General features: G+C 50.1%; 44 protein-coding genes (2 of these 44 cut by a window edge). 25 read left to right on the top strand and 19 right to left on the bottom strand.

Annotated features, from left to right (window positions below; all coding sequences use genetic code 11):
- Positions 1 to 84: the 3' end of a bacterioferritin gene (gene bfr / locus AC5SV9_RS13330; RefSeq protein WP_134052449.1), read on the top strand. It extends 390 nt beyond the left edge of the window; 84 of the gene's 474 nt are visible here — the last part of the coding sequence; its start codon lies beyond the left edge, outside the window; the stop codon is at positions 82 to 84.
- 2 nt (positions 85 to 86) lie between these two features.
- The gene (bfr, locus tag AC5SV9_RS13335; RefSeq protein ID WP_226766534.1) at positions 87 to 554 is read left to right on the top strand and encodes a bacterioferritin; all 468 of its coding nucleotides are present in this window, start codon (positions 87 to 89) and stop codon (positions 552 to 554) included.
- A 14-nt stretch (positions 555 to 568) separates the two neighbouring features.
- Here the strand turns inward: bfr (AC5SV9_RS13335) and AC5SV9_RS13340 are convergent, their stop codons facing one another.
- Positions 569 to 937, bottom strand: a complete 369-nt coding sequence (locus AC5SV9_RS13340; protein ID WP_475149623.1) for a hypothetical protein — start codon at positions 935 to 937, stop codon at positions 569 to 571.
- A gap of 22 nt (positions 938 to 959) precedes the next feature.
- Positions 960 to 1,421, bottom strand: coding sequence for a hypothetical protein (locus tag AC5SV9_RS13345; protein WP_475149620.1), 462 nt, complete (start codon positions 1,419 to 1,421; stop codon positions 960 to 962).
- Positions 1,422 to 1,519: 98 nt separating this feature from the next.
- On the opposite strand from AC5SV9_RS13345, the gene AC5SV9_RS13350 reads away from it, so the two are divergent.
- The 3 genes from AC5SV9_RS13350 to AC5SV9_RS13360 all read left to right on the top strand — a co-directional run bounded on the left by AC5SV9_RS13350 (position 1,520) and on the right by AC5SV9_RS13360 (position 6,010).
- Positions 1,520 to 2,128, top strand: coding sequence for a superoxide dismutase (locus AC5SV9_RS13350; RefSeq protein WP_475149617.1), 609 nt, complete (start codon positions 1,520 to 1,522; stop codon positions 2,126 to 2,128).
- Positions 2,125 to 3,018: a ZIP family metal transporter gene (locus AC5SV9_RS13355; protein ID WP_475149615.1), complete on the top strand. Its 894-nt coding sequence runs from the start codon at positions 2,125 to 2,127 to the stop codon at positions 3,016 to 3,018. The genes AC5SV9_RS13350 and AC5SV9_RS13355 overlap by 4 nt, the downstream gene beginning before the upstream one ends.
- A gap of 115 nt (positions 3,019 to 3,133) precedes the next feature.
- A complete protein-coding gene (locus AC5SV9_RS13360; protein ID WP_475149612.1) occupies positions 3,134 to 6,010 on the top strand; it encodes an insulinase family protein in 2,877 nt (958 codons plus the stop codon).
- Positions 6,011 to 6,062: 52 nt separating this feature from the next.
- Here AC5SV9_RS13360 and AC5SV9_RS13365 read toward each other — a convergent pair whose 3' ends face one another.
- Entirely contained in the window at positions 6,063 to 7,919 is a 1,857-nt protein-coding gene (locus tag AC5SV9_RS13365; protein WP_475149610.1) for a monovalent cation:proton antiporter-2 (CPA2) family protein, read from the bottom strand.
- Between the two features lie 378 nt (positions 7,920 to 8,297).
- Between AC5SV9_RS13365 and AC5SV9_RS13370 the strand changes: the two genes are divergently transcribed.
- Complete coding sequence (locus AC5SV9_RS13370) at positions 8,298 to 9,347, top strand: hypothetical protein (RefSeq protein WP_475149608.1); 1,050 nt, start codon at positions 8,298 to 8,300, stop codon at positions 9,345 to 9,347.
- Between the two features lie 5 nt (positions 9,348 to 9,352).
- Positions 9,353 to 10,399: a COG1361 family protein gene (locus AC5SV9_RS13375; RefSeq protein WP_475149606.1), complete on the top strand. Its 1,047-nt coding sequence runs from the start codon at positions 9,353 to 9,355 to the stop codon at positions 10,397 to 10,399.
- 7 nt (positions 10,400 to 10,406) lie between these two features.
- Here AC5SV9_RS13375 and AC5SV9_RS13380 read toward each other — a convergent pair whose 3' ends face one another.
- The 4 genes from AC5SV9_RS13380 to AC5SV9_RS13395 form a co-directional block, all read right to left on the bottom strand.
- A complete protein-coding gene (locus AC5SV9_RS13380; RefSeq protein ID WP_475149605.1) occupies positions 10,407 to 10,928 on the bottom strand; it encodes a response regulator transcription factor in 522 nt (173 codons plus the stop codon).
- Positions 10,925 to 12,244, bottom strand: a complete 1,320-nt coding sequence (locus AC5SV9_RS13385; RefSeq protein WP_475149602.1) for a sensor histidine kinase — start codon at positions 12,242 to 12,244, stop codon at positions 10,925 to 10,927. The genes AC5SV9_RS13380 and AC5SV9_RS13385 overlap by 4 nt, the downstream gene beginning before the upstream one ends.
- 160 nt (positions 12,245 to 12,404) lie before the next feature.
- Positions 12,405 to 13,616 (bottom strand): zinc metallochaperone GTPase ZigA, encoded by a 1,212-nt coding sequence (gene zigA / locus AC5SV9_RS13390; RefSeq protein ID WP_475149601.1) that lies wholly within the window; start codon positions 13,614 to 13,616, stop codon positions 12,405 to 12,407.
- Positions 13,603 to 13,977 (bottom strand): MerC domain-containing protein, encoded by a 375-nt coding sequence (locus AC5SV9_RS13395; protein ID WP_475149598.1) that lies wholly within the window; start codon positions 13,975 to 13,977, stop codon positions 13,603 to 13,605. Before AC5SV9_RS13395 ends, zigA begins: the two co-directional genes overlap by 14 nt.
- A gap of 201 nt (positions 13,978 to 14,178) precedes the next feature.
- Between AC5SV9_RS13395 and AC5SV9_RS13400 the strand changes: the two genes are divergently transcribed.
- Entirely contained in the window at positions 14,179 to 16,569 is a 2,391-nt protein-coding gene (locus tag AC5SV9_RS13400; protein WP_475149597.1) for a TonB-dependent receptor, read from the top strand.
- A 67-nt stretch (positions 16,570 to 16,636) separates the two neighbouring features.
- Complete coding sequence (locus AC5SV9_RS13405; RefSeq protein ID WP_475149595.1) at positions 16,637 to 18,001, top strand: 5-methyltetrahydrofolate--homocysteine methyltransferase; 1,365 nt, start codon at positions 16,637 to 16,639, stop codon at positions 17,999 to 18,001.
- A 58-nt stretch (positions 18,002 to 18,059) separates the two neighbouring features.
- Here AC5SV9_RS13405 and AC5SV9_RS13410 read toward each other — a convergent pair whose 3' ends face one another.
- Positions 18,060 to 19,052 carry a putative sulfate exporter family transporter gene (locus AC5SV9_RS13410; protein ID WP_475149593.1) on the bottom strand — a complete coding sequence of 331 codons (993 nt, stop codon included), beginning with the start codon at positions 19,050 to 19,052 and terminating at the stop codon, positions 18,060 to 18,062.
- Between the two features lie 95 nt (positions 19,053 to 19,147).
- Between AC5SV9_RS13410 and AC5SV9_RS13415 the strand changes: the two genes are divergently transcribed.
- Positions 19,148 to 20,011: a LysR family transcriptional regulator gene (locus tag AC5SV9_RS13415; RefSeq protein ID WP_475149592.1), complete on the top strand. Its 864-nt coding sequence runs from the start codon at positions 19,148 to 19,150 to the stop codon at positions 20,009 to 20,011.
- A gap of 2 nt (positions 20,012 to 20,013) precedes the next feature.
- Here the strand turns inward: AC5SV9_RS13415 and AC5SV9_RS13420 are convergent, their stop codons facing one another.
- The 4 genes from AC5SV9_RS13420 to AC5SV9_RS13435 form a co-directional block, all read right to left on the bottom strand.
- The gene (locus AC5SV9_RS13420; RefSeq protein WP_475149591.1) at positions 20,014 to 20,778 is read right to left on the bottom strand and encodes a substrate-binding periplasmic protein; all 765 of its coding nucleotides are present in this window, start codon (positions 20,776 to 20,778) and stop codon (positions 20,014 to 20,016) included.
- Positions 20,779 to 20,786: 8 nt separating this feature from the next.
- On the bottom strand, positions 20,787 to 22,667 hold the full coding sequence (locus AC5SV9_RS13425; RefSeq protein ID WP_475149589.1) for a hypothetical protein: 1,881 nt from the start codon (positions 22,665 to 22,667) through the stop codon (positions 20,787 to 20,789).
- A gap of 187 nt (positions 22,668 to 22,854) precedes the next feature.
- Positions 22,855 to 24,024, bottom strand: a complete 1,170-nt coding sequence (locus AC5SV9_RS13430) for an E22 family MetX-like putative esterase (RefSeq protein WP_475149587.1) — start codon at positions 24,022 to 24,024, stop codon at positions 22,855 to 22,857.
- Between the two features lie 9 nt (positions 24,025 to 24,033).
- Complete coding sequence (locus tag AC5SV9_RS13435; RefSeq protein WP_475149585.1) at positions 24,034 to 25,335, bottom strand: GntP family permease; 1,302 nt, start codon at positions 25,333 to 25,335, stop codon at positions 24,034 to 24,036.
- Between the two features lie 158 nt (positions 25,336 to 25,493).
- Here AC5SV9_RS13435 and AC5SV9_RS13440 point away from each other — a divergent pair, with 158 nt between their 5' ends.
- Positions 25,494 to 27,737 (top strand): TonB-dependent receptor, encoded by a 2,244-nt coding sequence (locus AC5SV9_RS13440; RefSeq protein ID WP_475149583.1) that lies wholly within the window; start codon positions 25,494 to 25,496, stop codon positions 27,735 to 27,737.
- Positions 27,738 to 27,842: 105 nt separating this feature from the next.
- A complete protein-coding gene (locus AC5SV9_RS13445) occupies positions 27,843 to 28,490 on the top strand; it encodes a response regulator (RefSeq protein ID WP_226766558.1) in 648 nt (215 codons plus the stop codon).
- Here AC5SV9_RS13445 and AC5SV9_RS13450 read toward each other — a convergent pair.
- Positions 28,487 to 31,945, bottom strand: a complete 3,459-nt coding sequence (locus AC5SV9_RS13450; protein WP_475149580.1) for a PAS domain-containing hybrid sensor histidine kinase/response regulator — start codon at positions 31,943 to 31,945, stop codon at positions 28,487 to 28,489. The genes AC5SV9_RS13445 and AC5SV9_RS13450 overlap by 4 nt on opposite strands.
- Before the next feature lie 41 nt (positions 31,946 to 31,986).
- Positions 31,987 to 32,736, bottom strand: coding sequence for a 3-hydroxybutyrate dehydrogenase (locus tag AC5SV9_RS13455; RefSeq protein WP_475149578.1), 750 nt, complete (start codon positions 32,734 to 32,736; stop codon positions 31,987 to 31,989).
- A gap of 345 nt (positions 32,737 to 33,081) precedes the next feature.
- Between AC5SV9_RS13455 and AC5SV9_RS13460 the strand changes: the two genes are divergently transcribed.
- A complete protein-coding gene (locus AC5SV9_RS13460) occupies positions 33,082 to 34,683 on the top strand; it encodes an AbgT family transporter (protein ID WP_475149577.1) in 1,602 nt (533 codons plus the stop codon).
- A gap of 47 nt (positions 34,684 to 34,730) precedes the next feature.
- On the opposite strand, the gene AC5SV9_RS13465 is transcribed toward AC5SV9_RS13460, so the two are convergent.
- Positions 34,731 to 35,756 (bottom strand): LacI family DNA-binding transcriptional regulator, encoded by a 1,026-nt coding sequence (locus AC5SV9_RS13465; RefSeq protein WP_226766562.1) that lies wholly within the window; start codon positions 35,754 to 35,756, stop codon positions 34,731 to 34,733.
- A 453-nt stretch (positions 35,757 to 36,209) separates the two neighbouring features.
- Here AC5SV9_RS13465 and AC5SV9_RS13470 point away from each other — a divergent pair, with 453 nt between their 5' ends.
- Positions 36,210 to 38,909, top strand: coding sequence for a TonB-dependent receptor (locus AC5SV9_RS13470; RefSeq protein ID WP_475149574.1), 2,700 nt, complete (start codon positions 36,210 to 36,212; stop codon positions 38,907 to 38,909).
- Between the two features lie 55 nt (positions 38,910 to 38,964).
- Here the strand turns inward: AC5SV9_RS13470 and AC5SV9_RS13475 are convergent, their stop codons facing one another.
- Positions 38,965 to 39,996 (bottom strand): sulfite exporter TauE/SafE family protein, encoded by a 1,032-nt coding sequence (locus AC5SV9_RS13475; protein ID WP_475149573.1) that lies wholly within the window; start codon positions 39,994 to 39,996, stop codon positions 38,965 to 38,967.
- 240 nt (positions 39,997 to 40,236) lie between these two features.
- Between AC5SV9_RS13475 and AC5SV9_RS13480 the strand changes: the two genes are divergently transcribed.
- Complete coding sequence (locus AC5SV9_RS13480) at positions 40,237 to 40,944, top strand: SapC family protein (protein ID WP_230818485.1); 708 nt, start codon at positions 40,237 to 40,239, stop codon at positions 40,942 to 40,944.
- A gap of 316 nt (positions 40,945 to 41,260) precedes the next feature.
- Here AC5SV9_RS13480 and AC5SV9_RS13485 read toward each other — a convergent pair whose 3' ends face one another.
- Positions 41,261 to 43,825 (bottom strand): family 20 glycosylhydrolase, encoded by a 2,565-nt coding sequence (locus AC5SV9_RS13485; protein WP_475149571.1) that lies wholly within the window; start codon positions 43,823 to 43,825, stop codon positions 41,261 to 41,263.
- Positions 43,826 to 44,112: 287 nt separating this feature from the next.
- Here AC5SV9_RS13485 and nagK point away from each other — a divergent pair, with 287 nt between their 5' ends.
- The 5 genes from nagK to AC5SV9_RS13510 are packed head-to-tail and all read left to right on the top strand — an operon-like array spanning position 44,113 to position 49,584.
- A complete protein-coding gene (gene nagK, locus AC5SV9_RS13490; RefSeq protein ID WP_273022854.1) occupies positions 44,113 to 45,027 on the top strand; it encodes an N-acetylglucosamine kinase in 915 nt (304 codons plus the stop codon).
- 11 nt (positions 45,028 to 45,038) lie between these two features.
- A complete protein-coding gene (gene nagB-II, locus AC5SV9_RS13495) occupies positions 45,039 to 46,037 on the top strand; it encodes a glucosamine-6-phosphate deaminase NagB-II (RefSeq protein ID WP_475149569.1) in 999 nt (332 codons plus the stop codon).
- A 22-nt stretch (positions 46,038 to 46,059) separates the two neighbouring features.
- The gene (gene nagA / locus AC5SV9_RS13500) at positions 46,060 to 47,178 is read left to right on the top strand and encodes an N-acetylglucosamine-6-phosphate deacetylase (protein WP_475149567.1); all 1,119 of its coding nucleotides are present in this window, start codon (positions 46,060 to 46,062) and stop codon (positions 47,176 to 47,178) included.
- Positions 47,179 to 47,212: 34 nt separating this feature from the next.
- A complete protein-coding gene (gene nagP / locus AC5SV9_RS13505) occupies positions 47,213 to 48,505 on the top strand; it encodes an N-acetylglucosamine MFS transporter NagP (RefSeq protein WP_475149564.1) in 1,293 nt (430 codons plus the stop codon).
- On the top strand, positions 48,505 to 49,584 hold the full coding sequence (locus tag AC5SV9_RS13510) for an acyltransferase family protein (RefSeq protein ID WP_475149562.1): 1,080 nt from the start codon (positions 48,505 to 48,507) through the stop codon (positions 49,582 to 49,584). Before nagP ends, AC5SV9_RS13510 begins: the two co-directional genes overlap by 1 nt.
- Before the next feature lie 29 nt (positions 49,585 to 49,613).
- On the opposite strand, the gene AC5SV9_RS13515 is transcribed toward AC5SV9_RS13510, so the two are convergent.
- Together AC5SV9_RS13515 and coaD are read right to left on the bottom strand one after the other, a co-directional pair.
- Positions 49,614 to 51,011, bottom strand: coding sequence for a capsule assembly Wzi family protein (locus AC5SV9_RS13515; protein ID WP_475149561.1), 1,398 nt, complete (start codon positions 51,009 to 51,011; stop codon positions 49,614 to 49,616).
- Positions 51,008 to 51,490, bottom strand: a complete 483-nt coding sequence (gene coaD, locus AC5SV9_RS13520) for a pantetheine-phosphate adenylyltransferase (RefSeq protein ID WP_417706376.1) — start codon at positions 51,488 to 51,490, stop codon at positions 51,008 to 51,010. The genes AC5SV9_RS13515 and coaD overlap by 4 nt, the downstream gene beginning before the upstream one ends.
- A 119-nt stretch (positions 51,491 to 51,609) precedes the next feature.
- Between coaD and AC5SV9_RS13525 the strand changes: the two genes are divergently transcribed.
- The 5 genes from AC5SV9_RS13525 to AC5SV9_RS13545 form a co-directional block, all read left to right on the top strand.
- Complete coding sequence (locus tag AC5SV9_RS13525) at positions 51,610 to 52,272, top strand: TetR/AcrR family transcriptional regulator (protein WP_134052373.1); 663 nt, start codon at positions 51,610 to 51,612, stop codon at positions 52,270 to 52,272.
- A gap of 125 nt (positions 52,273 to 52,397) precedes the next feature.
- Positions 52,398 to 53,594: a glycine C-acetyltransferase gene (locus tag AC5SV9_RS13530; protein WP_134052371.1), complete on the top strand. Its 1,197-nt coding sequence runs from the start codon at positions 52,398 to 52,400 to the stop codon at positions 53,592 to 53,594.
- A gap of 15 nt (positions 53,595 to 53,609) precedes the next feature.
- Entirely contained in the window at positions 53,610 to 54,635 is a 1,026-nt protein-coding gene (gene tdh / locus AC5SV9_RS13535; RefSeq protein WP_475149558.1) for an L-threonine 3-dehydrogenase, read from the top strand.
- A 225-nt stretch (positions 54,636 to 54,860) separates the two neighbouring features.
- Positions 54,861 to 55,349, top strand: coding sequence for a PEP-CTERM sorting domain-containing protein (locus AC5SV9_RS13540; protein WP_475149556.1), 489 nt, complete (start codon positions 54,861 to 54,863; stop codon positions 55,347 to 55,349).
- A 248-nt stretch (positions 55,350 to 55,597) separates the two neighbouring features.
- On the top strand, positions 55,598 to 57,671 hold the 5' portion of the coding sequence (locus tag AC5SV9_RS13545) for a S8 family serine peptidase (protein ID WP_475149554.1). 1,031 nt of this gene lie beyond the right edge of the window; the window shows 2,074 of its 3,105 coding nt (coding positions 1-2,074); its start codon is at positions 55,598 to 55,600; its stop codon lies beyond the right edge, outside the window.

Genomic DNA, 57,671 nt, shown 5'->3' on the forward strand with positions numbered 1-57,671 from the left:
CTGGATTGGCTGGAAACCCAGCAGCACCAAATCAGTACTATGGGGCTGGCAAATTATCTGCAAGCTCAGCTGGGAGGCGAATAATAATGAAGGGCAATAAAAAAGTCATCGATGCGCTGAACCTGTTACTGGCCAATGAATTGGCGGCGATGGATCAGTATTTTATTCATTCGCGTATGTACCACGACTGGGGCTTACATAAGCTGTTTGAACGTATTGATCATGAATTTGATGATGAAAAAGGCCATGCGTCAGCATTAATTGAGCGCATTATTTTCCTCGAAGGCGTACCGGATATGACCAAACGTGATGCTATTCACGTTGGCCATGATGTGCCAACCATGCTGCAAAACGACTTGCAGGTTGAATACACCGTACAGAAGTTACTGAAACAGACAATGGCACTGTGTGAGCAGGAACAGGACTATGTTACCCGAGCCATGCTGCAGCAATTACTGGACGATACCGAAGTTGATCACGCGCATTGGTTGGAGCAACAGCTTAACCTGATCAAACTGCTTGGTTTGCCCAATTACCTGCAATCCCAAATGTAAGCAGGCAACTGTTTTCAGTTGGTGTGAAAGCAGTATTTCAATTTAGCATGAAGCGCCGCCAGTTCGGCTTTGCCGTGCGGTTGGCGCTGATACAGCCTGGTCAGTGCCAGTAGCGGCATATATAACATATCCAAACAAATCTGTTTTTGATCAGCGCTGTGGGTAGCACATACAGCGCCTTCTGCCAGCGTAAACAGTGCATAACGTAAGCACCATTCCTGCAGCAGGCTGTTACGCTGCAGCTCAAGTTGGGTAGCCAGCCGGCAACAGCAACCACAGTAATCGGATATCAGCCGGTAGTAGTCGCTGGTGACGGTGCCGTTTTGCTTAAGGTGGCGGCTTAAACGGCTGAAATCCTGCCATAATGCAGTATCAAGCAACATAGATTCCTCCGAACCTGACTGATTAATGCACACTGGGTGATGCGGGCAGCATCGTTGCTCCGCCACTGGGTGGGGTAGGCTGTGCTGATAACTGGCTTAAGCGGCATAGTTCCCGTCGCAGGTTACAGCTTTCTTTTAGCAGGGCTACGTTGGCCGGATGGGCTGAGGGTATTGTCTGCTGCAGCTGCTGTACCTGCGTCAAACTGCGGTTTAATGTACTTAGACAACGGCGCCAGCGCTGCTGCCGGGCATAGGTTTCAGCCAGATTCTGAATGCTGATGGAAAAACAGATGATAAGCAACGTTATGCCGTCCTGGCCGTGATGACTGTCTGCAGCCTGAATTTGCTGCTGATAGTCTGGCCAGGCTTCGGCCAGCAACAATGCGGCTTGCTGATATAGCGCTGCCGCCAGCTGAAAGTGTTCGTGGGCAAAAGCACTGTTGGCTTGCCTGATAAGATGTTTCCACTGTTCAATCGTATCCATATATCACCTCGCGAAACGGTTTGGCTAAATATGGCTTGTTTTTTTTATCAATGCAAATGATAATGATTATCAATTGATTTATTGCGGGAGTGACACCTATGAACTTTACCTTACCGGCATTACCTTACGCTTATGATGCATTGGAACCGCATCTGGATGCGCTGACAATGGAAATTCATCACAGCCGCCATCATCAGACCTACGTGAATGGCTTAAATGCAGCGATAGAGGGCAGCGCTTATACTGATTGGTCGCTTGAGCGTTTACTGCGTGAAATTCAGAAGCTACCGTCTGAGCTACAACCGGCGGTGCGCAACCATGGCGGTGGCCATGCGAACCACAGTTTATTCTGGCAGGTGATGGCACCCGCTGGCGGCGGTGAGCCCGAGGGGGAGCTGTCAGAGGCGATAGCGCAATGCTTTGGCAGCTTTGAGCAATTTAAACAGCAGTTTATTCAGGCCGCACTTAGCCGCTTTGGTAGTGGTTGGGCCTGGCTGGTACAGGATGGCGAGGGCGCTTTGCAGGTGACCAGCAGTGCTAATCAGGACAGCCCGTTAATGGATGGTGTAACACCAATACTGGGGCTGGATGTATGGGAGCATGCGTACTACCTGCAGTATCAGAACAAAAGGCCGGAATATGTCGCCGCATTTTTTAACGTTATTAACTGGCAGCAGGTTGCTGCCTGGTATCAGGCAGGGGTATGAAGATAATAGCTACAACAGCGTCACCACTAAAGTGGGCTCGTAAGCTTGCTGGCGCGCTAATTGTGATCATGGGTGCAGCTTATGCTATGCAACAGCTTGTATTGTTACTGCAGCAACAGCCACAGGTAAAGCATGCGTTTTATGCCGGGCTGATGGCAGCAACAGCAACGGCTGCCGGCACCTTACCGGCATTGTTTTTACACCGGTTGTCACAGAAACTGCATGATGTGATGTTGGGATTCGGTGCCGGTGTGATGCTGGCGGCCTGCATGTTTTCACTGATTATGCCTGCTCTGGCGCTGCTGGCAGCCAATAATACTTCAGCGTGGTACGCGTCTGCGAATGTTGCCGCTGCAATTTTAATGGGCGCAGGTTTTATGTTGCTACTGGAGCGGCTGGTGCCGCACCGGCATTTTATTAAAGACGAAGACAGGACAAAAGGGCAGACGCTGCGGCGCAGCTGGCTGTTTGTGTTTGCTATCGCCCTGCACAATATGCCGGAAGGGTTGGCAATCGGGGCGTCCTTTGCCGGTGGCGACGACGGTGCCGCCAAGGCGCTGGCTATTGGTATTTCAGTGCAGGATATTCCGGAAGGGTTAGTGGTGGCGATGGCGTTGCTGGCTGTGGGCTACAGCCGCGTGTTTGCGGTGGGCATCGGCATGCTATCGGGCTTGACTGAACCTGTCATGGCACTGCTTGGCGCAACCGTCCTAACTGGCTCAGATCTATTGTTGCCACTGGGGCTGGCATTTGCAGCCGGCGCTATGTTGTTTGTGATAAGCCACGAGATGATACCGGAATCGCACCGGCAGGGGCATGAGCTGGCAGCGACCAATGGCCTGATATTGGGCTTTGTGTTGATGATGTTACTGGATACGGCGCTGGGTTAACGCCTGGCCCGACACATTTTATTACAATCCAATTCGGCCTTGTACTGGCTGGCGCTTTAGCATTTCACTAAAGTAGACGGCACAAAAACACTTCTTTATTCCCCTGGGTAATTACATGAAAAAGATATTTGTCATCAGCGCCATTACTCTGGCCGTATTGACAGGCTGCGCCGCAGAGCAGCGTGCAGCCGTGGACAACAGCGTAACACAACAGGTTGCCGGCGAGGTGCTGGCCAGCCCGAATGATAACCGGGCTTACAAAACATTGGTGCTACCGAACAAAGTTGAAGTGATGCTGGTGTCTGATCCTGATGCACAAAAGTCAGCTGCGGCACTCAGCGTAGGTGTCGGTTTACTGCAAGACCCGATGAGCCAGCAGGGCATGGCACATTATTTAGAGCATATGCTGTTTTTGGGCACCGAGCGTTACCCTGATACCAAAGGCTACAGCGAATTTATGACCGCCAACGGCGGTGCACAGAACGCCTATACCTGGCTTGATATCACCAACTATATGTTTAAGGTCAATAATAACGCCTATGATGAAGCGCTGGACCGCTTTTCAGATTTTTTTAAAGCGCCGAAGTTATACCCGGAATATACCGAAAAAGAAAAGAACGCAGTGAATGCGGAATGGTCAATGCGCCGTGAAATGGATTTTTTTGGCCAGTACAATTTGTCGCGCAGTATGATGGGCAGCCACCCGGCAAACCGTTTTCTGATAGGTAATCTGGAAACACTGGGTGACAAAGACAACAGCAAATTACACCCGCAAACGGTCGAATTTTATAACCGCTATTATTCAGGCAACATTATGAAGGTGGCACTGCTGAGCAACCTGCCACTGAGCGAAATGGAGCAACTGGCCCGCAAGCATTTCAGCAGTATTGAAAATAAGAACATTGAGCCGCCAAAGGTTAACGCTGAACTTGATTTTAGTAACCTTGGTGCCAAGCGTATTCATTACGTGCCGAATCAGGATGTTAAACAGTTACGGCTGGATTTTACTATCCGCAACAATACCGGGCAGTTCGCGCTGAAACCTAATGAATTTATTACTTATCTGCTGGGCTCAGAAATGCCGGGTACGCCAGCGGAACAGTTAAAAAGCATGGGGCTGATTTCTAAACTGAGCGCCTCAGCTACGCCAGACTTATACGGCAACTATGGCTCACTGACGGTAGACGTAGAACTGACCGATGCCGGTATGCAAAACCGTGAAGGTATCGTCGCCACTATTATGCAGTATATCGAGCTGATAAAACGTGAAGGTGTGGATGCGAAATACTTCAGTGAAATTCAGACCAGCCTGAACAACCAGTTCCGTTTTCTGGAAAAAGGCGATGAGTTTGGTTATGTCGCCAACCTGACCGATGCTATGCAGAAGGTGCCGGCCAGAAACGCCATTAACGCGCCGTTTTATTATCAACGTTTTGACGCCGCAGCGGTAGAAGACGTGTTGCAACAGCTGACTCCGCAACATTTACGCATCTGGTACATCAGTAAGCAGGAGCCGCACGACAGCAGCCTGCATTTTTATGATGGCAAATATAAAATTGCCGACATCAGCAGCGAAGAGCAGCAAAGCTGGCAGCAAAGCCCACAGCTGGCGCTGAACCTGCCAGCGGTAAACCGTTTGTTGCCGGAAAACTTTGATGTAAAACCGATGGTAACGCAGAGCAAGCCGGAAATTATTCTGCAGCAGGATGGTATCAGCGCCTGGTTATACCCAAGCCAGGAATTTGCCAGCCAGCCCCGCGGTGTGTTGGAAATCTTCTTCAACACCGGCGCGCCGCAGCAGGATATTAAAGCCCGGGTACTGCTGGCGCTGTGGCACGATCTGTTCAGCCTGCAGCAAAGTGCGCTGGCGACTGAAGCTGATATCGCCGGCATGCAGTTGCGCCTGACAGCAGGTAGCGGTATGGCGCTGACCATTGCTGGTTTTACTGACAAACAGCCGCAGTTATTGCAACAGGCGCTGGCGGGCTTTAATGTCAGCGTGCAGGAGCAAAGCTTTGCCCAGGCAAAAGATCGCTATATCCGCGGCTTACAGAACCAGGGCAAGCAGTTCCCGTTTTATCAGGCGTTCGGTGCCTTTAATAATCTTGTGCGCAACGGTAACTATGAAACGGATCAGCTCATTGCAGCAGCCAACAGCCTGAACAGTGACGACCTGCAGGCGTTTATTCAGCACACGCTGAGTAACAACCAGCTGCGCGTCTTTGCCTTTGGTAACTATGACAAAACCACCGTATCGCAGGTGTTGTCCGAGCTGAAGCAGGCGTTGCCGCCGATGCGTACCGAATTACCGTATCAACGCAGTGCTTACTGGAAGCCTGTCGCCGGCCAGACGCTGGTGGTACAAAAAGATATTGATGTCGCCGATGTGGCGCTGGTTGATGTGCATGTGCACCCAGAGCCCTCATATAACCAACTGGCCCGGGCTACCATCCTGAAAAGCCACTTCAGTAACGTGGCATTTGATAAGTTACGTACCGAAGAGCAGCTTGCCTATGCTGTAGGTGGTACAGCTATGCAGCTGGAAGATTATGTTGGCTTTGCCATGTATATTCAAACGCCGGTAAAAGGCGTTGCTGATATGCAGCAGAGGTTTGACCGCTTTAAACAGCAGTATGCTAAAGAGCTGGATAACCTGACAGAAGAAGCCTTTGCACAGTTAAAAGCCAGTACGCTGGTAACGCTGAAAGAGCCGCCGAAGAATATGCAGGATGAAGTCGGCCCGTTGCTGGGAGACTGGTACCGTGAAAGGTTCAGCTTCGACAGCAAGCAACAATTGATTGCGGCGGTGGAGCAGGTTACCTTGGCTGATGTAAAAGCGTTTTATCGTGAGACTATGCTAAACGACAAGGCACCACGTATCTCTGTGCAAATGCGCGGCACTAAGTTCCGTGACCAGCCATTTGCTGATTTAAAAGGCCAGATAAAAGTGGATGACGTCGCGGCATTCCACCGCCAAATGCAAAAGCAGTAATACGGTTTGTGGTAACCAAAAAACGCAGCGTTAGCTGCGTTTTTTATGTCGGTTAATGCGCTGCGCCGGGCGGTGCTGTTTTGCAAACTTCCGGTGCGTCGCTGCATTTTAGCTGGTTTTGCTGTTCTTTGTCCTTCATCAGCACCTGCTTTAAGTCTTCAGTGCGCTGGCGCATCGCCACGCCGTAGGAGGCATCATCGCCCCAGACATCAGCCAGAATTTTAAGTGACGCATTGTCGTGTGCGCGAAACAGCGTGCCGGCTTTTTCGGCACTCTCTTCACTGTTACCCAGCAACTTCAGCGCATCGACGCCCAAGTTTACTGCCGAGTCAAAGGTTTCGCGTTTAAAGTGCTCAACCCCTAACCGTAACAACTGATAAGCATGACGCCTGTCTATAGCACGGGCGGCAATACGTAGTTTCGGGAAGTGCTTATGCGCCAGCTCGACAATTTCCAGTGTTTTATCCGGCGCATCAATGGCAATAACCAGCAATTGCGCATCGCTGGCACCGGCTGCGTGCAGTAAGTCAAGCCGGGCGGCGTCACCATAAAACGCTTTGTTACCGAAGCGGCGCAGTACATCTATCTGGTCGGCGCTGTGATCGAGCACTGTCATATGGTAGCCCTGCGCTGTCAGCAGCCGGCCGACTATCTGCCCAAAGCGGCCGTAGCCGGCGATAATCACATGCTGTGTCGGCTCTATGGTATCAAACTCCCGTTCAGTGGCGCGGTTTTGCACTTTGGTCTGCCAGCGCTGATAAGCAATCAGTAGCAGCGGGGCACAGATCATCGATAACGTCACCACCAAGGTCGCTAGCTGCATTTGCCCGGGGCTGAGAATATTCAATGAGCCACTTAATGCCGCCAGCACAAACGCAAATTCACCGCCCTGAGCCAGTGCCAGGGTGAACAGCAGCCCCTGATTGTGCTGCATACGAAATACCCGGGCTAAAAACGCCAGCACTGTCATTTTTATGGCAACTAACAGCACGACCAACCCCAGTACCGGCAGCAGCTGAGCTTGTAGCAATGAAAAATTAATTGATGCGCCGACGGTGATAAAAAACAACCCCAGCAACAGGCCTTTGAAGGGTTCTATATCCGCTTCCAGCTCATGACGAAATTCGCTTTCCGCCAATACGACACCGGCCAGAAAAGTACCCAGTGCCGGAGACAAGCCAACGGCTTGCATCAGCAGCGCAATAGCGACCACCAACAGCAAACCAAAAACGGTGAATACTTCGCGCAAACGGGTGGCGGCAATATACCGAAACAGTGGCGCCGAGATATATTTGCCAGCGATGATGATGGCAATGATCACCGCTACAGAAATGCTAATTTGTCCATACAACGGCAAGTGGGCAATCAGGCTGCTGTCGCTATGGCCGGGATCAACAGCGGCGGCAGTGCTAAGCAGCGGCAGCAAGGCCAGCATAGGGATGACAGCAATATCCTGAAACAACAACACCGCAAAGCTATTCTGCCCGGCAGGTTGTTTAATCCAACCTTTCTCAGCCAGTGTTTGCAGCACTATTGCAGTTGACGATAACGACAGCATTAAACCAATTGCTAAACCTGCCTGCCAGCTTAGCCCTAGTGCCAATACGGCAACGGCAAAGATAAGTGCCGAGGTAAGAATAACCTGCAGTCCACCCAGCCCAAACACTGCGCCCTTTAATTGCCAGAGTTTTGATGGTTGCAATTCGAGGCCGACCAGAAACAACATCATCACAACGCCAAATTCAGCAAAATGCTGCACCTGTGTCTGATCGCCGACCAGCCCCAGCAAAAAAGGCCCTATCAGTACACCGGCAAAAATGTATCCCAGCACTGAGCCCAGCCCAAGCCGGTTAGCGACAGGCACGGCCACTACCGCTGCCGCAAGATATATCGCAATGGTTTCCAGCATCTGCTTACCTTGTTTTATTTAATTTTCACTAGCTTAAGCGAAGCAAGCGCAGGGCAAAACAAAAAATGTTGAAAATAGTTTGAGTGAAAACTTTAAACAGCGTTTTGCCGGTATATCCAGTCCAATTCGGTCAGTGTTCGCTGTCATGCGGGCTATCTCTGATATTACATTTTTCGCACTATCAGGTAATTCAAACATACAGCATGACAGGTTTTGCGTTTGTGGCGCTATGGCTGAAAAAGCCTGTATTGCGTTAAAAGTGAACTGGTCTATCTTGTTGTTGAAGTATTGCGTCGCTACACCGGTGCAGCCAAAAAATAATAAAAGAATCTCAGCAAGAACTCAGATTCAGCAGATAAAAAGACAGAGGACAATCCAATGAAAAAATCTACCCTGCTGCTACTGGCAGGCCTGCTAAGTGGTACTGCGCAGGCGGCTGTAGGCGGCTACCCCGTAGTGTTAGTGCATGGTTTTCAGCCAGACAACCTGGCCAGCCGGCCAACCGGTAATCAGGTCACCAGCAATGGTGCGGCTTACTGGGCACAGTACTGGCGTGATCGTTCCGACGTACGCATTGACTGGCCGTCACAGGAGCGTGTAGCCGGTAAAATTGCCAGCGATTACGTCTGGCCTAAGTTGCAGCAGATGTCGCGCAATGGCACCTGTGCCAGTGGCTGTATTTTTGTGTCGCATTCCACCGGAGATCTGGTGACCCGCTACATTATTGATAACCAGGCGCTGTGGCTGCAAAACGCTGGCTTACAACCGCTTAATATCGTCGCTACCTTTGATTTCGCCGGCGCTGGTGGTGGCGTCGAGCTGGCTGATTTAGCCGTAAATGTGGCAGGGGGTTCCGGCCTGATTGATACCACGCTAAAACTGGCCTTGTCGATGTGGCTGGGGCAAATCCCATCTCCTTCAAACATTGGTGTACTGAATGATTTGCGGGTAAATACGGCAAGGCAACTGGCTGCATTTCCGGACAGCCGGGTACCACGGCTAAGGTTTGTTGGTGCGGGGTCTGATTTTCTCGGCGCAACCGGTGCCTTTTTGCCGGGCGAGGATGATGGCGTTGTGGCCAGCCATTCCAGTTGCGGTGCGTCATCAGCGGCCAGTTTTAACAGTTGTTCCCGCAGTGTTGCCTTTGATGGCAAACTCACTTCAGTCAGTGGTCCATCTGCCTTTATGCCGTACCACTATCCAATGCTGATGAGTGAAGGTTACAGTCATAGTGACGTCATCGCCAATAGCGCTGCCGATGAAGTGACAGCCGCAAACAGTAGCTCCAGCTACCTCAATGGTGAGCGTTTGCAGTTTAACACTTATGATGAAACCCGTGGCTGGTGGATTTTCAGCTCACGTTATCGCGTAGTGCGTAATTCAGGCAACACCAGCATGTCTGCGCTGGTGTATCAGGCCGCGAACTAACACCGATGAAAAAAGTGTTATGGCTACTAAGCCTGTCAGCCATGCTGGCAGGCTTAGTCTATTTCTGGCCACAGCAGGTTGAAGTTGAGTCTGTTACAGAAGCATCAGCTAACGATGTAGCGCCAGGCAGTTTGCCAGCTGTAAACAAGCCCCCGGCTGCAGCGCCACAGATTACGGTGACAGAGAAGATACCTGAACCCGTGACCGAGAGCTTTAAACTGTTGGCCAGCGCTTATGCTGCTGAATTAAATACGCCAGCTTATTCAAGGCCGCTTAGTATTGACGATGAGCACTTGCTTAAACCTAATCAATACATAGTGCAAACTGTGCCGCTGCAAGGCGGGGCCAGTGCCGCCATAGTGCTGCCTAAATACCGTTTTAGTTATCCGGAGGCGGTGCCGGTAACATTGCAGGTAAGCGGCTTGCAGGTATCCGATATTAGTGTTCGGCTGCAACATGAGGCCGGTAGCGAACACAGTGCTGGCAAAGAGATGCAACGGACATCAGAGCATTACACTGCCACGCTCGATGCGGATGAAAGCTGGAATGGCGCCTTCGAAGTACAGGTTAGTTTTAGCGCTAACGGTCAGCAACAGGTGCTGAAAACCGGCATTGAATATTACAACCCTGTAGCCACTGTGACCGGTGTGGCTGAACCTTTCGGTATTGGCAGTGATATGCATATACCGGTGCAAATTGATGTCAGGCAAAGTGGCTTTTACCGGTTGCGGGCGAATTTATACACCGAGCAACGTCAGCCGCTGGCACTGCTGACGACAACTGAAAAACTCAGTGAAGGTGAGACAGAAATAACGCTGAAAGCTTTTAAAGCTGTGCTGCGCCAGCACAGCGGGCCTTTCATTATTGGCACTTTTATTTTGGAAAAACGCCCGGCGGTGCCGGGTGAGCTAACCCGGTACGGCGACAGTGAACAAGCACAATATCAGATTGATTATTTCTCGTTAGATCAGTTAACAGACGAAACCTGGCAACCGGATGAGCAGGAGCGGCAGCGGCTGCAGTTTTTGCAACAAATGGCCGGGCAGCAGTAGCTGTGTATCAGGGCCGGTGTTTGGCCAGTTTGCGCTGTAAGGTACGCCGGTGCATGCCCAGCAGCGTTGCCGTGCGGCTGATATTGCCATCTTGCTCAGTGAGCACGCGGTTAATGTGCTCCCATTCCAGTTGATCCGGTGATAACACTGACGGCGTGTCCAGTACGGCGGTCACAGCTGGTTGGGTTTCACCGCGCAGAGCCTGTTCCAGTTGCAGCAAATCGGCAGGCTTTGTCAGATAATCATCTGCGCCAAGTTTTACTGCCTGCACCGCGTTAGCAATGCTGGCATACCCGGTTAGCAGCACTATGCGGCAAGCTGGCAGAGCCTGGCGCAGTGGCGCAATAAAACTTAAACCTGACTGGCTGGCAAAGCGCAAATCTAATAGATAGCTATCGGCCTTTAGTGAAATCAGCTGTGCAGCAGTAACCGCCTCAGTAAAGCTAACGACCTCAAAGCCACGCTGACTGAAGCGGCGAGACAGTGCATTTAGCAACGCCACATCGTCATCTACAATCACCAACTTCATGCGGTGGTCCCGGTTGGCATTCGCGGCATGCTAATGATTGTCAGTGTGCCGTTGCCGGCATTTTGCCGGCGTACGCTGCCGCCCAAGCGTTCAATTGACATATTGGCCAGGAACTGGCCGATACCTAAGCCTTGCTCACTTTGTTGCGGTAACTTACCCAGCTCTGCCAGCCTGCCGGCAGATAAACCTTCACCAAAATCACGCACCTGTATTTTCAGGCCGTCTGCATTTAGTGTCAGCACGATTTCAAGCGTGTCGTGGTTATTTGCCAGGCTGGCTTCGGCGGCGTTGTCGAGAATGTTTAACAGCGCAGCACCAAATCCCTGGCTGTCTGATAGCATAAAATCCGCCGCCTGAACGCATGGTGTTACCTGCAGGCTAATATCGGGTCGGCTGTTGAGCCAGCGGGCTATGGCCTGCTCGGTTTGCCGGTACAGTGGCTGGCTTACCTCATCACTGCGCAGGCTGCCAGCATCGCTGCGCAGTTGTTGCACTATCTGCTGGCAGCGTTTTAACTGTTGTTGTAATTCCGTTATGGCCGCATTTTGCGTGTCGGTTGCTATTTCATCGGTTAATAACTGCATGGTCTGAATTGGGCTGGCTAAATCGTGCGCTGCATTGGCGGCAAAGGTGGCCAATGCCAGCATCTGCTCGTTGCGGATCTGTTGCTGCTGTAATTCACTGATCTTTTTGGATTTAACCCGGTTTAAGCTGGCCTGTGAGCTGATAAACCAGCTGATTAGCAAAGCAGAGATAGAGAAGGCCCACCACATTTGCTGCATATGCTGGCTAAAACCATTGTTATCTGTATGGTGCATAGCGTGATCAGTATGCGTAGTTAACGGCCCGGTTTGTTCCAGTAAGCTGTCGATGCTGGGGATCTGCAGATCGCCAACCTGCAGTAGCAGGCTGTAGCAGGTGATCGCCAATGCCGCCACTACATAGCCGCTTTTGCCAGCCAGCATAACGGCAGCAACAGCCACCGGCAGCAATAACATTGCCACCAGGCCATTGCTAACACCGCCGCTCATGGCCAGCAGGCAACCGAGCATTAATACATCCAGCATGCAACTGAACAGATAGATGTGCCTAAGTGCTATCTTGTTAGCGCTTAAAAAACGGGGCAGCAGATTGGTGCAGGTATGGGTAAGCAGCAGCAGTGCAATTAATGGCCAGGAACTAACCTGATACTGCAGTAGCCAGCCAGCGAATGCCGCCAGGGCTTCAAAACTAATCAGGCCCCAGCGAAAATGGATAAAATGCGCAAGCTGGTGCCGTTCAGATAATTCAGTGGCAATAATCAGTTTTTTAGCCATGGTACAGGCACTACCGGTAACAGAAAAAAAACGGCTGCCTGGCAGCCGTGTGCAAAATGTCAGAAGAGACTAAACCATTGCAGCAGTAATGTCATTCTGAGTGTGTGAAGTGTAACCTCATCAGCGGCTTGCGTCGCTGTGGCAAATTGTCGCAGGGTTATCATTGCTCAGCAAAGGGATGAGGTAAGTGTTGCCACTGTGCTTCCCCTAGAGCCAGCTCGGCGTCGGTGAGCAAGCAGGCGTTAAGCTGCGCCAGCATGGCCTTTTTATTTAGTCGCTGGCCAATAAACACCAGTTCCTGCCGCCGGTCGCCATAGGGTTCGACCCAGTTCAGGATAATCGCCTGCTGCATGTCGGCGTCCTGCGGCCATTGCTCCGCCGGTACAGCCTGCCAGAATAACCCGGCCATGTGATAGCGGGCGATACCGCCGGCCTGATGCCATAGCCAGGCATAGGCCGGTGTGCTGGCCAGCCAGAAATAGCCTTTTGAGCGTAGCAAACGCCCGTTTGGCCAATCCTGATGCAAAAACGCATGAAACCGGGCCGGGTGAAACGGCTTGCGGGCGGTAAAGCTGAAACTGCTGATGCCGTATTCTTCGGTTTCCGGCGTATGTTCACCGCGCAGTTCGGCCAGCCAGCCTGGTGCCTGCTGCGCTTTGTCGAAGTTAAACAGGCCGGTATTTAAAATCTGATTTAACGCTACTTTACCGTGCTCGGCTTCAATAATACGGGCGCTGCTGTTTAAACTACGCAGTATCGCCTGTAGTCGCTGCAGTTGCGCTTTGGTGACTAAATCTGCTTTGCTGATGATCAGCACATCACAAAACTCTATCTGTTCTATCAGTAAGTCGCTGACACTGCGCTCGTCATCTTCACCTAAACTTTCTCCGCGTTCGGTTAAATCCTGTGCGGCCTCAAAGTCGGTGAGAAAGTTCACCGCATCTACTACCGTGACCAGTGTGTCTAAGCGGGCAATATCGGCCAGGCTTTGGCCGTCTTCATGCTCAAAAGTGAAGGTTTCAGCAATCGGTAGCGGCTCGGAGATGCCGGTCGATTCAATCAGCAGGTAATCAAAGCGGCCGGCTTTGGCCAGTTTGCCCACTTCCAGCAGCAGATCTTCGCGTAAGGTGCAGCAAATGCAACCATTGCTCATTTCTACCAGTTTTTCTTCGGCGCGGTTAAGGCTGACTTCTTTATTCAGCTGGTTGGCGTCGATATTGACGTCGCTCATATCGTTAACAATAACAGCAACCCGCAGGCCATCGCGGTTATTCAGCACATGATTGAGTAAGGTGGTTTTTCCGGCACCTAAGAAACCGGATAACACTGTAACCGGTAAGCGGGTGTCAGAAGCGATATCAATTGGCAGCATGTTGAGGCTCTTGCAGTTTAAGTAAAAGTTTTCGGTTATATAAGTGAGCGCTGATTAACAGCATACCGCCCATAATTGACAGTGCTGCTTCTGCTTCATGGGGCCCGAACAGAGCCGTAATCAGCAGCAAAAAGCCGCCTAACCCCAGCACAAAAGGCGTTTTGCTGCGGTGTACACACCAGCCGCCAGGCAGGCTCCAAACCAAAAAAGTAGCAATAGGTAATAACATCAGGTAGTGAAACCACTCGGAACTGAAAATACCCAGTAATAAGCCTGAGCTGCCCAAAGCCAGCAATACCGGAGTGGCAAGACAATGCACAACACATAGGCCAGACAAAGTGGCTGCAATAAGATCTTTCATAAACCCTCACGTTAACCGGAATTGTGAATTCAACTTGTGTTGTTGTTTTCCTGTCGTAAGCATTGCCGGTGAATATAAAAATGTTATAACATCACAAAAGTTGAAATATGTTATAACGTAACAATTGATTCGTCAAATGCGGGCTTCGTGTGAAATCAGCGCACCTGTGGCACAGGTACGGAAGTAGGGAAGAGGGTATTTATGTTTAAGAAAGCAATACTGGCCAGTTTGGTCAGCGCAGTGCTATTCAGTGCTGCGGCTAATGCAGAATCAATATCTGGTGTGGTAACAGATAGCAATGGCAACCCGGTTGTCGGTGCAACCGTCAGTGTGGCAGGTGAAAACCAGCAGGCTGTCACTGATGCAGCGGGTCGCTTTGCGGTCAGCATGCAGGCTGAGCACGCAGAGCTACATGTAGAAGCGTCAGGTTTCGCCCACCGTAGTCTGCATTTTACTGTACCGCAACAAGGGTTGTCTGATGTCAATCTGGTGTTGCTTAACAGCACGATTGAAGTAATTGACGTAAAAGCCACTTTATTTCATGCCTCTGCAACAGAATCCGCTTTGCCGGTTAATGTACTGGCCGGTGACAAGCTGAAAATGCGCCAGGCCTCAACGTTGGGTGATACGTTAAAAAATGAAGTGGGTGTGCATTCTAACTTCTATGGCGGCGTTGCCAGCAGCCCTATTATCCGCGGCTTAGACGGCCCGCGGGTGCTTATTACGCAAAACGGTTTAGATGCCGGTGATGCGTCTCGTGTTGGCCCTGACCACAGCGTGGCCAGCGAAGCCAGCACCGCTACCCAAATTGAAGTATTACGCGGGCCTGCCACATTATTTTACGGCAGTGGCGCTATTGGTGGCGTAGTGAACGTGGTGGATGAGCGGGTGCCCACTGACAGCACAAGCCGTGCCGAATGGATGGTGCAACGTGAATCGGTTAACAATGAAAAATTGGTGGCGGGTTCAGCCGTAAGCGGCACAGATAACATCGCGGTATATGTAGATGGTTTCTGGCGCGACAGTGATGACTACAGTATTCCAGGGTTTGCTGAAGCTGAACCGGAAGAAGGTGCCCAAAAAGGCAAGGTGGCGAATTCTGCATCTGAGGCCAAAGGCGGTACTGTGGGTGCCAGTTGGTTGCTCAGCAATGGCTATGTCGGTATGTCGTATGGCCGTTTAGAGCGTGAATATGGCATACCCGGGCACTCACACGGTGGCTACGAGCATGAAGAAGGCGAAGCGCACGAAGAAGAGCAGGTGTATGCCGATTTAACGCAGAACCGCTACCAGCTGTTAAGTGAACTGAATTTCTCTTCTGGTCTTATCCGTGCGGTGAATACCCGGCTGGCCTTTACCGATTATGAACATGCCGAAATTGAAGCAGGAGTGGTAGGCACCACTTTTAAAAACCGTAGTCAGGAAGCGCGGTTAGAACTGTTGCACCGCACGTTCGAGCACTGGCGTGGTGGCTTAAGTTTGCATTATAAGTTCAGCGACTTTGAGGCAATAGGTGAAGAGGCTTTTACGCCGCCATCTGAAAGCCAGATGCTGGCTGTAGGCTTGATGGAAGAGAGGCACTTCGGTGACTGGCTGGTGCAACTGGGTGCCCGGGTTGAACGCGTGACGATTGATGCCAGTGATGTATTGCTGCCTGATATCGGTGCGCATAGCCATGGCGAAGAAGAGCACGACCATGATCATGACCACGGCGGTGGCATGATTAGGGTGTTCGATGTTAGCCAGAAGTTCACGCCTTACAGCTTATCTGCCGGTACCGTGTGGGATTTTGCTGAAGGCTATAACCTTGGCTTCTCAGTTTCACGTTCTCAACGGGCACCATCAGCGGCCGAACTATTGTCGTTTGGTGCACACATTGGTACGCAATCTTATGAAGTCGGTGCCATGTTTACGCTCGATGACGACGAGTTCGTGCTGAACACTCAGCCAATTGAACTGGAAACAGCGAACAACCTGGATGTCACGCTGCGTAAATTCAGTGGCAATACCGGCTTTGTGCTGAATGCGTTTTATAACCGGGTAGATAACTACTACTACCAGCAAAATACCGGTTTATTTGCCGAGTCTGGCCACAGTCACGACCATGGCGATGAGGAAGAAGGCCATGATCACGGTGGCGAACTGCCGGTATATTTATTTACTGCTGCCGATGTCACCCTGCACGGTTTAGAAGCCCAGTTTAACTGGCAAATCAACGATCCCTTTAAGTTAACCTTGCAAGGCGATTATATCCGCGCCCGTCTGAACGGTGGTGGCGATTTACCCCGGACACCGCCACTGCGCATGGCTGCGGAGCTGGCCTATGAGCACGATGCGATAAGCGCCGACGTGCGTGCCACCCGCTACTTTAAGCAAGACAACGTTTCAGAGCTTGAACAAGCAACCGCAGGTTACACCATGCTGGATGCCAGCGTCAGCTATCGGTTTGAGCTGGGCGCTCAGCTGCTGACGGCTTACATCAAAGGCCAGAACCTGACCGACGAAGAAGCCCGGGTGCATACCTCTTTCTTAAAGGATATTACGCCGTTACCTGGCCGCTCGGTTGCAGTGGGTTTGCGCGGTAGTTTCTGATTTTTGTGCGGCAGGGAAGCTATAGTTCCTGTCCTGCCGCACCTTTTACTTATAACAAGGAGTGACAATGTTAAAAACAAAACTCAGTCTGGCAGCTCTGCTGGTTAGCGTATCTTTACTCAGTGCCTGTGGTGACAGTACAACCAATATCGTGGAAAAAGACCCTATTGCAGATGACGGTGATGATCATGATCACGATCATGGCGATATTAGTGCTGCAGGCCGGTTGGCTATTTCCGCGAAAGATTCCAACCTGGTGTCAGTGTATGAGTTAGAAAACGGCGCGCTGTTAGATACCTTTGCGGTCGCTGATACGCCGTCAGCACTGGCCGCTTCTGCCAGTAAACGCTATGCGCTGGTTGTGCAACGCACCACCGACCGGGTTGAGTTTGTCGACGGCGGCCTGTTTCAGGAAGACCATGTCGATCATCTGCATGATTACCAGCAGGCACCGGCGCTGAGCAGCTTTGTATTGTCAGACAGCCGGCCCACGCACATTACCAGCAATGACAGCCAGGTAGCGGTGTTTTTTGACGGTGATGCGGCAAGTGGCACCCCGGCAGCACTTGCGGTGATCACTGACGCCGATATTACTACCGACAGTAACGGTTATCCGGTACTGCATTACAGTACCCATATGCATGGTGCCGCGCAGGCCCGTGGCGAGTATGTACTGTCGACTATCCGCGATGCCAACAGCGCGACGACACTGCCTGATAAAGTAGGGGTGTATCATGCGCATGATGATCACTTCCATGAAGAGCTGGTATTTGATGAGTTGTGTCCGGGCTTGCACGGAAGTGCACAGAACGAGCATGTTATAGCGTTTGGCTGTACCGATGGCGTATTGGTGATCAATCAGCAAGATGCAACCTTTACCGCCAGCAAAATTGCTAACACCGATGATTTTAGCGGCACTATGCGCATCGGCACCTTAGTGGGCGCTGAGCATGCTGAACATTTGGTTGGTTTTGCCGGCGCCAGCATGTTTGCTATTCATGCTGAAGATGGCGAAATGGAACTGGTAGACTGGCAGGGTACAGAAGGCGCCAGTCTGGTTGGTTACGGCTTTGCCGATGGCGGCGAAAAGTTTGTGCTGTTAGATAGCCTCGGGTATTTAACCATACTGAACTATCACGGACATGGGCATGGCCATGAACATGAAGGTGTCGCAGAGGAACCAGCGTTTGAAATTGCCGGTAAAGTGCAGCTAACCACGGCTGATGTATCGACTATGCCGGAGGACAGCCGCTTTGAGCTGGCTATTTCAGCCAGTGATGACAAGGTGTATGTGACTAACCCAATCGACAATACACTGCTGACGGTAGATATTGCTGACGCCGAAGTGGTAGCGACAAAACAGCTGAGCTTTGTACCGCATAAGCTGGTGTGGCTGGGTATTGCAGCACCTGCTGAAGCACATGATCATTAACTATCGTTTTTGTTTATAAGTAAAAGCCGCTAAACAGTGTTTAGTGGCTTTTTTCGTTTCAATACGTTATCAACACTATTGAGAGCAGAAACAACAGCAGCAGAATAACCAGCGCGAATATCACAGTTTGCAGTGGGCACTGTTTAACATCCTGCCAGCGGCTTTGCAGGCCGGTAATAATCATTGCCAGCATCAGACAGCTTTGTGAAAACAGCGCCGCCGCAGAGCGCAGTGCTTCTGGCACAGGCAGGCACAACTGCAGCAGTAACAGACCGACAAAAGCGATAATAAACCATGGCAACGGCGCCCGGTTGTTGCCGTGCTGGCAACGGTTCAGGCCGATTAAAAATGGTGCCAGCAAACATACCCGTGCCAGTTTTATCGTCACGGCCAATGCGGCTAATGGGCCAAGCTGACCGGCTGCGGCAACTGCCTGAGACACTTCGGGGGCGGTACTGCCTACCAGCCACGCCAGTTCAGGCGGGCTAAACCAACCGCTGAAAACCAGCGCATTATAGGCAGCCAGTGCCAACAGTCCCATCAGCATGACCAGTGCCAGACTCTGGCTTAATTGCGCCGGCGAGGCAGCGACATCTTGTTTACTGTTTTTTGCCGCAGACTGTAAGGATTGAGTAGCGAAGATGGCTGAAGTGCCGCAAAAACTAAAACCGGCACTGAGCAGTAACACCTGGGCTTTGGGTAAGCGAAAGTAGCGCACGCCCAGCCAAAGTGCAGTGAAAAGTACTACCGCAACCAAAAACACTAAACGGGCAAACAGCCAGGGATCTGTACTCAGCAGCAACTGAGGGTCAACTTTAAGCGCAAACAACACTATACCCAGGCGCAATGCCTGTTGTTGAATAGAATGAAATGTCTGGTTACGCACAGCTGCCTGCGCTATCTGGTGAGGCTTACGCAAAGTTGCGAAGTAAACCGATAACAGCAGACCTGTCAGCAGCGCCGCTAACACCGGGTTTACCGCCTGGTGCAGCTGCGGTTGGTAAAAGTACAGTGCGTGCAACAGTAATACAGGCAGGGCAATCCAAAACATTTTATCTGTCCGGTTGGCAGAGAACGCTGGCTATTTTAATCAATATAAAATATAAAAATAATGGATTTATTTTATTTAATAAATAGGATTTTTGAATGAATTATCCCAGCCCACGGCAGTGGTTATTGCTTGATGCGATTTGCCGTTATCACAGCCTGAGTGAGGCGGCACAGCAACAGGCACTGAGCCAGCCAGCAGCCAGTCAGGCGCTGAAGGAGCTGGAGCAACGCCTTGGTGCAACCTTGTTTCTACGGCAAAACCGGCAGCTGATCCCTACACAATATACGCTGGACTTACTGCCACGCTTGCGGCAGTTACTCGATTTACAGGCATCAATAGTGCAGCCGCAATCCAATAGCGGAGAGCTGCGGCTGGTCGCCAGTGAAACCATAGGTTGCTACCTGCTGCCACCGGTGATCGCCAAATTTCGCCAGCAGTACGCTGATGTTGAGATCCGGCTACAGATCTGCAATAGCAGTGAGGTGCAAAATCAGTTGCGGCTGCAGCAGGCGCAGCTGGGTTTTATTGAAGGGCCAGTGCTTAGCACAGAGTTCCTGCTCCAATACTGGCGCAAAGATACGCTGGTACTGGTAGCATCAGCCGGCCACGGGGTGCCGGATGATGCCAGCCAGCTGCAACAGCAAACCTGGATAGTACGTGAGCGGGGGTCGGGCACGCGGGCAGTGCTGGAGCATGAGCTGGCCCGCTGCGGTTGGTCACCGGCCACAATTATGGAACTGCAACGGCCTGAGGCAATTAAACAGGCGGTACGCCACGGTTTGGGCATTGGCTGCCTGCCACTATTAGCGGTACAGGATGAACTGGCGCAGGGTGTGCTGCGGCAGCTAGCCAGCCCGCTTAAGCTTGAGCGGCAGCTGAGTTTACTGCAGCATCAGCAGTATCAGGCACCCCTGGTGCAGCAATTTATCCGCTTTGTGCATCAGGCAGGCGCTGAATAAGGTTATTGCGGCGGTTGCAGAGGCAGCAGGGTTTGCAGGATCTGCTGATATTGACCCGAGTGGCGCAGCTCAGTTAAGCCGGTATTAAACTGTTGCATCAGCGCTTCGGAGCGGGGATCTTGTTTTGACAACAGCAGGTACATCGGTCGTTGCTCCAGCGCCGGTGTAAGGTAGTCTAGCCGGTCTGAATCATTTGGCAGCTTTTGCTGCAGCAAATATAAGCCATTAAGTTTATCTGCCGGTACCAGATCTACCCGGCCTCTGGCCAGCATCTGAAATGCCTGTTCATCCTGCGCGACTCTGACCAGATTAGGCTGGCTTTGCAACAGCCCTTCTGGCTGCAAATAGCCCTGTACTAATGCCAGTCGAAGCTGTTGCCGGGCGATGTCGGCGTAATCACGATACTGAATTTGCGCACTTTTACGCTTAAAAAACACGATTTGGTTGGCGTAGAGTGGTTGAGAGTAGTAAAAGTACTCCGCGCGCTCATCATCATACCAGGCGGCAATTAAACCGATGTAACTGGCTTGCTGGCTTTCACGGTAGGCACGGGCAAACGGCATAAACTCGACGTCTATCTCGACACCCTGCAATAAAAAAGCCTGGCGCACAATTTCGGTGACGGCACCTTGTTGTGGCAGGTCTTCTGCATAATGCGGGTAGTAGTTACTGCTGGCAAGTTTAAGGCGCTCTGCCTGTGCTGCTGTTGGCAATACAGCGAGTATTGCCATTAGCAGCGGGACAGTAAAACAAAGCGCTTTATGCATAGCGAGCCTTAGTCGCTGGCCGTTGATGGTGGCAGGTTGGCACTGGCCTCAGCGTCCTGTTGCGGGCTGGCAAGGCTGGCCTGATCTGCGGTCACCGGCATAGCGCGCGACTGCTGGTTAATCTGGTAAATTTGTTCGGTATTAGATAAATCCTGCTGGTTTTTAATGCTGGCGATGGTTTCGCGGTCAGAGAAGAAACTGCGGATATCGTCCAGAATAGCCTGCATTTCCTGCGGGTTGTCATTCATCTCCAGAATATGGCGTGGGTGCTCAACATTTTTTGCGCCGCTGTCGGCAAAGGTGCTGCTCATAATGCGGGATGTAATCACCCACGGCGTTAGCGATGAGCGCATGACATAATTCTCTGAGGCAGTAGAATCGTATATGCCTTTACCGGTAGTCAGTTTGCTTTCGGTGTAAGTGCCTTCGCATTTTAAATACACCAGTAACGAGTCAAAGTTCAGCTCAGCCCAGAAGGTATGGCAGTAGTTTTGTAGCAGACGGCCAAAACTGTGGCAAATCAGCCAGCTGAACAGCAGGCTTAATATAAACTGACTTTCGTTAAACAGCTGTACTGTGAACTGTTGTGTAGCGGCGTCAGTTGGCCGGGCTATCGCCTGAAACTCGCTAATTAACGCCAGTACGGTTCTGGCTTCAAACAACAGGTAAAACAGGATAAAAGGCCCAATCAGCAGTAAAACCTGGCCCAATACGGTTGCCCACAACCGCAGCTGCTTAAACAGCGCTGTATGTTCAAGCGGGGCATAGGCAGGTTGTGTTTCAATCATCATCTCGCCGCTGAAATTGCCTTTACTTTCTGACTGCTCATTCAGGTTAGGGTTTAACTCCCGGTATACCCGGTTTGGTATTTCTTTGTAGCGCCGGTTTGCCATCACAATATTATCGATATTGACAAACAACTCACGCGGGTGAATGTTTTCCTGCCAGTTTGCCCGGTATTCTGCCACTTTGGTTTGCGCCTTTACCTGTGCGGTACGCTGTTTTAGCAATAGAAATACTAAGGCGCCGCTGACCGCTGCTAACAGTAGTACCAGCAGCAGTTGTGGTGTTACCGCAAAGCTGTGGAGTTCCGACTGCTGCAGGTCAGCTACAAAGCGGGCAATATCACGCTGCTGTAACAGATAGTTGATCAGAAGCCCCAGCAATACCGGCGCTAAAATGGCAAAAGCCATAATTTTTGCCAGTTTCAGGTTGCCCTGGGTTTCAATGCTTTTCTCTGCCTGACGATACACAGCACTGGCGCTGCGCCAGCTGAGAATTAAATATACCACCAGCACAAACGAGAAAAACGGCAATAAAATTTCGCCGGTGTTGCCGGCTAAGCCAGTCAAGCAAACAAAAGCGGTTAACGCATAGGCCACCAGCGCGATAACAGTGGCAATCAACGCGCCGGAGAAGCGCTGCGCCAGGTTACGCATCGGGTAGGGCAGAAAAATTAATTTCGGTACCAGCGTATGCACCAGACGGGAGATAAATCCAACAGGTTCGACAAAGGTTTTATTTTTGCGGCCCATCAGCATTTCTTCCAAATCAATGCTTTTATAGTGTGGTTTTTCCAGTTGGGCCGTTTCACGCTCAGACTTGCTTAAATTGGGTGCCAGTGACGTAGGTACACTGCGGCCGACAAAAAAACGCAGCATCTGAAACAGTCCGCCACCAAGTGCTTTTAACCCTGATGCCAGCAAGATAAAGCCAATAGCGGCGTAAATCCAGGCCAGGGTTTTATCCTGTTGTACCAGGCTAACCACCTGTAATAGCGGGTAAATACCCAGCAGGGTTACTACTACACCACGTAAGGCCCGTAATAAACCTTCGGCTTTAAAAGGGTTACGGATCCCTAACGATTCGCTGCCGTAATCAAAGGCCATTGTTACTTCCTTATAAAAATCAGTTTGTTGAATGCAGCTTTATCTTGCCTGAGCAATATTAATTTGCAATCTATACCGATTATTTTTAGCTGAAAACAAACTTAAGCGCGAATAAATTATACGGATAAAAAAGGAGCCCGTTACACGCAGCTCCCACCAGGAAGAAACAGCTCCGGCATTACCGGTGTCAAGGTTGGTTCAGAAACGTTTCGATCAAGGGCGCAACAGACTGAATATTGACTAAACCGTCTAAATGGCCCCAGTTGCCCGGTATTTCGGCATACTGCGGTGTATTACCGGCGTTTTTCATCGCATCTGCACTTTGCTGGCTGAACGCTGGTGGCAGCAGTAAGTCACCGCTGGCAGGCAGAAATAAGGTTTTTGCTTTGATACCGCCGACAGCCTGCTGCCAATTGTCAGCCATACCGGCACGCCACAACTGGGATGCCCGCACCAGATATAAAATATGGTTGGCATCCTGATAGGTTGCCCTGACTTTGGCATGTTGCATCAGCTGCTCCCAGGCACTTAAGCTGGCGTTGATATCTTGCATGGCGTTTTTGTCACTAACGGGGGACGGATAACGCTGATTAAAGCCAAGTGGATGCACCGCGTCTTGTGTGATGTACGCCAGTGCTGTCGTAAGGCCTTGTATTGGCTGTCCTTTGTCGTAGTAATCACCGCCGTGCCAGGCCGGGTCGGTTTTAATCGGGTAAGCCCAACGCTCCAGCTTTACCGCGCCATAAGCATCCATAAAAGCGCCGCCAATCACCGGCACCAAACGCTGCACACGCTCCGGGTAGCGCACCGCCCATTCGATGGCCTGAAACGATCCCATCGAGGGGCCAATTACCGCATACAGTTTGTTAATACCAAGACTATCGAGCAGTGCCTTTTGTACTTCGACAAAATCGCCAATGGTCACCACCGGAAATGTCAGGCCATAGGGCTTCCCTGTAGCGGCATTAGTGGTTGCCGGACCTGTGGTAATAACATGTTTATCAAACACGTTCGCATTTACCAGCGTATCGCTGCTAATTACATAAAATTTATTGGTATCAATGGCTTTACCCGGGCCGATAATGGCGTCCCAGTAACCGGCAGCTGCATCATTCTGGTGGTATTTGCCGGCTGCATGACTGCTGCCAGAGAAATAGTGTGTGATCAGTATCACATTAGACTTATCAGCATTAAGCTTGCCGTAGGCTTCCCAGCCAATATTAACCGGTGTGATGGTCTGGCCGTTTTCAGTGGTGTAGCTGTCCAGGGTAAATTTTTGCTTTTGCACCTCTAAGCTGCTGGCTGCTGTACCAAAGCTTAAACCGGCAAGCAGTAATAATAGAATGATTACACGCATATCAGGTCCTTAAATCCACTGAAACAACAGTATTGCCAAAGCGGTGCCAATAACCGGCACCAAAACACTGACAACTGCCACCGGCCAGTACGCATTATGGTGGCTCTCGCCACAGATAGCACGAATAGTGGTAACGACATAACCGTTATGCGGCAGCGAGTCGAGTGCACCGGAAGAGATAGCCACCACGCGGTGTAGTTGCTCCGGGTCGACACCACGGTCCAGATAGTGCGGCGCTATCTCGGGCAGTGCAATCACCTGGCCGCCGGAAGCGGAACCGGTTAAGCCGGCTATAGCACTGACCGCCACAGCAGCACCGAGCAGCTCCGGCCCCGGCAGGTGTGTCATAAAGCTGACGACGCTGGCGAAGGCTGGTGTCAGTTTGGCAACAGAGCCAAAGCCAACAACCGCAGCAGTATTGCCGATGGCCAGCAGCGCACCCAGTACACCTTCATTAGTGGCTGCTGCCGGGTTATGTAAAAAGCGGAAATTGAGTAGATAAAGGCTAACTACGCCACCAGTCAGGGCAACAATCAGTGCAGCTTGCTGCAGGCTGTTGTGCAATAAAAATGATAACAGCAGCACGACACCCAGTGGCACTATACCCTTAAGCGGATGCGGCAGCGCACGGTCAGTAATTTCAGGGTCGCTGCTACGCTGGGTAAACTGTTCGCCCTGACTAACCGCCCGTTTTATCATCCACATCAGCAGCATATAGCCGCAAACAGCCATAAAAACCGCGACGATGATACTAACCTGCCAACCAGCGTAAGGTGTGGTTTTAAGGTAAGGAATAGGGATCCAGTTCTGAATTTCCGGAGAGCCGGCCGATGTCATGGTAAAGGTGACTGAACCGAGTGCCAGAGCCGCCGGGATAAAACGCCGCGGCAGATTTGCGCCTTTAAATAAGCTGACTGCCATCGGGTAGGCAGAAAATGCCACCACAAACACGCTGACACCGCCGTAAGTTAATACTGCGCAGGCCAGCACCACAGCCAGTACAGCTTTACCTTGCCCCAGTTTGTTAACTATCGCCAGTGCCACGGCATCGGCAGCGCCGGTATGTTCCATCAGCTTGCCAAACAGCGAGCCAAGTAAAAACATCAGAAACCAGGCAGCAACAAAGCCGGAAAACCCGGACATATAGCCGTTGACGAAATCCAGCTTGTCGCTGACCTGCCAGAAGGGAATGCCGTTGGTCACCGCGACCAGTAATGCACAAAGCGGGGCGGTGATAAACAGGTTAAAGCCCCGCATTGTCAGTACGATCAACAGGCCAAGCCCGGCCAGTAATCCGATAAGACTCAACATCTTGTTATCCTTATACTCATTTTCGTTTAGTCTGATACAGCTCGGCGGGCATCACCATAGTACTAAGGTACAGGTTAAAAAAAACGCATTTGCGCCTACAGTAAGGCTACACAAATAACAACAAAATGATGCGAACTCAAAACAGCAGGAGAGCCAAGATGGCCCATAACAATAATATTGATGCACCGCACAAGTATAGCCGTACCCTGATTAAGCCCAGCCTGCTGGCGCTGGCCATCAGCAGCAGCTTTGCAGGCACAGCGCTGGCGCAGGACGTTAGTGACGATACTGAAGCCAAGCTGGAGCGAATTGAAGTAACAGCGCGGCGCACAGTAGAGAATTTACAGACGGTGCCAGTGGCAGTGACGTCGATGGGCGAAGAGGAGCTGGCACAGCGCGGCCTTGATAACCTTACCGCCGTAGCGCAGTATTCGCCTAATACCACGCTGCAAGTTTCGCGCGGCACCAACAGCACGTTGACGGCTTATATTCGCGGTATCGGTCAGCAGGACCCATTGTGGGGTTTTGAGCCGGGCGTGGGTATATATATTGATGATGTATACATGGCACGGCCGCAAGGTGCTGCACTGGATGTATATGATGTAGAGCGCGTTGAGGTGTTACGCGGCCCACAGGGCACTTTGTATGGCCGTAATACCATAGGTGGTGCGGTAAAATATGTCACCAAACAGCTGACCGGTGACAACGAGTTTGCTGTTCGCGGCACTATTGGTACCGAAAACCAACGCGATTTAAAAGTGTCGGGCCAGACTGGGCTTACCGACAATGTGTTTATCAGCGGTGCTTTTGCTACGTTTAACCGTGACGGTTTTGGTAAGTTTTTAAATACCGGTGATGACAACTACAACAAAGAGTTAATGACCGGTCGGGTCAGCCTGCAGTGGAATGTTAACGAACGCTTTCGCGTGCTGTTAAGTGCGGATAAAACGGTAGATGACTCGAACCCACGCGGCGGTTTCCGCTTATTCCCCAGTGCTTTGGCGCCAACGGATACTGTACCGACCAGTGTGTATGATGCCAACATCAGCATGCCGGTAGAAAACAAAGTAGAAACCGAAGGTCAGTCGATTACAATGACTTTGGACCTGTCGGATAACTGGACACTGAAATCGGTTACTGCACACCGCGAAGGTAAAACCGACACCAATATCGATTTTGACTCGACCAGTTTCCCAACGCTGGATATTCCGGCGTTTTACGAAGATACCCAGGTATCGCAAGAGCTACAGTTACTGTACAGCGACGACAAGTTGAAATTTGCCTCTGGTCTTTACTACTACGACGGGGAAGCCTGTGGTGCATTCGGCCAGGTAGTGTATGGCGCCAGCACCACTGAAAACGGTGGTTGTGTACAGACCGATAGCATAGCGGCTTATGCCCAGGGTACCTATCAGTTGGACGACAAATGGTCGTTAACTTTTGGTGGCCGCTATACCCAAGACGATAAAGATGCCAGCGTCTATCGGTATGTTTACGCCGGCTATAAATTCCCACGCGACCCTGACGGTGAGTATTTATCTACCCAGACTGAGTTTACCGGCAGCGAAAGCTTCAGCCATTTTTCACCACGCGTTGGTGCAGAATATCAGTACAGTCGCGATTTGATGCTGTACGGCAGTTATACCAACGGCTTCAAGTCTGGTGGTTTTGATATGCGGGCAAACCAGTCAATTAACCCCGATGCTGACGAGCCGTATCAGGAAGAAACCGTTGATACCTATGAGCTTGGGATGAAAAGCGAATGGTTTGATCAGCGCCTGCGTTTAAATGCTGCGGTATTCATGTCTTCTTATGATGATATGCAGGTAACAGTACAGCGTTCGGTTGAGACATCACCCGGCGTCATCACCGTTGCTTCTCAGGTGTTAAATGCCGCCAGTGCCGATATTAACGGTGTCGAGTTGGAGGCGCAGTTTGCTGTCAGCCGCAGCTTCGATATCAGCATGATTGTTGGTTATGTTGATGCCAGTTTTAACAAGGTGGAGTTTTTCGACCCTAACCAGCAGCAGGTTGTTGATGTATCTGATGTTTGGGCGTTCGCCAATACGCCTGAACTGACTGCAACACTGGCCGGTAAATACAGCATCGCCACTGAAGTGGGTGAGTTTGTCATCACAGCAAATATGGCGCACCGCAGTGAAACGCAAATCTTTGAAACTCCCTCTATGCTGGATTATGGCGGTTATACGCTGTTTAATGCTGGCGTAAACTGGTATTCAAATGATGGTCACTGGGATATTTCGCTGCAGGGTAAAAACCTGGGAGACAAGCAAGCACGTATTGCCGGTTACAACTTTGGTGTTGCTGCGCTTGATACGTCAGTGCTGGGGTTCTACATAGACCCGCGCACCGTCAGCCTAAGCGTCGGTTACCGTTTCTAAACTAGATAGCCAAACTATCTGATGATGCAGGTAGGATGGGTATAAAACACTTGCCGGGGCGAAAGCCCCGGTTCATTATGAGCCAAAAGGCTCAGATCCGGATTTATGATTGCTTTAATTGCTGATGACCACCCGTTGTTCCGGGTTGCTTTATCCCAGGCGTGTGCCAACATTCTTGGTGCCGATGCCCTGTTGCTGCAGGCGCAGAATATGCAACAATTGTGGCCGCTGCTGCGCGCCCATCCCGACACTAACTTCATCTTTCTCGATCTTAAAATGCCAGGCTCAGACGGCTTTACCGGTTTAACAGCACTGCGCACTGAATACCCGGATGTGCCGGTGATCATGGTATCGGCGGAAGAAGACCCGGTCATAATTAAACAGGCGCTTACGTTAGGTGCCGCTGCTTATATCCCCAAATCTGCCCCACTGGAGCTGTTATCTGAAGCTATCAGTGCAGTACTAAACGGCGACAGCTGGTTGCCTGAAGAGCTGGTGGCTGATGTTAGCAATGCTAAATCATTGATTGATGAAGATTTTGCCAGCCGGTTGGAGCAGCTGACACCACAGCAGTTTCGCGTACTGAAAATGATTGCCGATGGTTTGCTGAATAAACAAATCGCGTATGAGATGAATGTGCAGGAAACCACTATTAAGCAGCATGTGTCGGCTATACTGCGCAAGTTAAATGTAAATAACCGAACGTTAGCCGGTATTATGTTTGAGAAATTACGTCTGCCAGAGCAGGTTTAACGCAGCAGGCGCTGAAACAATTTTTTCAGTGCGGCCGGTTTGAGTGGTTTTAGCAAAAAGTAATAGCCGGCATTTAACGCATGCTCACGTATTGCCTCGTTATGATCTGCCGAATGAATGACGACCGGTACATTGACACCGAAATGCGCGGCTAGCTGCTCTGCCACTTCAACTCCGGTGGCGTTATTATCCAGATGATAATCAAACAGCAGGGCGTCAGGTTTAAAGCCTTGCTGCAGCGCCTGCAGTGCTTCCGACGGCTGGCCGACAGCAATGACCTCTATTTGCCAGCTACGTAGCAGCTCGGCCACAGCGCTGCGTAATTGCGGTTCATTATCCAGCAGTAAAATAGCCTTGCCACTGAAGCTGGCCAACGTATCGTGTTTTGCGGCTACTGAGGTGGTTAACTCTACCGGGGCGGCTAGTGGCAGTGTGACACTAAAGCAGCTGCCTTTGCCGGGCACAGACCACAGTGTAAGCGGATGACTTAAGATGGTAGTAATGCGGCTGGCTATCGCCAGGCCAAGCCCGAGGCCACGTTGATCCTGTTGCTCACCTTGCTGGAATTCTTCAAAAATACGCTGCTGATCCTGCGCGGCTATACCAATGCCAGTATCCAGTACGCATATTTGTAGATTAGCGCCGCGACGCTTTACTCCCAGCACGACTTTGCCAGTCGCTGTGTAGCGGATAGCATTAGCCAGCAGATTCTGGATCACGCGTTTTAACAGTTTGCGGTCGGTCGTGACAGCCAGTTTTGACGGCACATAACGCAGAGTCAGGCCTTTTTCCTCTGCCAGCACGGCGGCGTCACGGGCAATATCATCGAGTAATGCACATAGGCTGACACTTTGTGGCTGCGCGCTGATAACGCCGGAATCCAATTTGGTCAGTTCTAAAATAGCACCCAGTAACTCTTCGGCCGAGTTTAATGAGCTAATCAGGTTCTGGCTTAGCTGTTTAAGTTCCGGTGTGGTTTGCTTATCGCGCAGCAAACTGGCAAACAGTGCTGAGGCGTTAAATGGCTGCATCAAATCATGGCTGGCAGCAGCGAAGAAGCGGGTTTTCGCTTGGGTGGTGGCTTCGATTTTTTGCTGTGCCTGTTGGAGCTGCTCGTTCAGCTGTTGCAAAGCCTGAGTGCGTTCAGCGACTCGTAGCTCCAGCTGTTGCTGCGTATTGATAAAAGCACTGACATCGCTGTAGGTGGTGACAAAGCCGCCGCCGGGTAGCGGGTTGCCCTGCATCTCCAATACACTGCCATCCTGTTGGCGACGCTGGAATTTATAGGCGCTGCCTTGTTTAAGATAGCTTAAGCGCTTTTGAATTTCTGCCTCGATATCTTCGCTGTCGATCAGGCCGCGCTGCAGGTTATAGCGGATCACATCAGCTACCGGCTTACCGACTTCGACCAGCCCGGCCGGATAGCTGAACATATCAATGTAGCGTTGGTTCCAGGCGATAAGCCGCAGGTCGGCATCTACTACGCTGATACCCTGGCTGATGTTGTCGATGGTTGAGCGCAACAACGCCTGATTAAACTGAAATACCTGGCTGGCTTCGTCAACAAAACGGGCTACAGATTCCAGCGGCAGGGCGGCATGGCGGCCACTGGCATCCATGATAAGCCGCATTGAAGCACCGCCCACCACGGCTGCTAAACTGCGCTCGGCAGCCTGCAGCAAATTCGCCGGAGCTTGTTGCTGCAATTCGTGTGGCTCTTTTAAATTACGTTGCAGCAGGCGCCGCGCTTCTTTTTCGCCGGCAAAGCGTTTTACCAACAGGTAGCAATCCTGCACCGATAAGTTAAGCGGCCTGTTGGCAGGGCTACTGAGCTGGGTGCGTAAAAAGCGGCCGCTTTCCAGCCATTCACCCACCCGGGTCACGCTGAACCGGCTGACCAGCAGTACCAGCAGGCAGTTCAGGCTCAGGCTGACCAGTGTACCGATGCTTATCACATCAGCATTAAAGCCAAACAGTTGCTGAGGGGAAAGCTGTGAAATACCAAAAGGCCCCTGTACCAGCCAGCTGCTGCCGATTAAGCCGGCACGGCTAAGCTCGGGTAACAGAATAATATAAGCCCAGGCCGCTGCGCCGCCGCACAAGCCGGCAATAGCACCCTGACGGTTAATGTTACGGCTGAGTAACCCCAGAATAAGCGCCGGGGCCAGCTGGGCTACCAGCGCAAACGCCATCAGGCCAAGCTGGGCAAGGCCAGTTGCGGTGCCAATCCAGCGGTAATAAACATAGCCCAGTGCCATCACGGTTAGCATAGCGATACGACGCAAGGTAGCGACTTTGATATGCCGCGTCTGCCCAGACTGTGGCGCAGCGGTGCGATACAGCAGGGGCGCTAATAGTTCGTTGGTGATCATAATACCCAGCACCACTGTCGCGACGACGACCATGCTGGTTGCAGCAGAAAAGCCGCCAAGGTAGGCCAGTAACGCCATGTCAGTGCGCTGTGCTGCCAGCGGCAACTGCAGGATCACCAGGTCGATATTGGCGTCGGCACCCAGCAACATCACACCCGCCAGCGCCAGTGGCAGGGTAAACATGCCCATTAACAACAGATAAAGCGGAAAAATCCAGCGGGCGCTGCGCAGATGCCCAAGATGCTGGTTTTCCACAAAGGTGACATGAAACTGCCGCGGTAAACACAAGGTTGCGGCAAAGCCCAGCAATACATGCAGCCAGTAGGTATGAGCTGGCAGTGCTTTTTGCTGCAGTTGCTGTACCGCCGGGCTGTTGGCTGAGAGCTGAAAAATCTGGCCTACGCCATCGTACATGCCCCAGAACACAAAAGCAGCAATAGCCAGCAGCGCCAGTAATTTCACCAGAGATTCAAAAGCGATCGCCGTCATTAAGCCGGGGTTTGGTTGATGCGCCTTGGCACTGCGGCTGACAAATAATAGCGCGAACACCGCCATCCACAAACTGACATAAAGGCCGGTGTCGGTGTACCAGCTGTCATTTGGCGTGCTGCTGACCAGTGTATTAATACTGGTCGATACCGCCTGCAGTTGCAGGGCGATATAGGGGATCACCGACATTAGCAGGATCAGTGTCGTTATCACGGCCAGTACACGGGAGTGGCCAAACCGGGTGGCAATAAAGTCGGCGACAGAGGTAATACGATAGCGCCGGCAAGCCAGCGCAATACGGGCAACCAGTTTAAAACCGAACCAGAACAGTAAAAAGGAACCAATATAGGTAGGCGGCATCCACCAGCCATTTACTGCTGCTTGTGCGGTAACGCCGTAAAACGCCCAGGACGTACAATAGATTGACAAGGCAAAGCTAAACACCCAGGGTGCCAACGGGTGCTTACTGTTTATGCGCCGGCCAAACACGCCGACACTGAACAGAATAAGCAGGTAGATAAGTGAAAGCGCAGCAATGGTGCCAAGACCAATGCTGCTGCCGTTTAATATCATAAGCTCAGGCGTTGTCATCATTATTATTATCGCTTGATTGTGCCTGAGTTTTTAACCAGCGGCTAGCGCGCTGTCCAGCCACCGTCCAGCACTAAGGTTTGGGCGGTAATATGACGGGCGGCACTGCTGCATAAGAACGTGGCGGTGCCAGCGATTTCATCCACGCCGATAAAAGCCTTTTGTGGCATTGGTGCCAGCATAATCTGCTCGACAACCTGCTGCTCTGTCAGATTGTGCTCTTTGGCCTGATCCGCTATTTGCCGCTCGACCAGTGGTGTTTTGACATAAGCCGGGCAGATAGTATTGATAGTGATATCTTTATCGGCATTTTCAAGCGCGACCACTTTGCTAAAGCCCAGCAGGCCGTGCTTAGCAGCCACATACGCCGATTTAAAAGGAGAGGCGACCAGTGCATGAATAGAACCAATATTAATGATGCGGCCAAAATTACGCTCGCGCATAGCCGGTAACATAGCGCGGCTTAACATGGCGGGTCCGGTCAGCATAACATTAATAAGCTGCGCCCACTTTTCCGGCGGAAAATCTTCCAGTCTGGCAACATGCTGGATACCGGCATTGTTCACCAGAATATCAACCTGAAACCTGTTCGCGCAGCTGGTGATGGATGCCGTATCGGTCACATCCAGCATTATGCCCTCGGCCTGATAACCTTGTTGGCGTAATTGCTGCACTTTGCTGTCAACGGCGTCCTGCTGCAAATCAGCAATGACGACATTATGGCCGTCTGCTGCAAATTGGCTGGCGATAGCAAAACCAATACCGCCAGTGCCACCGGTAATAAGAACCTGCATGTTGTTGTCTCCGTACAAAGCGTTTGTGGTTATGCTAGTGGCTACACCTAAAAGCAGCAACGGTACTTTAGTGCTATAACGAAGAGTTTTGCTTATATCAGTTTTTGGTATAGAAAACTGTGCTAAGCGCCTGAATGTGTCATCAACGTTTTGCACCCTATGCAGCCTATGATACAGTTTATCGAATTATAAAAAATAACTTCGCCTGGCCAGAGTTTTTTGTGGGTATAAATATAGACTTTCTGCCTGTTAAGTATGGAATTTATATTTGAACCGAATAACTGATGGTTACTACCGTTTTAGTTCTGGCTTGGCAGGATAAACATCTACCTCTGAGGATTTACAATGTCTGCTCCTGACAATGTATCAACTGAAAGTTCTGCTAAAGGAAGCTGGTTTAACCGATTTCTCGCCACTGTGGAGTGGCTGGGTAATTTACTGCCGCATCCGATCACGCTGTTTGCGTGTTTTTCGCTATTTATTATCATCTTAAGCGGTATTTTGGGTTTCTTTGGTGTCAGTGTCGAAGACCCCCGCCCGCTGGGCGCCGCCGGTCGTTCAACTGATGGCATTAATTCTGTGGTGTCACTGGTCAGTGCCGAGGGTTTACAGCGTATTGTCACTGGCCTGGTGACGAACTTCACCGGTTTTGCGCCGCTGGGTACGGTATTAGTTGCGCTGTTGGGTGTGGCCGTTGCAGAGCATTCCGGATTGTTGTCCGCAGCGATGCGGGCACTGGTATTAAAAGCGCCGGCAAAACTGGTTACGTTAACCGTTGTATTTGCCGGTGTGGTGTCCAATACTGCGTCTGAGCTAGGCTATGTGGTGTTAGTGCCAATGGCCGCAATGATCTTCCATTCGCTGGGCCGCCACCCACTGGCTGGGCTGGCAGCCGCCTTTGCCGGTGTTTCCGGCGGTTACAGCGCAAACTTGTTTTTGGGCACTATAGATCCTCTGCTATCGGGTATTACCACAGAAGCAGCGCATATGATTGACCCCGGCTATACCGTCGGGCCGGAAGCCAACTACTTTTTTATGTTCATCAGCACCTTTATGATTGCCATTTTGGGCGCAGTGATTACTGAAAAAATTGTCGAACCCAGGTTAGGCAAATTTAAGCCCGAAGATGCCGCGCAGGATATACCGCAACAAGATATGCAGTCGCTCAGTGCTGCGGAGAAAGCCGGCCTGCGCAATGCGGGTATTGCATTGCTGCTGGTAGTGGCAGTGTTGGCACTGACCATCATGCCTCCGCTGGGTGGCGTGCTGTTGCATCCTAAGACAGGTGAGCTGTCTGGTTCACCATTTCTAAAAGGTATTGTCGCTTTTATCTTTATCACCTTTGCAATACCGGGCTTTGTTTACGGTAAAACCGTGGGGGTAATGAAAAATGACAAAGATGTAATCAACGCGATGTCAAAAGGTATGAGTACCCTTGGCATGTATATCGTGCTGGTATTTTTTGCGTCGCAGTTTGTCGCCTTTTTTAACTGGACTAACCTTGGCACCGTGCTAGCGGTAAAAGGTGCGGCGCTGCTGACAGCGCTTGGGTTAGACGGGCCTGAAGTGTTTGCGCTGTTCATTTTAATGTGTGCGCTGGTCAACCTTTCTTTGGGCAGTTCGTCTGCGCAGTGGGCTATTACCGCACCGATATTTGTGCCGATGCTGATGCTGATAGGATTTGCGCCAGAGGTAATACAGGCGGCATACCGGATTGGTGACTCAGTGACGAATTTGATCACGCCAATGATGAGCTATTTTGGCCTCATTTTAGCAGTAGCCAGCCGTTACCAGAAAAACCTGGGTATAGGCACGCTGGTGGCAACGATGCTGCCTTACTCAATGTTCTTCTTACTGGGCTGGACAGTGCTGTTTTATGTCTGGGTATTTTTGTTTGGTCTGCCGGTTGGGCCGGGTGCGCCAACCTATTATCAGCCTGCAGGGTAATACTGTTACCCGAAATAAAAAAACCGCACTTTCGTGCGGTTTTTTTATTAACTATTGCTGGTAGTTGACTCACGTACCAGTAACTCCGGAATAAAGACCGGTTGTTTGTCAGTCAGGTTTTTACTGGCATTTGGTTTGGTATGGCGAAACAACAGCTCTGCCGCTTGCTGTGCTATCGTCACGTTTGGCTGATGCGCAGTGGTTAGCGGCGGCCAGGTTTGACGCGAAAAGGGACTGTTCTCAAAACCGGCAATAGCCAGTTGCTGCGGTATAGCAATGTTCATCAGCCGGGCACTGAACAGGGCACCTGCCGCGATCTCATCGTTACAGGCAAAAATAGCTGTTGGCTTTTTGGCCAGTTCCATCAGTTTTGTCGCGCCTTTTACACCAGATTCAAACGAGTAACTGCCGGGTACAATAAATTTGGGGTTGGCCGCGATACCGCGTTTGGCCAAAGCTGCCTGATAACCTGCCAAGCGTTCGCCGCTGGAGCTGTGTTCTTCATCACCACACAGGAATGCTATTTCGGTATGACCCAGTTCGAGCAGGTGATTGGTAATTTTAAATGCTGCGGTAAAGTCGTCGACCAGTACGCAGTTACTTAGTTTAGGTGATGGCGTTGAACCGGAAATGATCCGCACAAAATGTACGCCGATTTTTTCCAATGCTGCCGCGATGTGCGGCATTTCTGAAAACGGTGGTGTCAGCACCAAACCGGCCAGACGTGAATGCTGCACCAGATCGATGACTTCCTGCACGATATCCGGCGACTTGGCATTAGTAGGGTGGATAAGTAGTTCATAGCCGTGCTTGCGGCACGCATCAAGCAAGCCGCGCTGCATATCAATAACATAATACGCATTAGGGTTGTCATAGATGTAACCAATACTGAAAGAACGGCTGCTGGCAAGGTTACGGGCAGCAGCATTTGGCTGATACTGCAGCTCATTGATAGCTGCCTGTACTTTGTCTACCGTATCTTTTCGAACGGAAGGCTCGTTGTTCATGACTCTGGATACCGTTTTAATCGATACCCCGGCGTGACGGGCAACATCATTAATCGTGACTTTCATACTGTAAATCCGCCCCGGAAAATGGACACAGCGCTGAACAAACTCCCTTGTCAGCTACACCTTAGTATAAAAATGACAACGCTGGTCAATAATTAGATTGTTTTAAACTAATGGATACCTTTTTTTTGCTGCAACGGCAAATACTAATTTAAAAAATATCGGTTTATTTATACAACTCAAAGTTGAGTTTTAATGTTTTATGATTTCAATTGGTTGAAATTATTATATTTTTGCGGCTATTGCTTAGTGTGGGAAATTAACATCAACTTGTACACTTTATCATCAGTGGTCAAAGTCCTGTTCAGACTTACTTACAAAATTCGTTTAAATTTTCATCGAATCTGGTTTGCAAAGGGAATTTTTTTTGTGTATGTTGAAGTTTAATGACAGCGTTGTCATTGAGTGTCCGGGAAGTTCGACAATAAAATCAGAGAACAGGAATGGGAGAAGCATATGCAGCACAATAAAATAAATAAATGTGCCTTAGCAGTGAAATTGGGTTTGTTAGTTGGCAGTGCGGTGTTAACCATGCCAGCTCTGGCTCAGGAAGAAGTGGCTAAAGAAGAACAGGTAGAAGTCATTGAGATTCGTGGTATCCGCGCGTCTCAGGAAGCTAACTTAAATGCCAAGCGATTTTCAAATGCAGTTGTCGATGTAGTAACTGCGGAAGATATTGGCAAGTTTCCGGATAAAAACGTCGCAGAGTCTCTATCTCGCATTACAGGTGTGTCTGTTACCCGAGGCTTTGGCGAGGGCGAAAAAATTGCAGTACGCGGTACGGATCCGTCACAAAACCGAACGCTGTTAAACGGAGCTTCGGTTGCTTCTGCAGATTGGTTTGTTCTGGACAACCCTTCCAGAGCGTTTAACTTTACACTTTTGCCTTCCAACGTGGTATCTGATCTTGAAGTTTATAAGACGCCGCAGGCTGATATCCAAGAAGGCTCTTTGGGTGGAACCGTGTATCTAAAAACCCGCAAACCGCTCGATCTAGATGCAAATACTGTATCTTTGCAAGCTCAGGCGCAGTATAGCGATGTGTCCGAAGAGTGGGATCCTCAGTTGTCGGGTTTGTACTCGTGGAAAAATGACAATGACACCTTCGGTGTTTTGGTGTCTTTGACCCGTCAGGAGCGCTCTTTGGCGCGCAAAGGTAAAGAGGTCCTTGGTTTTTATCGGCAAGAAGTTAATGGCTCGGACTATTGGGCTCCACGTTTGATTGGTGATGCGTATTTCCAACAGCAACGCGAAAGAACGACCGCATTAGTTACTGCGCAGTGGCGCCCAACAGACAGTACAGATGTCGTGTTAAATATTCTTGATACAAAGCTTGATGCCAACAATATTAACCACAACTTATACACTTATTTCAATAATAACTTTGATCAAAGTGCAGCAGTTATTTCAGGCTCAGGGGTTGTTTCTGGCCAGACTGGCGTTACCAGTTCAGAATTTGCCGTTATTGACCGCATATCTTTTAGCGACTCAAAAGCTTATGACCTGGAGGTAAACCATACGCTGGACAACGGTATGGTTATAACCGGTAAACTGGGTACGACAGAGGCTGAAGGTGGGACATCACGTGATCGTTATCACCAATTTAATGGCACTTATACACGTTCTACCTACGATTCGAATCTGAACATACAAAATTATGTCGATGGCGAATTGGAAACTATGGAAGATATTGGCGCCCGCACACTTGACTATGCACAAGAAGGCTCCCGTCTGATGACCGATGAGGAAACTTATGCCGGCTTGGATCTGAAGTTTGATTTCAACAAAGGTATTTTTACGACAGTGAAAACCGGTGTTCTGTATCAGGATCATGATAAAGGGCAACGTCAGGATGGAACGCGTTTCCATTGGCTGGCAGATTCTCAGCATATTGACCCGGTAAATGGACCTTATGGCAGTGTTCGCCCAGGTGAGACAAGCTGGTCTTCCAGTTGGGGAACGACACCATTCTCATCATTTTCCAGTGGTGAAAATTATGACTACTATCCGCTAATGAGCAGTGGAAAATCTGCTGAATTGGCTTTCCCTGATGTAGCCTATGCTTCGCCAACAGCTAAGTTTTTATTCTTACCTAACACGTGGGAGGTGAATGAAAAAGTATCTGCCTTTTATGTGAAAGGTGATTTTTCAGGAGAGTCTGTTCGTGGCGATATTGGTGTGCGGGTAGTTAAAACTGACGTATCCTCGTCAGGTTACAGCTGGGATGGTGATTGGGTTGCCGCATCGATTTCGATGCTGGATGGCTATGACCTGCTGGCTGACGCAGTTGAAGCGGGCAGGAATGGTGATTGGAACATTCAGTACAATACACTGAAACACAGTTACACAGACGTTTTGCCGAATATCAACCTTGTGTTTGATTTGTCTGAAGACAGTTTGTTACGTTTCTCTGCTGCAAGGGTTATGGCGCGTCCTGATTATATCAATATCGCTAACCAGCAATCAGTGAATATTCCCACCCGCTCTGGTAGCCGTGGCAACCCATATCTGGAGCCAGTTCGTGCAAATCAGTTTGATATTTCGTATGAATGGTATTTCAACCCCAGTTCATTGATAGCTGTCACTTTTTTCCATAAAGATATTGAAGGCTCCGTACTGAACTCTGTAAGTACAGAGATTGCTTTTGACGAAATCAACAATGAGAATGTTGAAGTGACAATTACTGAACCTAAAAATGGTTTAGGTGGCCGCGTGCAAGGGGTGGAGCTATCATATCAGCAAGCGTTCGGTGACTTTGGGGTAATTACCAACTACACCTACACCGATGCAGAAAGTGAGCAGGAACGTGATGCTGTTAACAACCCGGGTTCAGGACTCATTGCTGGTAACTCAAAACATATGGCTAACGTTACAGGTTACTATGAAAACGATGTTATCAGTGCCCGTTTAAGTTATAACTATCGCACAGAGTTTTTCAATGGCGTCGGTGAATTTGGTAACGAAGTTTACACAGATGACTTCGGCCAGCTTGATGCTAGTTTGACATACAACGTTACTGAAAATGTGTCAGTGGTTGTAGAAGCGGTAAACCTGTTGGATGAGGACTTATATCAATACCATATTGACAAGGCCCGTCCAACATCATTGTATGAAAATGGTCGTCGTTTTACAGCTGGTGTAAACGTACGGTTTTAATTTATACAACTGATTTTATAAACGCCCCGCTTCGCGGGGCTTTTTTTACGCTGCACTAAGTAACTGATGTTGGAGAGCTTCCTGATAGAGTAGCTCGCCGCTCTCCTGCCAGTTTCGTTCCCCAGTGTCGAAGTCGCTCAAAACCCAGCAGGCACAGAGCTACCGCCAGCACTGACACTGCTATACCAGTAATGCCGAGCTGTGCGCTTTCTGAATGTATTGTCCAGACAAACTGCAGTACGCATAAAAACGCTACCACGACGAGGGTAGGCTTGCGGCCAATCAGCGCGACAATATAGGCACCCAATGGTGCGCCAAGTGCTACCACCGGCGCGGCAGCCAGCCAATTTTCAAACACTCCCGGTTGCATACCGGTTGTGAGGTTTTTTACCACCACGCCCAGTACTGAGGTAAAAGCCATTATAATGACCGAAGTTGGGATCGCGATTTTAAGGTCGGTGCGACACAGCAATACCAGGGCGGTGTACAGCACCATATCAATGCCAACGCCGGTAACCGATGCGACGGTCGCGCCCGAAAATAACCCAAGCCAGCAGCCTATTTTGAAGTCCCATTTTTCGTTAAATTCAGTCATGCCGCTGTGGCTGGCAATTTCATTGATACGGTACAAATGCAGAATACCGAAGCTGGCCCAGACAACGGCAAATATCAGTTTAATCCACAGCCCGGGAATGTAAGGTGCGATAAACCAGATCCCCAGTGGCGTGCCAACCAGGCTGCCCAATATTGCGCCGTTTAGCATGGCCCACGCCACAGGTTGGCGCCTTGCCAGGATGAAAATACTGGCACTTGTCATACCTATGGCTTGTACCGCGAAGCTGAAATCCCGGCCCAGCGTGGCCGGTTGCTCAAACAGTAAAACCAGAACCGGAAAACCGACTGTACCACCACCCATAGGGGTAGAGCCTGCAGCATAGCTGCCAATTGCCATTGCAGCGGCTATTGGCCAGTGTGCCTTAGCCTCAGGCCACAAACCTAAGCCCAGCACCAGATAAAGCCAGACGGAATAAAAGCCTGCTAGCCATAACAACCAAAGCCAAAGAAAAGTTCGCCGTTGTTGCTGCACTGCTTTTTATCCTTATTATTGTGTAAGACAGCGTTGTCACGAATTATTAATGCAGAAAAACCCTAACAGTTATAGTGTTTTGCTGCTGGCTGGCACATTCTGTGTTTTAACCTTGTTGATCCTGTTGTCAACTTAGCGCATGATAAGGCCGCACTGCTGATGGTACAAGGGGTGAGCAACTTGAACAACGGTGCGGCCATCAGCACTTTTCAAATTCCAGAACAGAACAAAGAGTAGTTTATGACTTCAACACCAAAAATTGTGCCATTAAATAAAGAACAGCACGCAGCAACAAAAATTAATAATAACAATGCCTTTTCTCATATCGACGGTGAGCACTTAGTGCCGGTTGTAGTGCACGAGTTTGTCGTAGCAGGTGCAGAGTTTCCTATTGTATTTGTAAAGAACAACGATAATTTTCAACCGGTTGCGATGCTCGGTTTAGCTGTAAAACAAAACCTGTTCCTGCAGGACAATCAATGGCAGGCCCTTTATGTGCCGCGTGCCGTTCGCAACTATCCGTTGATGCTGGTACAGGAAAAGCAAGACAGCGAGCGTTTGCTGTTAGCTCTGGACGAGAACTCAGAGCGCGTGGGTGAAAATGAGGGCCATGCGCTGTTTAATGAAGATGGCAGTGAAAGTGAGTTTTTAGCGCATCGCAAAAAACTGATGTCTGAATATGTTGATATGGGCGTAATTACCCGTAACTTCATTGCCAAGTTGCAAAGCCTGGATTTAATCACCGAGCAAACGTTGACCTTGAATATTAACGGTGAAGAGCGCCGGATTAACGGCATTCACCTGATTGACGAGAAAAAGCTGAATGAACTAAGTGATGAGGTGTTCCTGGAGCTGCGTAAGAGTGGTTACCTGACAGCTATCTACGCTCAGCTGATGTCATTGCAACACACGCAAAAGCTGGTTAAAAAAGTAGCTGAAGCCAGCTAATCACTAAGTAACATGGTAACGGTTATCTGCCGTTACCATATTCATTTCCCATCTCCTACCAGAAAAATTTCACAATTCAGTTGATTTGATTAAAAAATGTTCATAGTATAGAAAATGACAACGTTGTCATGATGGCGTTGTGCGGTTTTCATGTGACCGCCGGGATGCAGGCTCTGGCTGATGTCTGCGTATATCTCCCTATTTCAGGCAGCACGGTAGTTGTTGTGGCCTGAAGCAGCCGACAAGGATGTTGCTTTTATTTGCCAATCTTTAGGGTGTTTTGCCAGCTAACCCCGGTTAGCTGGCTTTTTTGTCTTCAAGGCGTTAGCGGCAGTTTTACCGTACGGCTGACAGTGTCAGCGTGGCGGCTTCGCAGCAACACGTTGTGTTCTGCAAAACCTGCAGAATTACAGGTTTGCCAGCTATTACCGTCATCTGTTGAACATTCGATGGTTAAATGCGGCAATATCGTATTAAATTGCCAGTCATTCTTGCTCAGTTGTGCGCCCGGAGGTGGCAAATAGAAGCTGCTACCTGCTTCGTTCAGCCGGCGCAGTTCGACATTACTTAACCGCTCTGCAAAGCTTTGCCAGTCTCTGAGTTTCCCGGCTTTATCGCCGGTATCTTCCCAGGCTGCCTTGTGCCATGCGCGCTCAGCCAGTGCCAGCATGCGTGGGTAAATCATTTGCTCCAGTTGTTGTTCAGTGCGTATGGTTTCACTCCATACCTGACCCTGAATACCCAGTATATTTTCCGGTTGTGTCAATTCAGGCAAGGCTCTGCCAACCAAAGCGGCTAAATCGGTAATGCTGGCACCACTGCGGGTTGTGTCGGCATTGGCGTAAAGGTTATCAGGCATAAAGCCAAACACTTTATCGATGCCTGTATACCGGGTTGCCCAGTAATAGCCACGCTCTTGCGGATGAGCTTCATGTGGGTGATCAAAATACAAATGCGTAGCCGGTGACAATATCACCTGATAGCCATTGTTCGCCAGGCGGTAAGCTCTGTCTGCAACTCCCCATTCCCAGATGTTGTCCCAGGCGTTGGCAATAATCTGGTTGTTTTTCAGTTTTTTACGCTCAAATGTATTTTGCTGATCATACATCAAACCATCTTCCCAGCCCGCTAACGCCAACTTATGTTGCTGCGTAAGCTCTGCCAGCCGGCTGACAAAATAAGGCTTTAAATCCGCGACTGTGCTGATATTGTTGCTGCTTTGTGCAAATAACTGCTGACAGGCTGGCGAACCTTGCCAGGAGCCTTTGGCTACTTCATCACCACCCATATGGAAGGTGCCTAGTCTGATGCCTGCTTGCTGATACATCTTCTGCAGCTCAGACAATACTTTTTCGATAAAGGCATAAGTTGAAGGCAGGCAGACATTCGCTGAGTTGTCGTTATAGTTCTGCACGCTGAGATAAACCGACGTATCGTCCGGGTCTGACAACAGATACTGTGTTGCTTCTTCGGCTTTCCCATCAGCCATCAGGCGGTTGTAACGGGCTTTCATGGCGACAATAGCCGCTCTGGCGTGGCCTGGCAGGTCTATCTCGGGAATGACTTCTATATGGCGTGCAGTGGCATAACGCAGTATTTCAATAAAGTCTGCTGTAGTGTAATAGCCATTGCCGCTGCCGGTAGCATCAGGCCCGGTGCCCAGCTGCGTTAGTAAACATTTTTGTTCGGACAGGTCAAAGCAACGCGTCGCACCTATGTTGGTAAGTTCGGGTAAGCCAGGGATCTGCAAACGCCAGCCTTCATCTTCGGTTAAATGCAGGTGCAATTTGTTTAGCTTGTAGCGGGCCATGTTATCAATAAGGCGCAATGTAACTGCTTTGCCATGAAAGTTACGCGCCATATCGTAGTGCATACCACGCCAGCCAGCCCTTGGTTGGTCAGTAATTTTCCCAGCTGGCAGCGTTAGCCCTTTGTTGCTGTTTTGCAGCAATGCGAGCAGGCTTTGAACAGCGTAAAAAGCACCGCTGCTATCTTTGCCGTTGAGGCTGATCTGTTGGTTGCTGATAATCAGTTGATAGCCTTCTGCGCCTAGCTCAAGCTCAGGTGTCATATTCAGCCGGATAAGCTGCTTTGCGCTGGCGTCGGTGTCAGCGAGGCTCAGCTGAATACCTTGCTGCTGCAACTGCTGCTGCAGGTAGTTAGCTTCAGGCTTTAAGGCGTCATCAAACTGTATCTGCCAGTCAGCAGTCAGCGGCACCCGTTGTGTAAGCAATTCAGCATGTAACGGGGCAGGAATAATGCGGGCACTGCTATCACTAGTTGTATCGTCTGATAGCAAGCTGGCATTGCGCTCAAACCGGCTTGACGGCGTCACGACGGCAACCTTATCGCCTTCGGCAAAGTTTCGCTGCAACTGCGCCGGTGAAATCAGTGGCTGCACAAAAGCGCTGAAATCTTCAGTATTGGTGTTTGCGAAAATTTCAGCTGTCAGGCCTTCGGCGGTGATAAAAGCCCGCGGCATAAAGTCGCTGTAGCTTACCATCCAGGGCGCTGAACTAAACGGCAAACTTAACTGTTGTGCCGGTGCTAAGCCCGCGAAGCGCTCCGTTGGGCTGATACGGTGTAAGTCACCCTGCACATGCTCTACTTTAACACCATGCAGTTCAATGGTATCGATATGCCGGATCAGGTGAAAATAGACCTGCCAGTCTGACTTACCCGCAGGCAACGCAAACTTTGAACCATTGTGCAGCGTAATGGCCGCATTGAACTGCATTGGTGTTGTAGGTTGCTGCTGCGCCACGGCAAAACTCAGCGTACTTTGGCTGGCAAATTGTGCTAGCTGCTGTTGGGTAAATGACGTCGCTGCCGACAGTTGTTGGCAGCTCAGTGCCAGCAACCCAAAAATGTATTGTCGCAAATCTTCTCTCCCCATTTTTGCTAAGCTGGTAAGGCTTAACGGTTATCAGCTCAGAGCTGTTATTCAAGCGGATGATAATAAACATCTTTATAATAATTTTTTGGTTGTGATACCAAACTTTTAGCTCGATTTTTAAACAAGACACTTGTTATTTGTCAGATTTATTATATGCTGGATTCTAAAAATGACAACGCTGTCAATTTGTGTCAGTCTAAACAGGCTAAAGCAAATATCAGTATGTTGCAAAGTCGCTGGCGTTACGGGTTATATCGTAAAGAGGTTGAAGAATGAATGGGATGCTGAAGGCCGATACGCCTTTGTATTTGGGAATTGATGGCGGCGGCAGCAAGTGCCGTGCTGTCATTGTATCGTCAGATCAGCGAATTCTGGGCGAGGGGTTATCGGGCCCTGCTAACCCGTTACGAGGTATGAAAATTGCCACGGATTCTATCCTGGCAGCCACTCAGCAGGCGCTTACCTGCGCGGGCCTGGCATTTAATGATATGTCTCGACTGGTGGCAGGGGCAGGCCTGGCGGGTGTCAATGTGCCACAGTATTATCAGCTGTTTTCGGACTGGCAGCACCCGTTCAAACAATTGTATTTGACCAGTGATTTGCACATTGCATGCATGGGCGCTCATCAGGGGCAGGACGGCGCTGTGATCATTGTTGGTACTGGGTCCTGCGGTCTGGCATCGGTAAATGGCCAGTTGGTTGAAGTTGGTGGCCATGGTTTTCCGTATGGTGATAATGGCAGCGGCGCCTGGTTTGGTATGCAACTGGTACATAAAGTTCTGTTAAGTCTTGACCAGTTGGCCCCTGCTACTGCTATGACTGAGCTGTTGATGCAGGAGCTGGCAGCTCGCGATACGATGGCGCTGGTCTCACATTTTATGCATGCCACCCCAACCACTTATGCTAAGTATGCTCCGCTGGTGTTTACTGCCGCAGAAGCGGGGGATGCGACGGCTCAGGCATTAATTGAGCAGGGCGCTGCCTTTATTACCGCCATTGCACAGCGTTTGCTTAAAGCAGGGCCGCCCAGGTTATCGTTTATCGGTGGTTTGGCACATAAGTTATTGCCTTATTTGCCGTTGGATATTCAGCAACAGGTTACACCGGCACAACAAACGCCGGAACTCGGAGCGATTTGGTTTGCGTTACAGCGGGACCAGTCGCAATCTATCGCACTATCGTTATAGGTAAAGAAGTAATGAGCAACAGTATTATGGCTCTGGAGGCCGCAGAGGCGCCAAAACGTATTGCAGAGCAATTGGCTGCTAATGCCGCCACGGTAGAGCAGGTGGTGGCGCAAATCCGCCAGCGTGCACCTAAATTTGTCTATATGGTTGGCCGTGGTTCATCTGACCACGCAGGTGTGTTTGCCAAGTATCTGATTGAAATTGAAATTGGCTTACCGGTAGCTGCAGCAGCGCCGTCAATTGCCAGTGTGTATAACAAATCACTGCAGCTAAAAGATGCTTTGGTGCTGGTAATCTCGCAATCTGGCCGTAGCCCTGACATTCTGGCACAGGTAGAGATGGCCAAACGCAGTGGCGCTATGGTGGTGGCATTGGTTAACGATACAACTTCACCGCTGGCTGACCAGGCGCATTACACGCTGCCGCTGCATGTAGGGGCAGAAAAAGCCGTGGCCGCAACGAAAAGTTATCTTGCTACCTTAAGTGCTATTTTACAGTTGGTGTCTGTCTGGTCTGGCAATCAACCGCTACAGCAGGCAGTGCAGCAATTGCCACAAAGCCTGGAGCAAGCAATCGAACTGCCCCTGCAACTTAATGCTGCAGCGCTGGAAAAAGTTGCGCATCTGGTCGTGTTAGGTCGTGGGCTTGGTTACGCTATTTCACGTGAAATTGCACTGAAATTAAAAGAAGTCTGTGGTATTCATGCTGAAGCCTTTTCCAGTGCAGAGTTTCTGCATGGGCCTGTGACGCTGGTGAAAAATCAGTTCGCCATTGTTGATGTAACAGTTGAGGATGAAAGCCTGGCTGCACATCGCAATCAGATCGAAGACGTTCGTGGTCGTGGTGCAGCAATAGTACAGTTGCACCATAAAGGGGTAGATGCACAGGCCAGGGTTCTGCCACTGTTGATTTTACAACGCTTTTATCTGGATGTTGAAGTGGTTGCGCGTAGTCGCGGGATAAACCCGGATGCGCCTCCCGGCCTTAACAAAGTGACAAAAACGGTTTAATGCAATTATACGGTAATAACAAATGCAGCAGTTAAGCGTCAGCCGATTATTCGACGGTGAGCAATGGTTTGAAAATGTCAGCGTCAGTATAAGTAATGGCGTGGTTCACGCTGTTGCGCCTGCCAGTGGTAAGGTACAGCCGGGGCTGCTGGTGCCTGGTTTTATTGATGTTCAGGTGAATGGTGGCGGTGGGGCATTATTTAACACCGCACCGAACCGCCAATCGCTACGCACTATGATGCAGGCCCACGCCCGCTTTGGTACCACCGCAATGCTGCCTACTGTGATCACTGACAGCGTCAGTGTGATGCAGCAGGCTGCCGATGCTATAGCATCGGCCATTGCAGAGAAAGAACCGGGCATTATTGGTGTGCATTTTGAAGGTCCTCATTTGTCGGTGCCGAAAAAAGGGGTGCATCCACAACAGCACATCCGCGGATTGAGCGATGCAGAAATGGCTATTTATGGCCGCGCTGATCTGGGTATTAAGCTGATTACAGTCGCGCCGGAAAATATTACGCCGGCCCAGATCCGTGAATTAACGGCACTTAATGTCATCGTTTGTCTTGGCCATTCTAATGCCGATGCCGCGACAGTGCAGGCGGCTCTGGCTGCGGGCGCCACGGGCTTTACGCATTTATACAATGCCATGTCAGCGCTTACGTCGCGTGAGCCTGGTATGGTTGGAGTTGCACTTAGCGACCCAGACAGCTGGTGTGGCATTATCTTTGATGGTCATCATATGCACCCGGTTGCGGCAAAAGTGGCACTGGCGGCTAAACCACGCGGCAAACTAATGATAGTGACAGATGCTATGTCACCGGTAGGAACTGATGACACAGAATTTGATTTCTTTACCGGCAAAGTAATACGTGAAGGCAGTAAGCTGACTAACGAGGCTGGCTCCCTGGCCGGTTCGGTGTTAGATATGGCAGCAGCGGTAAAGTATGCAGTCCAGGTGTTAGCTGTTGATCCGGCTGAAGCGTTAAGGATGGCGTCTTTGTATCCGGCACAATTTCTGTCTTGTCGTAATGGTGGCCGCATTGTCGCCGGTGCGCAGGCGGATTTAGTGCTGCTAGATGAAAACTGGCAGGTCCGGCAAAGCTGGATAAAGGGTGAGCCTGTCTTTAACGCAAAATAACAATGATAAAAACAAACGGGGAAGGAAAATGGAAATGACAGCTGAACAAGCCAAAAGTCGCAGCAGTGTGATACCTATGGCAATAGTGGCGATATTGTTTTTCGTGCTGGGTTTTGCCACCTGGCTGAACGGTTCGCTTATGCCGTATTTAAAACAAATGCTTACCTTGACCCCTTTTCAGGCGTCGTTAGTGGTATTTTCCTTCTACATTGCCGTAACCTTTACTGCGCTGCCATCGGCATGGATTATCCGTAAAGTGGGTTATAAAAGTGGTATGGCGCTGGGCATGGCAACCATGATGCTGGCCGGTCTGCTGTATATTCCGGCGGCACAAACGCAAACTTTTGCCCTGTTTTTACTGGCTCAACTGGTAATCGGTACCGGCCAGACATTGCTGCAAACCGCGGTTAACCCTTATGTGGTTAAAATTGGCCCGGAAGAAACGGCTGCCGTGCGTATCAGTATCATGGGTATTTTAAACAAAACCGCAGGTGTGGTTGCACCTGTGGTATTTACTGCGCTAATGGCCAATAGCTTTGTTGCCTCGCCGGATACCGCGCTGACGGGGGCGCAGATAGATGAAATGGCATCTGCTTTAGTGGTGCCTTATCTGGGGTTAGCGGCGTTTTTAGGCTTACTGGCTTTGGCGGTTAAGTTTTCGCCGTTACCGGAGCTGGAAAAGGAAAGTGCAGATAATAACAATGCGATGCAGATAAAAGCAGCGCTGGCAAGACCAAGCCTGGCTCTGGGGGTACTGGCACTGTTTGTTTATGTAGCAGTAGAAGTAATCGCCGGCGATACCATAGGGTTATTTGCGTTATCGCTGGGTGTTGAACGATATACCGTTATGACCTCTTACACTATGGGCTGTATGGTGCTGGGTTATGTACTGGGCATAGTGTTAATTCCACGGGTACTGTCGCAGCAAACTGCGCTGGCCGTGTCTGCCGTTTTAGGTGTGGTGCTGGTACTGGCAATAGTGCTGGGAGATACCTCATCTTATGCGTTGGCAAACAGTTTACTGGTGCCTCTTGGTGGCACAGCACTGCCGGATACCTTGTTGTTTATCGCAATACTTGGGCTGGCTAATGCCATTGTCTGGCCTGCGGTCTGGCCTTTGGCGTTGTCCGGTTTAGGTGCATTAACCAGCACCGGTTCAGCACTGCTCATCATGGGGATTGCCGGCGGTGCTTTTGGGCCCTTGTTCTGGGGGCTGGCCAGTGGCACCGGTTTAGGACAACAGGGTGCTTATATCGTTATGTTGCCATGTTATCTGTTTATTCTGTTTTATGCGCTTAAAGGCCATAAGATGACAAGCTGGAAATAATGACAGGCAGCTCACGTTTTTATGCATTAGATGCACTGCGTGGGCTGGCTATAGCGCTGATGATCCTGGTAAATACGCCGGGATCCTGGCAGCATGTTTATAGCCCGCTATTACACGCCTCCTGGAACGGTTTCACCTTTGCAGATATTGTCTTTCCGGCCTTTCTGTTCGTCGTCGGTGCAGCGATGTTTTATGCTCTGCGCCATGCCAGCCTGACACCGGCTACCGTGCAGCGTATTGTTAAACGCGGTCTGCTACTGGTGGCCATCGGCATTTTGCTGAACTGGTTTCCTTTTGCCAAACCTGTTGCCGAACTGCGACTGCCAGGTGTGCTGCAGCGTATAGGCTTGTGTTATATGCTGGCCGCGCCGCTGGTGCTGTTGATTAAGGTACGTTATGTACCGCTTCTTAGCATAGCGCTGCTTGTGCTGTACTGGATGTTACTGCTTATTTTTGGCAGCGGACAGCCTTTTAGTCTGGCGGGCAATGCCGTGTTGAAGCTGGATATGTTGCTGTTTGGATCTAATCATCTTTATCAGGGCTTTGGTATCGCTTTTGACCCTGAAGGGTTACTCAGCACTTTGCCTGCCGTGGTCTCAGTATTGGTGGGGTACTATGTCGCGGCTAACCTTGTTCAGCACAGTGCCAGAGCCGGTGCGCTTTGGCTGGTTAAGTTTGCTGCAGTGTTGTTCATTGCCGCCTGGTTATGCAGTATGTTCTGGCCGGTGAATAAAGCCTTGTGGAGCGGCAGCTACGTATTGCTTTCCAGCGCTATTTTGTTGTGGATACTGGCCTTGCTGGTGTGGGTTTCAGATGTGCTGGCAAAACGTGCGCTGGTACAGCCGCTTATTACTTACGGCACCAATCCTTTATTTATCTATATTCTGTCGTGGCTGTGGGCTGTCTGTCTGTCGCTTATCCCGGCAGGCAATAGCAACCTGTATCAATTTAGTTTCGAACTGCTTACTACCGTACTGGCACCAAAGCAGGCTTCGCTGTTGTTTGCAATGTTGCATGTGCTGTGGTTCTGGTGGTTGTCGCGGCTGTTGTATCAACGCAATATTATTATCCGCCTGTAGCCGGCAGGCAGATAATAATATTTAACCTATCAGAAACGGTATTCCCAGGTCGCAGCTATGCTGCCGCGTTTTATTTCCAGCTCTGGCTGTGGTGATTTGTCAAACACCCGGCCTTCAATACTGAGTAAACCATTAAAAAACGGTTGCCGGTATTCCAGCCGCAGCTGCCAGTTTTTCAAGGTCGAACTGGCGGCAAGGAATTCACCGCGCAGTACACTGACAGCCCAACTGTAGCCATCAAATGTCTGGTAACGGTAACCGGCAGACAATACACGTGCATCGCTGCCATAACCACTGCCTATTACTCTGCCGTAGCGCCGGTAGCCCTGAGGGTAAATATCGCCCTCGTAGGCACAATGGCCTGCGGTCAGCGCATCTTCGCAGCGAATATAAGTATCAGACCATTCAAGATTTAACGTGTGAACTGCGCTGGAATGACCAAAAAATGTTCTTACCCCATATAGCTGCAGCGGTTTACTTAAATTACCGCCGTTATTATCGTCTGCCAGTTCGGTGTAAAAACTGAACGGGCGGTCAAACAAGGTGGTATGAAATGTCAGATCAACCGCTGCCATATTGTCAGAGTTCATCTTGTCATCAAGCAGCAGCATGTCGGTAAAAGCATCTAAGCCGTTGTCCAGCGTATCACCGCCCCACTGGCTGATACGGGACAACCCAAGCTCCAGCTGGGGGTGCGGACGGGCACTGAAGCGGGCACCGAAATACTTGATTTGCCGCGGCAGGCTGTTGTGTTCACCCTGACCAATGAACGTGGTAAAACTCCAGGGCCCCAGCCAGCTGAACAGAGCGCTTTCGCTGGGCTGCCAGCTGTGCCGGCTTAGTCTTATTGATGGAATAGGGCGGGCGTTATTACTTACCAGCAAAGCGGTTTGCTGCCCCGGGCCCCACCACATAGGCTGCTGATCCAGCGCCAGCACCCAGTTACCGCTGAGCAGTGCTAAATAGCTGCCGTCATAAGTCAAATCCTGTTCAGTGCTGCCATTCTCTGTTTGGCGGTAATTAACCTGAGTTTTTGCTGCCCAACCATCACCAAGATACTCTTTGAACAAACTGACAGCACTTTTTTCAACATAGGTTTCGCCAAAGCTTTGAAACAATGACGGATCACTGCTGCCCCTTACCTTCATGCCGGCAATATAATTTTTCTGACTGGCGTTTAGCGCAGAACGTACATGCGCCAGCGCAAATTCTAACTCTGGTGTTGGCTGCTCCTGGGCGGATGCTAAATCTGCGACAATGTTTTTCCACATCAGCGGGTAGGTATTCACCGGGCCGGATATTACGCCGGCATGCGCCAGAGTCTGCAATGACTGGCGTAAGTAGTTATCTGTGGTATCAACCCAGGGCGCAGCCGCGGCTGGCACCGTGCAGAGCAAGGCTGCAGCCATTGAAAGTTTTTTTGTCATACGTTCAGTCTGGTTTTAAGCGCTGTTTCTACGTGGGCCGGGACAAAGCTGGAAACATCACCACCGTGACGGCAAACCTCTTTGACCAGAGTAGAAGAGATAAAGGTATTTTTTTCTGACGGCGTCATAAAAATGCTGTCCAGTGCGGGGTTAAGTTGCCGGTTCATACTGGCAAGCTGGAATTCGTACTCAAAATCAGCCACAGCCCTGACACCGCGGATAAGCACCTGGGCGGCGTTATCCTCGGCAAATTTTGCCAATAGGCCGGAAAAACCAATCACGCTAACATTGCTGATGCCGGTAAATGCCTGTTGTGCCAGCGCGACGCGCTCTTCCAGTGTAAACAGCGGTTGTTTGCTCGGGTTGGCGGCAACACCCACTATTACGGTGTCAAACATACGGGCGGCGCGCTGCACCAAATCGGCATGGCCGTTGGTCAAGGGGTCAAAAGTGCCTGGGTAAATTGCTTTTATTTTCATTATGTTGTCGGCATTCCTGGGTAAGGGCAAAAGCCTCGTACAAGCTGTGACTAGAGTTTTTAGTCAATTTGGCGTTACTATAGCAAATTAAATTCGCTAACCATAAGCCTGTTTCGCAGATGGAAAAGAAGTTAAGAACCAAAGATAAAATTCTGCAAGCCAGCATAGAATTATTCAATCAGGTCGGTGAACGTCAGGTTACCACTAACCATATCGCCGCTCATTTAGGCATCAGCCCGGGTAATTTGTATTACCACTTTCGTAATAAAGAAGACATCGTACGGCAGATTTTTAAAGAGTACGCCAAGTTACTGGAAACCAAAATCAAGCCGCCGTCTGATAAAGCAGAAGCTTTAGATACGCTGGCAAATTATCTGGATGCCGTATTTGAGCTGATGTGGCGGTTTCATTTCTTCTACGCCAATTTGCCGGATATTTTGTCGCGGGACCCGGCATTGCAGCAGGACTATCAACAGGTACAGCAAGGCGTGCTAATGCGTGTTACTGCAGTGCTTAAAGCTCTGAAACAATCCGATATTATTGATATTGATGACGAAGATATTACTGACCTGGCGCACAGCATTAAGTTGCTGGTTACGTTTTGGATCAGTTATCTGAAAACCCAGGCACCGGATAAAGATATTGATCAGGCCAGTGTTTATAAGGGGGTTTTAAAAGTACTGCTACTATTCAAACCATACGCCACCGTGCAGGCAAAACCGCGTATTACCCGGCTGCAACAACATTATGAGGCGCTCGCCGGCGACGTTCAGCTGCTGTAGGCTAAACTTGACAGCAGCAGGTCTGAGCAGCGGCGCCAATTGAGCAAAATCACTGCACAGCACCAACATAAGCTATACAATAGCGCCGTTTTTTCTGTTCTCTCTACCCCGTAACAGGAGGCTTTATGCGCAGCAGCGCTTTTCTGCAACACCTACAACAACAAATAGATGATGTTAAAGCAGAAGGTTTATACAAAGCAGAACGTATTATTACGTCGCAGCAGCAAGCCAGTGTCGATGTTGGCGGCGAGCAGGTACTGAATTTCTGCGCCAATAACTACCTGGGGTTAGCAAACCATGCTGATCTTATCGCCGCCGCGAAACACGGCCTGGACAGCCATGGTTTTGGTGTGGCATCGGTACGTTTTATCTGTGGTACTCAGGATATTCACAAGCAGCTGGAGCAGAGCATCAGCGAGTTTCTTGGCACAGAAGATACTATTTTATATTCCTCTTGTTTTGATGCGAACGGCGGCTTATTTGAAACCTTGCTTGGTGCTGAAGACGCGATTATCTCCGATGCGTTGAACCATGCGTCCATTATTGATGGCGTGCGGTTGTGTAAAGCCAAACGTTACCGCTATGCCAATAATGATATGGCCGAGCTTGAAGCTCAGCTAAAACAGGCTGATGCCGATGGTGCACGCTTTAAGCTGATTGCGACCGACGGTGTGTTCTCAATGGATGGCGTTATTGCTGATTTAAAAGCCGTATGCGATTTGGCTGATAAATATGGCGCCATGGTGATGGTAGATGACAGCCACGCTGTCGGCTTTGTCGGTAAACACGGCCGTGGCACACATGAATACTGTGGTGTGATGGACAGAGTGGACATTATTACCGGTACTTTAGGTAAGGCGCTGGGTGGCGCATCGGGCGGTTATACCTCTGGCAAGAAAGAAGTGATTGAATGGCTGCGGCAACGCTCACGGCCATATTTGTTCTCAAACTCGCTGGCACCGTCGATAGCATCGGCGTCGATCAAAGTACTTCAGATGTTAAAGCAAGGCGACGACTTGCGGGCAAAGTTATGGCAGAACGCCGATTACTTCCGGGAGAAAATGTCAGCGGCCGGCTTTACCCTGGCAGGGAAAGACCATGCCATTATCCCGGTGATGCTGGGCGATGCCAAAGTCGCTGCCGAGATGGCCAAACGTATGCTGGCAGAAGGAATTTACGTGGTCGGTTTCTCTTTCCCGGTGGTGCCTAAAGGCCAGGCCCGGATCCGTACCCAGATTTCTGCAGCACACAGTAAAGAGCAACTGGACAAGGCAATTGATGCCTTTATCCGTATAGGTAAAGACATGGGCGTGATCGCATAAGGGCGGGGCGTAAAGATGAAAGCATTAGCAAAATTAAAAGCAGAACCCGGCATCTGGCAAACCGAAGTCGAAAAACCGGAAGTGGGGCCAAACGATGTGCTTATCCGCATCAGAAAGACCGCTATTTGTGGTACCGATGTGCACATCTATAAATGGGATGAGTGGGCACAGAATACCATTCCGCACGGCATGGTAGTTGGCCACGAATATGTCGGTGTGGTCGAGGGTATGGGTTCTGAGGTGCGCGGCTTTAAAGTCGGTGACCGCGTGTCAGGCGAGGGCCACATTACCTGTGGTTACTGCCGCAACTGCCGCGCAGGTCGTGTGCATTTATGCCGCAACACCACCGGGGTTGGTGTTAACCGCCCGGGCGCTTTTGCCGAATATCTGGTGATCCCAGCCTACAATGCGTTTAAATTACCGGACAATATTCCGGATAATATCGCGGCCATTTTCGACCCCTTTGGTAACGCGGTGCATACTGCGTTATCGTTCGATTTAGTTGGTGAAGATGTGCTGATAACCGGTGCCGGCCCTATCGGTATTATGGCAGCAGCAGTAGCGCGGCATGTTGGCGCCCGCCATGTGGTTATTACCGACGTAAACCCGTATCGCTTAGAGCTGGCGCTGAAAATGGGTGCCACCCGTGCCGTGGATGTCAGTAAGCAAAGTCTGAAAGATGTCATGAAAGAGCTCGGCATGACCGAAGGCTTTGATGTTGGCCTGGAAATGTCAGGCGTACCGGCTGCGTTTCGCAGTATGCTCGATACCATGAACCATGGCGGCAAAATTGCCATGCTCGGCATTCCACCCTCTGATATGGCAATTGACTGGAACAAGGTTATTTTCAAAGGCCTGATCATTAAAGGCATTTACGGCCGTGAAATGTTTGAAACCTGGTACAAAATGGCCAGTTTGATTCAGTCCGGACTGGATTTATCCCCAATGATCACGCACGAAATGCCAGTGTCACGTTTTCAGGAAGGCTTTGACATTATGTGCTCAGGGCAGTCTGGTAAAGTGATACTAAACTGGTACTGACAACTAAATCCGCACGCTACACCGATGATAAAAAGGCGAACTGAGGTTCGCTTTTTTATTGTCGGTTTTTTTTTCAATCAAGATTGGGTTCTGACAGGGGATCTGAACTGAAATGGCCTAATGTGCTGATATAAAGCTGAATTTTTAGTTGGATTGGTTTATGCATTACAAATGTTGCAAGTTTTTGCAAAAACACAATCTATAACAATATTCAGAGGTATATCCATGTTGAAGTCCATACTATTTGCTGTTGCGACAGTAGTGTTAAGCAGTTTTGCTTTACCTCAAACCGCACAGGCCACACCTATTATTACGCAAGATTTTCTGCTTGAAGACGGTTCAGTCTTTGGCACCTTGTCAGTCGATATTAATGATATCGATGAGTTCGGCAACGTGCTTGAATGGGAAATGTTTGAGCTGTTCGGTTTTACTATCACTGATAATTTTCTGTTTGTAGCAGAGTTTGACCCGGCAGACCTGTTCGCTGGTTTCAGTTTCCTGAGTTTTGATGTTACAGATGCCGATGGTTTCTTTGCTTTCCAAGGCTTCTGGGATACTGACTTTGGCTATATGGATATCTTTACTACAGATGGTGACTTCGTTGTTGATACCAACTTTGCATTAAGCGCTGCGTCAGTCAATGTACCAGAACCAGGCACTATGTTTTTACTGTTAGCCAGTGTTGGTGGCTTATTACTACGTCGCCGCGTTTAAGCTGTTAACTCTGTTAAGCGCTAAAGTGTCAGCTTTTTTATCAATAACATTACAGCTGTAAATATTTGTTATCTATGTGCAGTGAAGGTTAAAGCTATGCTTTGGTCTGAGATGACTAAAAGAGGGTGTCTGATTTTTATACAGTGACGTAAAAACATACTGCCACTCTTTATCATTAGCCAGGCCGTGATGCTGCTTTGCAGGAAAAAATACGTGTTGCGAAAGATAAAAATAAACGGAGAACGAGCATGCAACTTACCAAAATTATGACCAGAACCGCCCTTGCGGTAGCGGTCGCAGCGGGCGTAGCGCACGCCCAGCAAATGAACAACCCTTATGAAATTCAGATAAACCCGGCATTATTAAAACAGGAAGCCGTTGATGCCACAGTCGCCCCGTATATTGTGCAGGTAAAAGGTAAAACCGGCATTGAGAAAGCACAGGAATTAGGCGAGCTGATGCCAGCGCGTCAGTCTGTTACCAGGGCGCTGAACCGCTATAACTCATCATCGTCAAGGCTGCAAACTTATACCAAGAGCCTTAAGGCGCTACATCAGAATCTGGCGGCGCAAAGCGGTGCTGATAAACTGATCTATTCTTACACCCACACCTTTAACGGCTTTTCAGCCAAGATGACAGCTGCTCAGGCAGAAGCGTTGCGTAATCACCCGAATGTGGCAGGTGTATGGCGTGACGAAGCGCAGCAGATGACGACGTCCAATACGCCGGCCTTTTTAGGGCTGACCAGCTCACCTGATGGCCTGCACACACTGGGTGTTAAAGGTGAAGATGTGGTTATCGGTGTTGTCGATAGCGGTATTTGGCCAGAGCATCCAAGCTTTGCTGATGATGGCTCTTACGCGCCGCTGTCAGGTTGGAACGGCACCTGTGACGTGGGCGAAGACCCGGAATTTAGCTGTAATAACAAATTGATTGGTGCGCGCTATTTCAAGAGCACTTTCGAAACTGTGTATGAAATTCAGCCTGGCGAATTTATTTCACCCCGTGACGCGGATAACCACGGTACTCACGTATCCTCGACTGCTGGCGGTAACGAGGGTGTTACGGCGGTATTTAACGGCACTCCGGTAGCAACCGTATCCGGCATCGCGCCGCGCGCGCGCATCGCTATGTATAAAGCCTGTTGGAACAGTGACTATGTTAGCCCTGAAGGCGTAAACGAGCGCGGCTGTTTCTACGGCGATACTATGGCGGCGATTGATCAGGCAGTGGCTGATGGTGTAGACGTCATTAACTATTCGATCGGTGGTGACAGAACCAACCTGACAACAGTATCTGCAGCCGCTAAACTGCGCGCTGCCCAGGCTGGTGTATTTGTGTCAGTGTCTGCCGGTAACGATGGTCCGACAGCAAGCACCATAGGTACACCAGCACCCTGGGTAACTACCGTAGCGGCGTCAACTTATGATGGTTTTAGTATTGCCAATGGTATCGAAGTGACTGCAGGCCCGCTGCAGGGCACATATATAGCGGTTGAAGGGGTAACCTCAGTACCACTGAGCCAGACTGGTGATATCAGTGCAGATGTTGTTGTCGCAGAGCCACTGCTGGCCTGTACTGAACTAACAAATGCAGCTGAAATTGCAGGCAAATTTGCCCTCATTCAACGCGGAACCTGTGGTTTTGATATCAAAATTGCTGCGGCAGAGGCAGCCGGTGCAACTGGCGTAATTGTGTATAACAACTCTGCCGTTGCACCTATTCCTATGGGTGGTACCGGTAGCTTTGGTATTCCTGCAGTGATGACAACACTGGCTGCAGGTAGTGCTTTTAACGCTGAAATCACTGGCGGCGGTGTAGTCAATGTCAAAATGAGCCCGACGGTGTTTGTTGATGATGTGGTTGAAGTGGGAAATGTTATGGCTAGTTTCTCGTCACGCGGCCCCAACCTGTCCACTTTTGATGTGATCAAACCAGACATTACCGCACCTGGTGTGAAAATTCTGGCGGGTGCGTCTTCTCAGCCTATGTTAGCTCCGCCAGGTAATAGCTTTACCTACCTGCAGGGTACGTCAATGTCCAGCCCGCATATTGCAGGTATGGCAGCATTGGTAAAAGAAGTGCACCCAGACTGGTCTGCTGCTATGGTGAAATCAGCGCTGATGACTACAGCGCGGCAAAATGTCACCAAAGAAAATGGCGTTACGCCGGCCGATCCGTTTGACTTTGGTGCTGGCCACGCAGTGCCTAACAAGGCTACGCAACCTGGTCTGACTTACGATATTGCCAATAACGACTACTTTGCGTTCCTGTGTGGTATTGGTAACAGTAGCTTTGTCGTTAATACCACAGGCTCTACCT

The organism is Rheinheimera sp. ATLC3, from assembly GCF_059429535.1.

Coding starts and splice junctions, on each gene's coding strand:
- bfr (WP_226766534.1), top strand. CDS start 87: ATGAAGGGCAATAAAAAAGTCATCGATGCGCTGAACCTGTTACTGGCC.
- AC5SV9_RS13340 (WP_475149623.1), bottom strand. CDS start 937: ATGTTGCTTGATACTGCATTATGGCAGGATTTCAGCCGTTTAAGCCGC.
- AC5SV9_RS13345 (WP_475149620.1), bottom strand. CDS start 1,421: ATGGATACGATTGAACAGTGGAAACATCTTATCAGGCAAGCCAACAGT.
- AC5SV9_RS13350 (WP_475149617.1), top strand. CDS start 1,520: ATGAACTTTACCTTACCGGCATTACCTTACGCTTATGATGCATTGGAA.
- AC5SV9_RS13355 (WP_475149615.1), top strand. CDS start 2,125: ATGAAGATAATAGCTACAACAGCGTCACCACTAAAGTGGGCTCGTAAG.
- AC5SV9_RS13360 (WP_475149612.1), top strand. CDS start 3,134: ATGAAAAAGATATTTGTCATCAGCGCCATTACTCTGGCCGTATTGACA.
- AC5SV9_RS13365 (WP_475149610.1), bottom strand. CDS start 7,919: ATGCTGGAAACCATTGCGATATATCTTGCGGCAGCGGTAGTGGCCGTG.
- AC5SV9_RS13370 (WP_475149608.1), top strand. CDS start 8,298: ATGAAAAAATCTACCCTGCTGCTACTGGCAGGCCTGCTAAGTGGTACT.
- AC5SV9_RS13375 (WP_475149606.1), top strand. CDS start 9,353: ATGAAAAAAGTGTTATGGCTACTAAGCCTGTCAGCCATGCTGGCAGGC.
- AC5SV9_RS13380 (WP_475149605.1), bottom strand. CDS start 10,928: ATGAAGTTGGTGATTGTAGATGACGATGTGGCGTTGCTAAATGCACTG.
- AC5SV9_RS13385 (WP_475149602.1), bottom strand. CDS start 12,244: ATGGCTAAAAAACTGATTATTGCCACTGAATTATCTGAACGGCACCAG.
- zigA (WP_475149601.1), bottom strand. CDS start 13,616: ATGCTGCCAATTGATATCGCTTCTGACACCCGCTTACCGGTTACAGTG.
- AC5SV9_RS13395 (WP_475149598.1), bottom strand. CDS start 13,977: ATGAAAGATCTTATTGCAGCCACTTTGTCTGGCCTATGTGTTGTGCAT.
- AC5SV9_RS13400 (WP_475149597.1), top strand. CDS start 14,179: ATGTTTAAGAAAGCAATACTGGCCAGTTTGGTCAGCGCAGTGCTATTC.
- AC5SV9_RS13405 (WP_475149595.1), top strand. CDS start 16,637: ATGTTAAAAACAAAACTCAGTCTGGCAGCTCTGCTGGTTAGCGTATCT.
- AC5SV9_RS13410 (WP_475149593.1), bottom strand. CDS start 19,052: ATGTTTTGGATTGCCCTGCCTGTATTACTGTTGCACGCACTGTACTTT.
- AC5SV9_RS13415 (WP_475149592.1), top strand. CDS start 19,148: ATGAATTATCCCAGCCCACGGCAGTGGTTATTGCTTGATGCGATTTGC.
- AC5SV9_RS13420 (WP_475149591.1), bottom strand. CDS start 20,778: ATGCATAAAGCGCTTTGTTTTACTGTCCCGCTGCTAATGGCAATACTC.
- AC5SV9_RS13425 (WP_475149589.1), bottom strand. CDS start 22,667: ATGGCCTTTGATTACGGCAGCGAATCGTTAGGGATCCGTAACCCTTTT.
- AC5SV9_RS13430 (WP_475149587.1), bottom strand. CDS start 24,024: ATGCGTGTAATCATTCTATTATTACTGCTTGCCGGTTTAAGCTTTGGT.
- AC5SV9_RS13435 (WP_475149585.1), bottom strand. CDS start 25,335: ATGTTGAGTCTTATCGGATTACTGGCCGGGCTTGGCCTGTTGATCGTA.
- AC5SV9_RS13440 (WP_475149583.1), top strand. CDS start 25,494: ATGGCCCATAACAATAATATTGATGCACCGCACAAGTATAGCCGTACC.
- AC5SV9_RS13445 (WP_226766558.1), top strand. CDS start 27,843: ATGATTGCTTTAATTGCTGATGACCACCCGTTGTTCCGGGTTGCTTTA.
- AC5SV9_RS13450 (WP_475149580.1), bottom strand. CDS start 31,945: ATGATGACAACGCCTGAGCTTATGATATTAAACGGCAGCAGCATTGGT.
- AC5SV9_RS13455 (WP_475149578.1), bottom strand. CDS start 32,736: ATGCAGGTTCTTATTACCGGTGGCACTGGCGGTATTGGTTTTGCTATC.
- AC5SV9_RS13460 (WP_475149577.1), top strand. CDS start 33,082: ATGTCTGCTCCTGACAATGTATCAACTGAAAGTTCTGCTAAAGGAAGC.
- AC5SV9_RS13465 (WP_226766562.1), bottom strand. CDS start 35,756: ATGAAAGTCACGATTAATGATGTTGCCCGTCACGCCGGGGTATCGATT.
- AC5SV9_RS13470 (WP_475149574.1), top strand. CDS start 36,210: ATGCAGCACAATAAAATAAATAAATGTGCCTTAGCAGTGAAATTGGGT.
- AC5SV9_RS13480 (WP_230818485.1), top strand. CDS start 40,237: ATGACTTCAACACCAAAAATTGTGCCATTAAATAAAGAACAGCACGCA.
- nagK (WP_273022854.1), top strand. CDS start 44,113: ATGAATGGGATGCTGAAGGCCGATACGCCTTTGTATTTGGGAATTGAT.
- nagB-II (WP_475149569.1), top strand. CDS start 45,039: ATGAGCAACAGTATTATGGCTCTGGAGGCCGCAGAGGCGCCAAAACGT.
- nagA (WP_475149567.1), top strand. CDS start 46,060: ATGCAGCAGTTAAGCGTCAGCCGATTATTCGACGGTGAGCAATGGTTT.
- nagP (WP_475149564.1), top strand. CDS start 47,213: ATGACAGCTGAACAAGCCAAAAGTCGCAGCAGTGTGATACCTATGGCA.
- AC5SV9_RS13510 (WP_475149562.1), top strand. CDS start 48,505: ATGACAGGCAGCTCACGTTTTTATGCATTAGATGCACTGCGTGGGCTG.
- AC5SV9_RS13515 (WP_475149561.1), bottom strand. CDS start 51,011: ATGACAAAAAAACTTTCAATGGCTGCAGCCTTGCTCTGCACGGTGCCA.
- coaD (WP_417706376.1), bottom strand. CDS start 51,490: ATGAAAATAAAAGCAATTTACCCAGGCACTTTTGACCCCTTGACCAAC.
- AC5SV9_RS13525 (WP_134052373.1), top strand. CDS start 51,610: ATGGAAAAGAAGTTAAGAACCAAAGATAAAATTCTGCAAGCCAGCATA.
- AC5SV9_RS13530 (WP_134052371.1), top strand. CDS start 52,398: ATGCGCAGCAGCGCTTTTCTGCAACACCTACAACAACAAATAGATGAT.
- tdh (WP_475149558.1), top strand. CDS start 53,610: ATGAAAGCATTAGCAAAATTAAAAGCAGAACCCGGCATCTGGCAAACC.
- AC5SV9_RS13540 (WP_475149556.1), top strand. CDS start 54,861: ATGTTGAAGTCCATACTATTTGCTGTTGCGACAGTAGTGTTAAGCAGT.